Source organism: Lacisediminihabitans profunda (assembly GCF_008040105.1).
GTDB lineage: Bacteria > Actinomycetota > Actinomycetes > Actinomycetales > Microbacteriaceae > Lacisediminihabitans > Lacisediminihabitans profunda.
The window spans coordinates 1-54,628 of record NZ_VRMG01000008.1 but is presented as its reverse complement, the minus strand read 5'-3'; the positions used below and the strand labels follow the sequence as shown (position 1 = coordinate 54,628).

The window sequence follows — 54,628 nt, the reverse complement described above, 5'->3', positions numbered from 1 at the left end:
ACCCGGTACGCGGTGTCCCAGGTCTGGCCGCCTCCGCCGTGCACCGTCGGGCCGAGCAGGGTCACGAGCCCCGACTGCTTGAGCACACGCACCTCGGCGAACGGGGTCCCGTTGGCGTTGTCGCGGTCGACGGCATCGGTCGCGAGGATGTCGGCGACCTCGCGGGCGCGGGCGAGCCAGCCGGCCGCGTCGGTCGGCGGCTCGGTGCCGATCCAGGGGTCGTCGAGCGATGCGGCGACGGTGGCGGTGTCTGTCATGGGGGTTCTCCTTGCGTGCGATGGATGGACCGGCCGGGGCCGTGACCGACCGTAACCGTGCCGAACGTAGCCGTGATGCCGCGCGCGCCGGCCAGCGTGACCACGTGTGACGGGCCGTGACGGTTCATGACTACCGACGTTGACGGGGCGAGAAGGACGGCGCCGGCGGCACCAGCGTTCGGCGGAGGCGACTTCGGGTTCTAAGCCGCCCGGCCGGTGACGTCGGCGAGTTCGGTCGATCCGAACGAGACGCTCTGGCTGACGTGCAGCGCCACGTCGCCGTCCCCGAAGCGCAGGGTGAACTCGAGGGCGAAGGGAGTGCCGCTGTACTGCACCCGCGCGCGCCAGGTGGTCTCGTCGATCCAGGCGGCCGACGCGGCGACCGGAACGGCCGGGTTGCTGTCGGCGGGAATGATGCCGCTGCCGAAGAACGGGGATACGCCCCCCACCCACTCGCCGCGTCCGCAGCGGATCGCGGTCTCGCCGTCGGCGGTGGTGATCCTCAGCTCGGCCGGGTCCGCGGAGGGGTCGACGGCTATCGATCGGAAACCCGCGTCGTTGGCCGGGAGCACGAATCGCACTCCGGCGACCCGATCGGCGACGGCCGCCACCGACTCGGTGCCGCCGCCGGGATGCGGCAGTTCCAGCTGTTCGAGGGTCGCGAGGAGCGCGCGGTGCGCGTTCTCGTCCTCGGGGAGCTGGTCGGTTCCGAAGGACGGGAGCAGGTGCTCCCAGAGCGCGGTCAGCGCCGGTAGAGCCTCGGTCAGGCCGCTCGTGAGCATCAGCACGGCATCCTGATCCTGCAGCACGAAACAGAGCTGGCCGAAGGCGCCGTCCGCACGGTATGCGCCGTGCTGGCTGCGCCAGAACTGGTAGCCGTAGCCCTGGGTCCAGTCATCCGGCACTGTCGGATCGCCGTTCGATACCTGGGCGGAGGTCGCGGCGGTCACCCAGTCGGTCGGCACGAGCTGCGCGCCGTTCCACTCGCCTCGCTGCAGGTAGAGCTGGCCGAAGGTGGCCACGTCCTCGGTGGTGAGGGCGAGGCCCCAGCCACCGACGTCGATGCCGCGCGGGCAGGTCTCCCAGGTGGCGCCCGTGATGCCGAGCGGCGCGAACAGGCGCGGGGTGAGGTAGTCGAGCAGGCGTTCCCCGGTGAGCCTCTGCAGGATGGCGGAGAGCAGGTAGGTCGCGCCGCTGTTGTAGACGAAGACGGTTCCCGGCGTGTTCTCCACCGGCTCGGCAAGGATCGCGCGCGCCCAGTTGTCGTCGTCGCCTCGGTCGATCGCCGCCAAGGTGTCCGCGGCGTGGCCCGTCGACATGGTCAGGAGATGGCGCACCGTCATGGCGGCGAGGTTGTCGCCGACCAGGGCGGGGGCGTCATCCGGCAGGAGGGCCACGACGGAATCGTCGAGCTCGAGGAGCCCCTCCGCCACCGCGAGCCCCACCGCGGCGGAGGTGAAGCTCTTGCTGATCGAGAAGAGGGAATGGGGCTGATCCGCACCGTATGGCCGCCACCAGCCCTCCGCGACCACGCTCCCGTGTCGCACCAGCATGAGGCTGTGGATGTCGTGGGCGGTCGATTGGAGGGCCGCGACGAAGTCGGCGACGGCGGTCGACGCGATGCCCTGCGCCTCGGGGGTGCTGCGGGGGAGTGCGGGCATGCTGGTGGCTCCAGAGGTAGTTGACGCGCAGGTCTATCGAGATATCAGGACAGCGCCGGGATGACCTCGCGCTCGAACAACTCGAGGCCGGACCGGTCGTATGCCGCCTCCGGAAAGTAAAAGATGCCGTAGTCGAGACCGCGCTTCGTCATGTCGGCGAGGCGCTCGGTCACCTGCTCGGGCGTTCCGACCGCGAGGGCGCCGCCCGTGTACTCGCCCACGAACGCCTCGGTCTTCTCCTCACCCAGGTAGGGCAGCACCCGTGCCCGCACCGCGGCGATGCGTTCGGCCACCTCGGCCTCGTCGCGCCCGACGATCACGTTGTAGTTGGCCGACCTGGTGATTGCTCCGAAGTCGGTTCCGGCATCCGCGCAGTGGCCGCGGAGGATCGCGCTCTTGTGCTCGAAGCCCTCGGGGCTTCCGTCGAAGTTCGTGTACTGCGCGTACTCGGCCGCGATGCGCAGGGTCACCTTCTCGCCGCCTCCAGCAACCCAGATCGGGATGCCGCCGCGTTGCAGCGGGAGGGGGCGAACGATGGCGCCGGCCACCTGGTAGTGCGTGCCGTCGAGGGTCGCGGAGCCGGTGGTCCAGGCCTGGCGCATGATGTCGACCCCCTCGCGGAGGCGTCCGAGCCGCGTGCCGACGCTGGGAAAGTCGAAGCCGTACGCGCGCCACTCGTGCTCGTACCAGCCCCCGCCGATCCCCATCTCGGTGCGTCCACGCGAGATGATGTCCACGGTGGCGGCGACCTTGGCGAGGTAGGCCGGGTTGCGATAGCTCATGCAGGTGCACATCTGGCCGAGCCGCACCCGGGTGGTGGTGGCCGCGAAGGCCGACATGAGCGTCCACGCCTCGTGGGTCGCCTGCTCGGAGGGAACCGGCACGGTGTGGAAGTGGTCGTAGACCCAAATCGACTCCCACTCCCCGGCATCTGCGTGCTGGGCCAGGGCATGCATCGCGCCCCACTGCTCGGCCGGATCGATGCCGACGAGGTCGTGACGCCAGCCCTGGGGAATGAAGAGTCCGAATCGCATGCTGTCCAGCTTACGAAACGAGACGGTGCAATCAGCCTGTCGCGGTGACGAATCCGCCCTTCACCATGAATTCGTAGGCGACCGCGGCCGGCTCAACTGGCCCTGCCGGTGCGGAATGCCCTTCGCGCCGGGAGGGGTCAGTGACCGGCCGGAATCTCCACGCCCTCGGGCAGCGCGGTCTTGCGGATGAAGAACGCCGCGGGGATCGCGAACACCGAGATCGCCGCCCCGTAGAGCAGCGCGGTGTGCACTCCGGAGGCCGTCGCCTGAGTCTGGGTCGAGCCCTCGGCGAGGCGTCGCAGGGCCCCGGATGACATCACCGAGACGAACAGGGCGGTGCCGGCCGCGCCGGCGAGCTGCTGCACCGTGCCCACGATCGCGCTGCCGTGCGAGTAGAGCTGCGGTCGCACCGCCGCGAGACTCGCGGTGAACAGCGGGGTGAAGAGCAGGGCGAGACCGATGCTCAGGGTGACGTGCGCCGCGAGCACCATCCAGATCGAGGAGTTGGAGTCGAGCAACGTCATCGACCAGAGCACGGCGCTGACGATGACCGAGCCGGTGACGAGCAGGGCCGTCGGGCCGATGCGGTCGTAGATGCGACCGACCCACGGGGCGAGAAGGCCCATGATCAGGCCGCCGGGCAGGAGCAGGAGGCCGGCGGTCAGGGTGTCGATTCCGAGCACCGTCTGCATGTAGATGGGCAGCAGGATCAGGGTGCCGAACAGCGCCATCATGCTGATCGAGAACATCACGATCGAGAACGTGAAGGTGCCCGAGGTGAAGGTGCGCAGGTCGAGCAGCGCCCGGTCGTCGCGCTGGAGTCGAAGCTGGCGCAGCACGAAAACGGCGAGAGAGACGACCCCGAGGCCGAGCGGCAGCCAGGATTGCAGGGGGCTCGTCGCGGTGCTGATCGTGCTGAGTCCGTAGACGAGTCCGCCGAAGCCGACGGCGGAGAGCACGACCGAGAGGGAGTCGACTCGCGTCTTGCGCGGCACGGTCACATTCTTCATGAGGGTGCCGCCGACGATGAGGGAGACGATCGCGATCGGCAGCACGATGATGAACATCCAGCGCCAGTCGAGCACGGTGAGGATGAGCCCGGAGATGGTGGGACCGATGGCCGGCGCGACCGAGATCACGATGGAGATGTTGCCCATCATGCGCCCACGGGTTGCCGGCGGCACCAGGGTGATGACGGTCGTGATGAGCAGCGGGAACATGATCGCCGTGCCGGTGGCCTGCACGACGCGGGCAAGCAGCAGCACCTCGAAGCCGGGGGAGACGGCGGCGATGAGGGTTCCGGCGCTGAACAGGCTCATCGCCGTGATGAAGAGGGGCCGCGTGTTGAACCGCTGCAGCAGGAAGCCGGTGATCGGGATCACGACGGCCATGGTGAGCATGAAGGCCGCGGTGAGCCACTGGGCCGAGCTCGCCGGGATGCCGAGGTCCCGCATGAGACTCGGCAGGGCCACGCCCATGATGGTCTCGTTCAGGATCACCACGAAGGTCGAGATCAGCAGCAGGGTGATCACGAGTCGGTTGCGCGCGTCGAGCGACTGGGCCCCCCGCGGCGTCTCTGATGCGGTGAGGGAGACGGAGGTTTCGGTCATCAGGGAGTCCCGTCGGAAGAAGTCTGGCTGTCACGAAGTGAGAAAGTGTGTGGGGCGAGCGATGGCGCTGCTAACCCGAGCGCTCGGACAGCCTGCTTTATTCCACCGACATTCGATTTCTTTCCCGACTTCCCCCTCTTGAAGTCGGGCCGGACGCGTTGTACATTGCTGTAATCAATCAAATAGTTGATAAACAGATAGGTTGATTACGGTGAACGAGAGTGAGGACCGGCTCGATCGGGCGTTCCTGGCCCTCGCCGACCCGGTGCGCCGCAGTCTCATCGCGCGCCTGTCGCGCGGCGAGGCGACCGTGAATGAGCTCGCCGAGCCGTTCGTCATCAGCAAGCAGGCCGTGTCGAGGCACATCCAGGTGCTGGAGGCCGCGGGCCTCATCACCCGCACCCGGGACGGCCAGCGTCGGCCGTGCCACCTCGCCCCGGCGGCCCTCGAGTCGCTCACCGCCTGGATTGACACCTATCGACTCATCGCCGAGCGGCAATACCGCCGTCTCGACACCGTTCTCAACACCATGAAGGAGAAGGAATCATGACCAATCCCACCACCATCACCGCGCAGCCCGGCACGCCGTTCCTCGACATCGTGCGTGAGTTCGATGCCCCCCGCGAGAAGGTCTACCGCGCCTACACCGACGCGGCACTCGTCACCCAGTGGATGGGTCCGCGCCGGCTCAGCATGGATCTCACGTCCTGGGATGTTCGCCCCGGGGGCTCCTGGGGCTTTTTCAACCGCGACGCCGATGGCACGGAATACCAATTCCACGGCGTCTTCCATGCCGTCACGCCGGGGGAGCACATCCTGTGGACCTTCGAGTTCGACGGCGCTCCGGGCCATGTGAGCCTCGAATCCATCGACTTCGACGACCTGGGCTCACGCAGCAGGGTCCGGATCCACGCGGTCTACCAGTCGGTCGAGGATCGGGACGCCATGGCGGCCGGGGGCATGGAGAGCGGAGTCACCGAGGGATTCGAGCGCATGGACGAACTGCTCCAGTCCGTCTCCGCGCGCTGACCGGAGCCGGTCAGGCCGGGTCCTCCGCGACCGGTGTCAGCACGAAGACCGGGATGACCCGGGACGTGTGTTCCTGGTATGACGCGTACTCCGGGTAGGCCGCGACCGCGCGCTCCCACCAGGTCGACCGCTCGTCGCCGGACAGCTCGCGGGCGACGAAGTCGCGCTTGACTGGCCCGTCCTGCAGTTCCACCAGCGGGTTGGCCAGCAGGTTGAAGTACCAGACCGGATGCTTGGGGGCGCCCCCGAGGGAGGCGACGACCGCGTAGTCCCCGTCGTGCTCCACGCGCATGAGCGGCGTCTTGCGCAGTTTGCCGCTCTTCGCGCCGACGGTCGTGAGCACGACGACAGGCATGCCGCGAAGCGTCGTGCCCTCGGTGCCCCCCGAGCTTTCGTAGAGGTCGACCTGGCGCGAGGCCCAGTCCGCGGTTCCCCGCTGGTATTCTCCGGCCAGAGGCATGTCGATCCCTTCCCTCGGCGTTCCGCGCGCCGCTACTGTTACTCCATATTTCGGCCGCGCTGCGCTTTCGGCCGCGCGCCCCTCACGATGGTCTCATGCCCCAGAACCCGCAGCGCCAGATTCGATTCAATGCCTTCGACATGAACTGCGTCGCGCACCAGTCCTCAGGAATGTGGCGCCACCCCGATGACCAGTCCTGGCGCTACAAGGACCTCACCTACTGGACGGAGCTCGCCAAGCTTCTCGAGCAGGGCACCTTCGACGGGATCTTCATCGCCGACGTTCTCGGCACCTATGACGTCTACGGCGGATCCAACGAAGCCGCGATCCGTCACGGTGCCCAGGTGCCCGTCAACGATCCGGTGCTCCTCGTCTCGGCGATGGCGCTCGTCACCGACCACCTCGGCTTCGGCATCACGGCGGGAACCGCGTACGAGCACCCGTACCCGTTCGCCCGGCGCATGTCCACCCTCGACCACCTCACCAACGGGCGCGTCGGCTGGAACGTCGTCACCGGCTACCTTCCGTCGGCGGCGCGCAACATGGGCCACGAGGACCAGCTCGAGCACGACGACCGCTACGACGTCGCCGACGAGTACCTCGAGGTGCTCTACAAGCTCTGGGAGGGGTCCTGGGAGGACGACGCCGTCATCCGCAACCGCGAGACCGGGGTGTTCACTGACCCGAGCAAGGTGCACGAGATCGGCCACAAGGGCAAGAACTTCACGGTTCCGGGCATCCACCTCTCCGAGCCGTCGACCCAGCGCACGCCCGTCATCTACCAGGCCGGCGCGAGCCCGCGCGGCATCGCGTTCGCGGCGGGCAACGCGGAGGCGATCTTCGTCGCCGCCTCGACGAAGGCGGGGCTCAAGGAGACGGTGAAGAAGATCCGGGATGCCCTCGAGGCCGCCGGTCGCGACCGTTACTCCGCGAAGATCTACACGCTCCTCACGATCATCACCGACGAGACAACCGAGAAGGCGAAGGCCAAGCACGCCGACTACCTCACCTACGCGAGCGAGGAGGGCGCCCTGGTGTTCATGTCGGGCTGGATGGGCATCGACCTCTCGCAGTACGACCTCGACGAGCCGATCGGAAACGTCAAGAGCAACGCCATCCAGTCGACCGTGGCCAACTTTCAGAAGGCGAACGAGGACGGCAGCGAGTGGAAGGTGCGCGACATCGCGCGACTCGGGGCCATCGGCGGCCTCGGCCCGTTCATCGTCGGCTCGGGCGAGGAGATCGCCGACCAGCTCGAAGAGTGGGTCAACGAGACGGATGTCGACGGCTTCAACCTGGCCTACGCGATCACGCCGGGCACCTTCGAGGATGTTGTCGAGTTCGTGATCCCCGTGCTGCGGGCGAGGGGTGTCTATCCTGACGCCTACGCCGAGGGGACCCTGCGCAACAAGCTGCACGGTCGCGGCGACCACCTGCCGACGGAGCACAAGGGGGCGAGTTTCCGGGTGGGAGGCCCGGCCTCCACCTCGCCGAGGTAGCCCGGCTCAGGTCGTTTGTTCCTTCGTCACACCCGAGATCAGGGAGTCGACGAGCCCGGGGAACCGGGCGTCGAGGTCCTCTTTGCGCAGACGCGTCTCACGGTTGCGCCCCGTCACTCGTGTCATCGTGACTCCTGCCTCGCGCATCACCTTGAAGTGGTGCGACAGCGTCGACTTGTGCAGGTCGAGGTCGTAGACCTCCGCGCGGCACGCATGATAGTCGCCGTCGCCCATCACGGCCAGGAGCCGCAGGCGCGCCGGATCGCTCAGCGCCTTGAGCACCTCCACGAGGTCGATCTCCTCGACTGACGGGTGTTCGAGAACCTCGCTCTCCACGGGGCTCCTCTCCGGATTAGTTTGACACATATAAAACTGTTGCCTACACTCAACGGTATGACTTCCATCAAACAGTACTCTTCCGCGCGAGAGAAAACCACCGGCAGGCTCCTCCTGCTCGCGGCGGGAACGTTCGTGGTCGGCACCGGCGGGTTCGTGATCGCCGGCCTCCTGCCGGGAATCGCGCTGAGCCTTCGGGTGCCCGAGACGAGCGCCAGCCTGCTCATCACCATCTACGCCCTCGTCTTCGCGATCGGCACCCCGATCATCTCGATGCTCACCGGCCGCGTCTCGCGCACGACCCTCATGGTCGCCGGCCTCGGCCTCGTCACCGTCGGCAACATCCTCACGGCGGTGCTGCCCACCTTCGAACTGGCCATGGTCGCGAGAGTGATCACCGGCATCGGCGCCGCGGCATTCGTGCCCGCGGCCACGGCATCCGCCGCCGCCATCGCCGCGCCCGGGCGCAAGGGTCGCGCCATCTCGCTGGTCACGGCGGGATTCACCGCGGCCACGGCGCTCGGCGCGCCGATCGGAACCGCGATCGGCGCGCTCGGCGGCTGGCAGACGGCGCTGTGGTTCGTCGTGGCGCTCGGCGCGTTGGTGGTTGTCGGCACAGGGCTCCTGTTGCGCCGAATCCCGCTCCCCGCCGCCCAGACGATCCGCGAACGTTTCGCCCCGTTGGCAAACGGCCGGATCGCGATCACCCTCCTGACGACGTTGCTCATCGTGGCCGGGCAGTACAGCGGATACACCTTCTTCGGCAGCGTGCAGGACCGTGCGACGGGCGGCAGCGGCACCGTGCTCGCCCTCCTGTTGTTCGTCTACGGGCTCTTCGCGACCATCGGCAACCTCCTCGCCGGTTCGCTCGCCGACCGATTGGGCAACAGGGTCGTGCTGAACGTCGCCGTCGTGGTGCTGCTCGTCGACTTCCTGGCCATGCCACTCGCCGACGGCTCGCTCTGGAGCGCGAGCATCCTCATCGCGGTGTGGGGACTCTCGGCCTGGGCCGCGCTCCTCGCCGTGCAGCACCGTGTGGTGGAGATCGCGCCCGGGGCGATTGCGTGGAATTCCTCGGCGACCTTCTTCGGCATCGCCCTCTCCGGCCCGCTCGGCGGACTGGCGATCTCCACGGCCGGGGCGCACAACCTCACGCTCGTCGCGGCCGTCGTGGTGGTTCTCGCCCTGGTCGTCGGTGAGGTCAGTCATCGCCTCGTCGTGCGTCAGGCGCGGCGAGCCGCCGAGTCGCCCGCCGAGGTGGATGGCGCCCGGCCGCTGCTCGCCGCCTAGGTCCTCGTGTCCCACGCTGATGCTGCGTGGTCGTGGACCTCGACCCCGTCGCGGCCGCCCCGGACGCCTTCCGCTGCATACCGGTCGCCGCGACGACGGTCGCCGGAGGCTGGACCTTCTCGGCCCTCTGGTTGTGCCGCCTAGTTGTGCCGCCCGCGTCGGCCGGGCGTGTTCTGCAGGACGGGCCCCGGTGGTGTGGGTGCCTACCCCGCAGACTCCAGTTCTGCAGGACGGCTTGTGCAGGACAGCTTCTGCAGGAAAGCTTGTGCAGGACAGCTTGTGCAGGACACGGCAGGGGTGTGGCGATCCGAAGGGTCCCGGTCTGCGGGATGCTCCCGTCGTTCTGCACCTATCGTCCTCGCTATCTGCCCGAGCCGCCCTGCACAACCAGTCCTACCGTCCTGCAGAACCCGTCCTGCAGAACTGGAGTCTGTGGGGTGGGCACCCGTGGACGCCCGAGCCGTCCTGCAGAACGCGTCCTGCAGAACTGGAGTCTGTGGGGTGGGCCCGTCTAAACGCCCTCCCGGCATGGCTCCACGAATGCAATCACCACAGGCCACACACCGCGATCGAAGCCCGCCCACCTATCGCCGCGGGTATCGGACTAGGGTCGGCTGCATGGCGTATCTGGTGGAAACAATCGGAAAACTGGTCACCTCCCTGGGAATCACGGCGAGCTACGGCGAGAAGGTGACGATCGACGGAGCGGAGGTCGTGCCGGTCGCACTCGTCTGGTTCGGGTTCGGCGGCGGCAGCGACGAAGGGGGCGAGTCCCGCGAGGCGGGCGCCGGTGGCGGCGGCGGGGCAACGATACCGATCGGCGTCTACACCGGTGGCATCAACGGACCGAGATTTCAGCCCAACCTCGTGGCGTTGATGGCGGTATCGATCCCCCTCACCCTCGTGGCGGGCAAGGCGCTCTCGCACATCATCCGGGCTCTCAAGAAGTAGCGCGACGCCCGCGGTTCAGTCCGTGGGGTAGGCCACGCCCGAGAGTTCCTCCGACACGCTCCAGAGCCGTGCGGCATCGGCCGCGTTGCGGGCGCGCCGCGGAACCCTCGCGGGCGCCGGTGCGCCGGTGAGCTCGGCGAAGCCGCCCGGACCGTAGTAGCCGCCACCCGCCGCGTCGGGGCTCGTCGATGCGTAGAGCGCCGGCAGGATGCCCTGGGGAACCTCCTGCCAGAGCCAGCGGATGCGGTGGCTCGCCTGATTGAGGGATTGCAGCGCCCTCGACCCCGAGCCGCCGAGCGTCGGGCCGGTCACCTGCAGATTGGTGATCGTGGCGCCGGGGTGGGCCGCGGTGCTGCGGATGCCCCAGCCGGCTTCGGCGCTTCGGCGCTGGAGTTCCCGGGCGAACAGGAGCGTCGCGAGTTTGGAGAGGCCGTACGCCCGCTGGGGGCGGTAGCGCCGCTCGCTCTGCAGGTCGTTCCAGTCGAGCCGTCCCGACCGCGCGAGGATGCTGCTCAGGCTGAGCACGCGCGGCGCCGGGGCGGCGCGAAGAAGCGGCAGGAGGTGAGCCGTGAGGGCGAAGTGCCCGAGGTGATTGCTCTCGAACTGCAGTTCGAGGCCGTCGGCGGTCTCCTGGCGGGTCGGCGGCATCATGAGTCCGGCATTGTTGAGCAGGAAGTCGATCGGCCGCCCGAAGGTGGTGAGCCGCCGGCCAGCCGCCGCGACACTCGCGAGCGAGGAGAGGTCGACATCGAGGATGCTGAGCTGCGCCCCGGGCACCTCGGCGCGCAGGCGGGCGATGGCGTCGACTCCCCGCTGACGGTTGCGCACCGCGAGCACGACCTCGGCACCGGCCAGCGCGAAGCGGCCGGCGAGGCCGAATCCGAGCCCGCTGTTGGCGCCCGTGATCACGGCGAAGGTGCCGGTGAGGTCGGGAACGGCGATATCCGCCACCGTGCGTGCCATGTTTCTTCCCCCGTGGTTCGACTGCCCTCTGGATGCTACAGACTGCCGCGTGATCGGGCACGCGACGCACGAGCGGGCGGCGAGATCGGATTTATGCAACGCAATGTGTGGAAAACCGCGTGGTGAATATTACTGGCCCTATGATTGTCGCAATCCGTTCGCACGCGCGGCATTCGACCTGCCGCCACCTCGGCCCGACCGCTTGGCACACCATGAACGAACTCTTGCCGCTGGTGCTCTGGCTTGGCCTTGCCCTTGCCATCGGTGCGGCATCCACCGGCGCGGTCGCCTTCGTGCTCACCCGCAATCGTCGCAAGTCTCCCGCGCGTCGGCGCTGACCGCGGGATCACCAGCCGAGGGTGCCCGGTTCCCCCTTGAACGCCCCGACGACCCTGGAGGTGATCCAGCCGCCGTAGAAGTCCCCGGCCTGAGGGCTGACCCGCTCGCCCGCCACCTCGCAGGATTCCATCGCCGACGGATAGACCGCCACCCGATCGGCAAGCGATTCGAAGCCGGGACTCGGCCGGGGATAGAACCAGGCGGCCGCGACTGCTTCGTGCTGGCCGGTGCGCACGGTCAGGTATCCGGCGGCGCCCTTGAACTCGCAGAAACTCGCGCCGGCCGCCGGAACGAGGGTCCCGGGCGCGAAGGCGGCGCGAGGCAGGTAGTACACCGGCGGATGGCTCGTCTCGAGCACTCGCACGGCGTCGGTGGTGTCCACGATCGTCTCGCCGCCGAATCGGATCACGACCCGGTCGGTGGTCGGTTCCACCCGAGGCGGGCGCGGGTAGTCCCAGACAGATTCCTGGCCGGGTTGCGGTTCGATTCTTCGGATGGCTGCTCTCGTCACAGGAACATTCTTATGCGCCCCGGCCGGGATTGTGCTGGGCGCGGACCGGCCGGCTCGCCCCGACCGCCGGGCGTCGTCTACTCTCGACCTGTTGCGACTGAAGGGCATTCATGGATTCCGTGGTCACCATCATCTGGATCGTCTCCTTCGTCCTGGTGACCGTCACCGTCACCGGACTCTCCCGCAAGGTCGGCTGGTCGGCGCCGATCAGCCTCGTCGCGGTCGGCGCGATCGTCTCGTTCGTGCCGGGGGTGCCCCAGGTGCACCTCGAGCCAGACCTGGTGCTCTACGGCCTGTTGCCGCCGCTCCTGTTCGCCGCGGCCATCCGCACCTCGATCATCGACGTGCGGGCTCGCGGCGACAGCATCCTCGCCCTCTCGGTGGGCCTCGTGCTGTTCACCGTCGTCACGGTGGGCTTCTTCACCTGGCTCATCGTTCCGGCCATCACCCTCGCGACCGGATTCGCCTTCGCCGCCGTCGTCGCCCCGACGGATGCCGTGGCCGTCACCGCGATCGCCGGGCGCCTCAGGCTTCCGCGACGGCTCGTGACGATCATCGAGGGCGAGAGCCTCTTCAACGACGCGACGGCTCTTGTGGCGCTCTCGGCCTCGATCACCGCCATCGTCGGGGTGCTCAACCCGTGGGCGGTCGCCGGCGACTTTGCGCTCGCCGTGATCGTGGGGATCGCTGTCGGCGTCGCCGTCGGGTTCGGGGTCTCGGCGATTCGCAGCCAGCTCAAGGCGCCGGTGCTCGACACCTGTCTGTCCCTGGTCACCCCCTTCGTCGCCTTCATCCCGGCGCAGTTGCTGCACGGCTCGGGCGTTCTCGCCGTCGTGACCGCCGGGCTCATCGTCGGGCAGAAGGCGCCAGTGGTGCAATCTGCCGAGGCGCGCATCGCAGAGTCGCTCAACTGGCGCACCATCCGCTTCATGCTCGAGAACTCGGTGTTCCTCTTCATCGGACTCAACCTGTACTCGATCACGACCGCCGCCGCGAGTTCCGGCATCGGTGTCTGGCAGACGGTGGGCATCAGCCTCGCGATGCTCGGCTTCCTCCTGCTCGCCCGGTTCGTCTGGGTGCTGCTCTCGACTCTGCGCTTCACCCTCGTGCCGACGCGGTTCCGGGATCGCGGTTGGAGCTGGAAGAACACCTTCGCCGTCGGGTTCTCCGGCATCCGCGGTGTCGTCACGCTCGCGGCCGTGTTCCTGCTGCCTGAAGAGACCCCGCAGCGGCCCTTCCTGCAGTTCCTGGCCTTCGCGGTTGTCGTCGGCACGCTGCTCGAGGGCCTCGCGCTGCCGTGGATCATCCGCCGGCTGAAGCTGCCTCCTCCCAACAGCGCCCAGGAGCGCACGGAGGCCCAGATGCTCATGGCCGAGGCCCGTGACGCGGGCATTTCCTGGCTCGACGCCGAGGCCTCCGACTTCGATAGCGAGGCGGTACTTCGGCGGCTGCGGGCGGATGCCGCCCTCTACGACGACGAGTTGGAGAACCCGAAGCCGGTCGGTGACGAGTCGTCGCCGGCGGCATTCGGCCGGCTCCGGCTGTCGATGATCATCGCCGAGCGCCAGGCGGTGCTCTCCGCTCGGGCCGCGGGGCGCTACCAGGAGAACGCCGTGCGGGCCGTGTTGGCGGCGATCGACGCCGAGGAGATTGCGCTTCGCGTGATCGGCCGGAAGATCGAGATCGACGAATAGTCGGTCGAAGCCATCCGGACGCGACCCGCGCTCGCCTCGTCGAGGAACTCGCCGCCACGTCCGTGCGGGCCTAGAAGCGAGAGGCCGCGCGCGCCTTCGAGCTCCGCCAGGGTCGCCCCCGGCTCACAACTGTCGCCGCTTCGAGTCGATCGAGACCGGTGGAGTCAACTGGCGCTCGTCCTCCTGCGCCGGTGTCGCGGGGACCGTTTCCGCGAGGCGGCGCAGCGCGCCGGCGGATTCCGACCCGGACTCGGCGTGGAAGATCACCAGGGTCTGCCCCTCCGTGCCCGCGATCGCGAGCTTCTCGTACTGCAGGTCGAGGGGCCCGACGATCGGATGCTGCAGCAGCGTGACGCCGCTGGCCTTGGGCCGCATGTCCTGTCTCGCCCAGAGCCGGCGAAAGTCGGCGCTGCGCACGGACAGCTCGCCGACGAGCTGGGTGAGGTCCGGGTCGTCGACGTCCGGGCCGACGAGCGCGCGAAGTCCGGCCACGGTTCGGGCGACCATGTCGTCCCAGTCCCGGTTGAATTCGCGCATGGTCGGATCGAGGAAGGCGGCGCGCAGCCCGTTGACACCGGGGGTGTAGATGGGCGAGAGGGCCATCGCGAGGGGGTTGGCGGCGAGCACGTCCATGAGGCGGCCCTGCACGAAGGCGGCCTGGTCCGTCCAGGACGCGATGAGGTTCTGCATGCTCGTCGACGCGCGTTCTCCCTCCGGAGCGGCTCGTCGGCGACCACTTCCCGGGTGGGCGAGGCGGTGCAGGTGCGCGGTGGCGTGCTCGTCGAGTTGGAGCGCCCTGGCCAGGCCGCGGAGCACCTGCTCCGACGGGTGCGCGTCGTCGCCCTGCTCGAGCTGCAGGTAGTACTCGGTGCTGATGCCGGCGAGAGAGGCGGCCTCGTCGCGCCGCAGGCCCTGCACCCGGCGACGATTCGTCTGGGGGAGTCCGGCATCCTCTGGAGTCAGGATTTCACGCCTCGCGCGCAGGTATTCGCCGAGGCGGTTGCCAGATTCCATGGGTCAAGACTACGCAGTGGCGAAGGGCTCGTTCGGCGTGTCGGAGGCCGGGCGGGCAAATCTCCACCCGTTCTCCACCCCAGGGCGGTGTCCTCCGGCTGGACGGTTCGCGAGGCTGGGAGTGTCCATCACATTCACCGAAGGAAATCCAGGCCCATGACTCTCCAGACCCTCGCCAACGCCGCCCTGATCCTCATTCTGGTCGGATGGATCGGCATCCGCCAACTGACCTGGCGGCCCATTCTGGTCGGGAGGATGTGGCGGTTGCCGATCGTCTTTGCCGCGATCGGGCTCTTCGCCCTTTCCGGCTCGCACGGCGCATCGTCGGTGACAGCGGTAGACGCCGCGCTTCTCTCTCTCGAACTGGTCGTCTCCCTCGGGGTCGGGGCGGCGATGGGTGCTCTCGCCACCATCCGTCCGCTCTCGTCCGGCGACGGTGCCCCGGACGCGCCTCGATTCGAGAGCCGCACGGGATGGGTCGGACTCGCCCTGTGGTTCGTCTTCATCGGGGTGCGGGTCGGCATCGACGTCTGGGCCGGCGCCCTCGGCTCCCACCTCGCAGCGTCCACCGGAGTCATCTTCGTCATGGTCGCCGCCAACCGCGTCGCTCGCACCGCGGTCATCGGTTTGCGGGTGTCCCGGCTCGCGACTGTGGCACCCGTGCCCGCCGGGGCGCGATGATGGGGAGATGACCATCGAGAAGGCGGCAGGCGCCATCGCCGATGCGACCCCGACCTGGTTGAGCCGTTCGCTCAACCTCCTCGGGGTCATCGTCGTCGCCTACTACCTCGCGCTGGACTTCCTGCACTCCGTTCCCGTCCTGGTCGCAGTCCCGGCGGCCGCGTCGCTGCTCGCCTGGGCCGCCGCTGCCGTTCTGCCGGGCCGGTACCGGGCCCCCCTCTCCGTGCTTCTCGGAACGATGGTCGTCGGTGGGTCGATTGCGGCGGTGCCCACCAACGGCCTCGCAATAGTCCCGGCGACGGTGGCGGTGCTCCGACTGTTCGCCGAACCGCGCCGACCGATCTGGCACGGTGCCGTGGGCGGGCTGACGGCAGCGGCGTGCCTGGCCGTCGCTGCGCTGGTGTTCCCCATTCCGCTGCTCGGCCTCGTCGCCATGGAGGGCGGCGTGCTCGTGGCTGCACTCGCGGGGATCAGCCGCCGGCAGTTCCGGACGGCGGAGGCGCAGTCCCGTGCCCTCCTCGAGGAGCGCGTCGCGATCCAGGAGGAACAGGCCCACGGCGCCGCGCTCGCCGAGCGTCAGCGAGTGGCGAGGGAAATCCACGACGTGCTCGCTCACAGCCTCGGCGGTCTCGTGATCCAGTTGGATGCCGTCGAGGCGTTGCTCGAGGCCGGGGAGGCCGGAGCGGCCTTCACCCGCGTGCGGGACGCGCGGGCGCTCGCGGCGAGCGGACTGTCAGAGGCGCGCCGTGCGGTCGACGCGCTGCGCGACGATCGGCCGGGCGAAGCAGTGGACGGGGCATCCATCGTCCGTGACCTCGGCGACCTCGCCGAGGCGCATCGCGCCCTCGGCGGTCGGATCGACTTCACCAGCTCCGGCGCCGAACGGCCGCTGCCCGCCGACGAGGCACAGGCCCTCGTGCGGGCCATGCAGGAATCGCTGACGAACGCCCGCAAGCACGCCCCGGGTCAACCCGTCGCGGCGACGCTCGAGTGGACGCCGGACTCGGTGTCCCTCGTGGTCTCCAACCCGATGGTCCGCCCGGTGGACCGCGGCTCGGCCGATCCGCAGCCCGGCGGCCATCACGGGCTCGAGGGCATGATTGAGCGGTTCGACGCCGTGCGGTCGGGAAGCGTCACGGCGGGGGAGTGCGACGGCGACTTCGTCGTCAGGGCGCTCGTGCTCCGCTCGTGAGCGCCGACCTCATCCGGGTGCTCGTCGTCGACGACCAGGCCATCGTGCGCGACGGCCTCGTCACCGTTCTCTCCCTGCTGCCGGACATGGAGGTGGCGGGGGAGGCGGCAGACGGCGAGCAGGCGGTGCGCCTCGCTGCCGAACTCGCCCCGGACGTGATCCTGATGGACCTGCGGATGCCCGTGCTCGACGGCACAACCGCGACGGCGCGCATCCTCGCGCAACGCCCCGAGTCGGCGGTACTCGTGCTGACGACCTATGCCGACGACGAGTCCATCGCCGGCGCGCTGCGGGCTGGGGCCCGCGGCTATCTCAGCAAGGACGTCGGGAGGGCCGAACTCGCGGCCGCGATCCGGGCCGTCGCCCACGGGCAATCGACGTTCTCGCGCGAGGTCGGCGACCGCGTGATCGGGGGGCTGTCCGGCGGCGAGGCCGGTCGCCTGTCGCCCGCGGCCCTGCAGGAACGATTCGCTGCCCTCACGCGACGGGAGGCGGAGGTGCTGGCCCTCGTCGCCGAGGGACTCAGCAACTCGGAGATCGCGGCTCGACTCTTCGTCAGCATCGCCACCGTGAAGACCCACATCAACTCGATCTTCGCCAAGCTCGCCGTGAGGGACCGCGCGCAGGCGATCGCCGCCGCGCGCTCCTGAGCGCGTGGTTCTCAGGCCGAGTTGATCGAGCCCGACCTCTCGAACCTTCCTGAGGCCCCTAGTTCTCCACGGTGGGCACGCGGCATAGGCTTGGTAGATGATCCGCACGAGACCCGGCCTGGCGTCCCTCACTCTGTTCGGGGCGATCGACGTCGTGCTCGTGACTGTCTTCGTGCTGATCGGCAGAGCGAGCCACAACGAGAACCTGCTGGGCACACTCAACACCCTCTGGCCCTTCGTGGCTGGCCTCGCGGTGGGCTGGATCGCGACCCGCGCGTGGCGTGATCCGCTGTCGATCGCCTGGATCGGGGTGGGAATCTGGGTGTCCACGGTGGTCGTGGGCATGCTCCTGCGGGTGCTCAGCGGTCAGGGCGTGCAGACGAGTTTCGTCGTCGTGGCCACCATCGTGCTCGGGGCATTCCTTCTCGGCTGGCGCTGGATCGCCGTGATCGTGCTGCGTCGTCGTGCGCGGGAGAACACCCCGGCCGCCTGACGGACGCGGGTCACAGCCGCACCAGGTCCACCTCGCGCAGCTCCCCGGCAGCCAGCACGGCCGTCATGAAGGTGTGCGCGGGTTGCCGCCGAGGGTCGGTCGGCGAGCCCGGATTGAGCAGGCGCAGCCCGCCGGGAGTCGTCGTGTCCCACGGGATGTGGCTGTGTCCGAACACGAGCAGGTCGGTGTGCGGGAAGGCCGAGTCCATGCGTCCCTCGCGGCCCGCCGCGGCGCCGGTCTCGTGCACCACCGCCAGCCGGACGCCGTCGAGGGTGACGCGGGCGATCTCCGGCAGCCGGTCGCGAAGTGCCGGACCGTCGTTGTTTCCCCACACCCCGACCAGCCTCTTCGCCCGGTCCTCGAGCTCGTCGAGCAGGCGCACGTCCACCCAGTCTCCCGCGTGGACCACGACATCCGCCGCGTCCACGGCCCGCCAGACGACGTCGGGAAGCGCCCGCGCCCGCGCCGGAAGGTGGGTGTCGGAGATCAGGAGCAGCCGCGTGGACATCGGTCTGCCGGTCAGGCGAACTGCACGGATGCAGCGCCGTCGGTGCTCGGCAGATCGCGCCAGACCGGCGCTCCGTCTGGTCGGGGCGTGGTGAGCAGCATCGGCTCTCTCCCTCTGCCGTCGAACGGAATCGGGTCGACTCCATGGTCTCGGAATTGGCGGCGTCGTACAACGCCCGACGGTGGCACGGCGTGCGTGCCCCGGCCAAAGCGCGTATTCTCAGGCAGATAGGGAGCCGCACGGGCCCCTGCCGCGAGGGAGCTCACCATGGCCGATAAGTCACCGAAGAAGTCCACCGCGAAGACGGCGGCGTCGAAGTCCCTCAAGGAGAAGCGCGCCGACAAGAAGACGAAGGCCGCGAACAAGCCGAACGGCTAAGACGCGAACGGCCGGCCCGAACGCGCACGCGGCGGGCTAGGCCGGCTTCATCACGTCGGCGGTGAACGAGCGCACCCGGTTGAGAAGCCCTTCGGCTCGCCTGGCCACGACCTCGGTCGGGTCCGGCTGCCCCGGTGACGCCGGCGGCAGGATGCGGATGATGAGCGAGCAGGCGAGGTCGGCGCAGATATAGGTGCCGATCGTGTTGCCGTCACGCCCGGCCTGGCCAGCCCTCGCCGCCGAGAAGAGCGTCACCTGGCCCGACGGCTGCGGGGTGCGGCAGAGCGAGCACATCGCCGAAATTCCCGGGCGCATGCTGCCGCTGGCGGCCCGGAGCATGATCCCCACCGGTCGGTCATCGATCCAGTGCACGAGGTAGCCCCGCAACGGAGCCTGGTGGTCGCGCCAGCCGAGGTATTCCCGCTCGCCCCAGAGCACCTCGTGCAGGCCCGGCAGCGGCATCCGCTCGATCTCGCCCCGAGAGGCGTTGACAATGCTGGAACGGATGTCGGATTCGTTGAGCGGTTTCACGATCTCCTCGACGGGCCGGTGGTGCTTCCAGCGTACTCGCGCGCCGATCGCCTCGCCCTCGGCCCGGTCACATCCGCCCGCCGCCGGCTGGTTCGCCCATCCGGCGATTGTGCCCGTTTGTCGCGAGTGATCCCGCTCGCCCGGTCACACTCCCGACAAAGGGGCACAATCGCGGTGGGCGCGGTGGGCGCGGTGGGCGCGGTGGGCGCGGTGGGGGCGGTGGGCGCGGTGCAGTTGAATTGCAGGGTGACCACCGAGCAGATTGCCCTCCTCCGCGCCGACCTCGAGCGCGCCCGATTCACCGTCGATGCGATGGACGCGCTGTGGGGCGAAGCCGCGGCAGCGGCACTGCACCGCGGCCAGCGGGTGCCGGCGATGCGCGCGCTGCTCAAGCCGGCGCCCGGCGACGAGGCGCTCGCGACCCTCGCCTCGCTCTTCGTGCTCGGGCTGCCCGTCGAGGCCGAGCGTGCCGGTGCCGCCCTGCCCACCCTCGGAGTGGATGGCGCGGTCGCCCTCGACCTGGTCAGACCCGACGGCGACTCTGTCGTTGCGCTGCTCGACCTGCGGCCATACAGTTTCGTCGACTCTCTCGGCGTGGTCAGCTGGTGGATCGCCAGCGACCTCGGCGAGCTGTCGATCGTCGGCCCATTGCGCGAGGACCACGTGCTCGGCGTAGGGGGAGCATCCACGACCCTCAGCGGCATCATGATCGGAACTCGGGTGGAGAACGCGCTGGACCTGGGCACCGGGTGCGGCATCCAGGCGATGCACGCCGCGCGCCACGCCCTGCGCGTGATCGCGACCGATATCTCGGCCCGGGCGATCCGGATCGCGGGGTTCAACGCTGCGCTCAACGGCATCCCGAACATCGAGTTCCGGCTCGGCAGCCTCTTCGACCCCGTGGCCGACGAGCGGTTCGGCCACATCCTGTCGAACCCGCCGTTCGTGATCACCCCCCGGGTGGCCGGGGTGCCCGCCTACGAATACCGGGACGGCGGCCTCGTCGGGGATGCGCTCGTCGCGTCGGTGATCGCCGGTGCCGCCGATCGTCTGCAGCCCGGCGGAGTCGCGCAGCTTCTCGGCAACTGGGAATACCGCGGCGGCGACGACGGCCTCGAGCGGGTGGGCGCGTGGGTCGACGCGACGGGCCTCGACGCGTGGGTCGTCGAACGCGAGGTGCAGGATGCCGCGCTGTACGCCGAGACCTGGATCCGCGACGGCGGCACGCGCCCGGGTCCCGAGTTCGACCGGCTGTACGGTGCCTGGCTCGATGACTTCGAGGCGCGGGGAGTGACGAGCGTCGGATTCGGCTATCTCACGCTGCGCCGCCCGGTCGACAAGCGCACGCTGAGGCGTCTCGAGCGGCTGGGCGGACCCATCGGCTCCGGACTCGGGCCGCACCTCGCGGCGAGCCTGGCCGCGCACGACTGGCAGTCCGCACTCACCGACGACGATCTGGGGCGCGCCTGCCTCACGGTGGCCGGCGACGTGACGGAGGAACGCCACTACTGGCCGGGAAGCCAGGACCCCACCGTCATGACGCTTCGGCAGGGCGGCGGTTTCGGGCGCTCCGTGCCCCTCGACACCGCGCTCGCGGCACTCGTGGGTGCCTGCGACGGAGAGCTCAGCGTCCGCGCCATCACCGCGGCGATCGCGCAATTGCTCGAGGTGGACGAGACGGCACTGCTGAGTCAGTTGCTCCCGGTGGTGCGCGAACTCGTCGTGACGGGATTTCTCGCAGTCTGAGCGGCCTTTACCTTCCTCGAACATTCGGCCCACTGCGTCCGAACATTCGCGCCGCAGAGTGAGGGAGTCGAGTCGTTCGACGGAAATGAACCGCACGAGTTGGAGCGAGCACCATGAGACCGATCTTCCGAACCGCCCTCGTCAGCACCCTCACCATCGCCGCGCTCGCGGCCGGCGCCGTGCCGGCAATGGCGTCGCCGACTGACTCGGTGGCGGGCGATTCAGCCGCCGCCGCCCCGGCGAGACTCTCCGCCATCCAGGCCTCGGCCGCCGCGAAGACGAGCGCCAGAATCGCCTCGTTGAATTCCGCCATCCCCAGGGTCACGGCCAACAGGGCACTCAGCGACGCCGAGCGGTCGACGATTCTCGGTACTCTCAACGCCGATCTCGCCGCGATGAAGTCGCTCGCGGCCAAGATCGCGGCAGACACGGATGCGGCGACCGCTCGCACCGACTACGCGTCGATCTTCACCGGCTACCGGGTCTACGCCGTCGCGTTGCCCCAGGCGCACTTCGCGGCGGCGGCGGACGCCCTCACCGACACGGTGATCCCGCGTCTGACCGCCGCCGAGTCGAAGCTCGCCGCGGCCCTCGCCGGCAAGTATGCGTCGAAGTCGACGCCGGAACTCCAGGCGAAGCTCGCCGACATGACGACGCAGATCGCGGCGGCGACGGCGGCAGCCGACGGTACGGCCGCCAGGGCGCTCGCGGTGACCCCCTCTGACTACAACGCGAACCACGCCGTGATGGCACCGATCCGGGCGTCGATCGCGTCGGCCCACGCGGCGGCGAAGCTCGCCCGGGCGGACGCGAAGAGCATCATGGCGGCGCTCAAGTGATGCCGGCGGCCCGCGTGCGATCGGCGATCGCGGCGTTCGGCCTCGTGGTCGTGCTCTCCGGATGCGCGGGCCGCCCGACGGCCGACGGCCCGGCATCCGTCCCCTCCACGGATGCGACCGGGCCCGCGTCGACCGGTTCCGCGTCGTCCGGGCCGGGGCCGTCCGCGACCGACGACCTCGGCGCCGTCCAGGCCGACCTCGACCAGGCCGCGAGCGCCCAGAGGCAGTCCGAGGACGACCTCGCGAACGGGGACACCGCCTCGCGCCAGGGCGATGATCACTAGGGGAAAATGGGGTCTTGCGCCCATTGGCTAATACCATTAGCTTTATAGCTATGGATACTTTCATTTCCCAGAACGTCCGCTACCTGGCCCGCCCCGAGGGCCGCGTCTCGTACACCGTCGAGGGCTCCGGCCCGCTCGTGATCGCGATCCCCGGCATGGGTGACCTCCGGTCGTCGTACCGGGAGCTCGTCGCCCCACTGATCTCCGCCGGCTACCGGGTTGCCGTGATGGACCTCCGCGGCCACGGCTCGAGCGACACGACCTTCCACACCCACGGCGACATCGCCACCGGCCAGGATCTGCTCGCCCTCGTCGCCGAGCTCGGCGGCCCGGCCGTGGTGCTCGGCAACTCCATGGGGGCGGCCTCTGCGGCCTGGGCCGCCGCCGAAGACCCGCGGGCGATCGCCGGGCTCGTGTTCTACGGACCGCTGCTCCGCGAGGCGCCCAGCTCGTCCTTAGCTCGGGCCGCGACGCGGGGACTCTACCGCCTCGCCCTGGCCCGGCCGTGGGGAGGCGCCTTCTGGGCGCGCTTCTACCGGTCGCTCAACAAGGGCACCCGCGCACCGTGGCTCGAGCAGCAGGTTGCGGCGATCCGCTCGATGCTGGCGGAGCCCGGGCGGCTTCGTTCCTTCCGCGAACTCGCCCTCCAGCTCGACCACTCGGTGGTGGAGCGGCGACTCGGCGAGGTGACGGCGCCGATGCTCGCCTTCGTGGGCGCGCTCGACCCCGACTACCCGAGCCCCGCGGCCGAGAGCGAGTGGATAACGAGCCTCGGCGGCCAGTCCCGGCTCGTGGAAGATGCCGGCCACTACCCGCACGCCCAGCGTCCGGAGATCACGGTGCCGGGCACGCTCGAATTCCTGGACACCCTTCGTGGCGCGACGACGGGCGAGTGGGCCGCTCGTGCCTAGGGCCAGGCTCAACCGGGCCGCGATCGTCGCTGCGGCCCTCGACCTCGTCGATGCCGGCGGGCCGGCCGGGTTCGGCGACCTGACGCTCGCCGCCGTCGCCGGCCGGGTCGGGATCGCCGTGCCGAGCCTCTACAAGCACGTGTCGTCGCTCGCCGACCTGCGGCGGGAGATCGCCATTGTGTCGGTGAACGATCTCACCAGGGCGATCTCCACCGCCACCACGGGCCGGGCCGGGCGGGACGCGGTGCGGGCGATGGCGGATGCCCTCCGCGAGTTCGCGCGCCGGCACCCGGGTCGCTATGCGGCGACGCAGGTCGCCGCACGCCCCGACGACCCCTTGGATGCGGGACTCGTCGCCGCGAGCGCCGAGACGCTCGTCGTCATCGCCTCGGTCCTGCGCGGATTCGACCTTCCCCCCGAGGCGACGATCGACGTCATCCGGGTGCTCCGCTCGGCCGTCCACGGATTCGTAGTGCTCGAGATCGGCGGCGGCTTCGGGCTTCCCCAGGACCTCGACCGCAGTTTCGGGCTGCTCGTCGACGCGGTGACCGTGGGCATCGAACGGCTCAGCCTGCAGGACTCAGACCGCCGGTGAGGCCCCGAGGACATCGATCTTTGCGTCGGGCAGCCATTGTTGCGAAGCTGGAAGCGAGCGTCGTCGTCGGAGGCGGCGCCGCCAACCCAGGGAGGCGCGCCCATGCCCACCGGCATCTTCGGCCGGAGAGACCCGGAACGCGTTCACTGACCCACAATGGAAGGAGCACGACCATGTTCACCAGCAGCGGTGCATTCAGCGGGTTCTCGGTCGACGACATCGAGGCCGCACGACGGTTCTACGGCGAGACGCTCGGGATGCGCGTGTCGATCAATGACATGGGCTTCCTCAACCTCCACCTCGAGAGCGGCGCGACGGTGCTCGTGTACTCCAAGCCGAACCACGAGCCGGCCAGCTTCACGATCCTCAACTTCACCGTCGACGACGTGGAATCCGCCGTCGACGACCTCAACTCACGCGGCGTGAAGACGGACATCTATCCGAGCGACACGCTGCCCGTCGACTCGAAGGGGATCCTGCGCGGCAACGGCCCGGACATCGCCTGGTTCCTGGACCCGGCCGGCAACGTGCTCTCGGTGCTCTCCGAGTCCTGAGGAGCGGATGCCCGGCCGCGAGCCGAGGGGGCCCGCGAGGGCCACCCGCCGGCTACGGCCCGTCGACGCCCTGGGGACTGTCGACGAGGTCGTCGAACTGGTGGTGCTTGGTGAGGTACCCGGCCACCATCGGGCATCTGGCGACGATGCGCAGTCCCTTCTCGCGCACGTCGCCGAGCGCCCACTCGATGAGCTCCGTGGCGAGCCCCTGGCCGGCATGGTCCGGGTCGACCTCGGTGTGCAGAAAGACTCGGCGTTGGCCGACGTCGCGATAGGTGCTCACCGCGACGGCCGCCCCATCGATCGCCAGTTCGTAGCGTCCGCCGACATCCTCGATCGTTTTCATGCTTCCATCATGCAGCGTCCCTGCGGAAGGTCGGCGATCCATTCCGTAGGATGGGAGCACAGCAGCCGGACCGTTGGAGGACCCCCGTGAAGATCGTCGCCTTTGTCATCGCCCTCGCGCTGTTCGTCGGCGGCCTACTGCTCTTCGGGTACGCGTTCGAGCCGGGCATCAACCACGGCCTCGTCTTCTTCGGCGGCGTCGTCTCGGTGGCGCTGGCGCTGGCGGTCCCGGTTCACGTGCTCAAGCGCATCGACGGCTGAGCGCGAGTCACGCCGTGGCTGGTGACTTCGGGATCGGCGCCCAGGTGCACCTCCGGGATGCGTCGCCCACCGACCCCTCCCCGTGGCCGTTCGAGCCCGGCGGCATCATCGTGCGCTCCGGCGGCTCGGCACTCGCCGGTGTCTGGGGTCGGGCCGGAGGCGGACGGATGTGGTGGGTGCAGTTCGACGAGCCGCAGTCGAACGCTCAGGGTGACGGTCCATTCGCGACGGCCCAGGTGCACGAGAAGTACCTCGAACTCGCCCCGACGGTCGACGGCGCGTGACCTTCGAACAGTACGGGGAAGACGTTCTCGCCGGCGACTGGCGTGGAGCGAGACGCAAGGTCATCCGTGAGATCCCGGCCGAACGCGACCTCGTGATCGAGTGGGCCGACAGCGGATTCTGCGGCGCCGTTCTGCGCGTCGAAGGCAAGCTGGTGCACCTCGAGGACTACCGCGGCGGCGTGCGTCTCTTTCCGCTCGGAGGTGGATTCCTCCTCGAGGGTGAGCCGGTGGTGCTGACCGCGCCGACGGCCGCCCCGAAGGGCACCGCCAGAACCGCCTCCGGATCCTTCGCGGTCGATGGAGCGCGGGCGAGGGTCGCGCTGCCCAGTCGCATTTTCGTGGAGGGGCGCCACGACGCCGAGCTCGTGGAGAAGGTGTGGGGTGCCGACCTGAGGGTCGAGGGAGTGGTGGTGGAGTACCTCGAGGGCGTGGACGACCTGGCCGCCATCGTGAACGACTTCGCTCCGGGACCCGGACGCCGCGTGGGGGTGCTCGTCGACCACCTCGTGCCGGGCTCCAAGGAGTCGCGCATCGCGGATGCCGTGGCGCGTGGGCCGCACCGAGCGAACGTGCTCGTGGTCGGGCATCCCTTCGTCGACATCTGGCAGTCGGTGAAGCCGCAACGACTCGGCATGGAGCGCTGGCCCGAGGTACCGAGGAGCATCGAGTGGAAGCACGGCATCTGCGAGTCCCTCGGCTGGCCCCACGACGACCAGGAGGACATCGCGCGGGCCTGGCAACGGATCCTCGGGCGGGTGCGCAGCTACGCCGACCTTGAGCCGGTCGTGCTCGGCCGGGTGGAGCAGCTCATCGACTTTGTGACGGCCCCGGCCTGACGTCAGTGCGTCAGGTTGACCACCAGGTTGATCGTGGACGCCAGAATCACCGAGCCGAACAGGAACGAGAGCAGCGAGTGCCGCAGCGCCGTGGCGCGGATCGCGTGATTGGTGATGTTGGTGTCAGACACCTGGTAGGTCATGCCGAGCGTGAACGACAGGTAGGCGAAGTCGGTGTACTGCGGCGGATCGGACTGATTGAAGTCGATGCCCTTTCCCGAGGTGTAATACAGGCGGGCGTAGCGCAGCGTGTAGAGCGTGTGCAGCAGGATCCAGGACAGCGCGACGCTCACGAGGGCGAGGGTCGCCAGCAGGGCCTTGCCGGCGCCGGCCACGTTCGCCGCGTTCGCGAGCACGACCACCACCGCGAACAGGCTCGCGATGCTCAGAATCAGCACGAGCAGATCGGCGATCGCGCGGTTGGGCTCCTCGCGGCTCGCATGCGTCGCGGTCTGGGACGCATCCTGGCGGGCGATCGAGCCCCAGACCCAGGTGGAGTAGACGAGGGTGGCGGCCGCCCAGCCGACGGTCGGTGCATAGACCCACTCGCCGAAGGCGCCGGTGATGATCGCGGCGATCACCCCGACGAGGAGCATGACCATGAGACGAAGGGTGGTGTGACGGTGTCGCATGAGCCGATTAGACCACCCGCCGGTGATGATTTCGGGGGTTAGCCCGATAACGCGCCGACGCTCCCCGTGGAATGCTTGCAGCATGGCTGAACTCACGAGACCACGACAGGGACGAATCATCGCGGGAGTCTGCGCCGGCATCGCGAGGCGCTACGGCTGGAGTCCCGCCCTCGTGCGCTGGGTCTTCGTGATCTCCTGTCTCCTCCCCGGACCCCAGTTCCTCATCTACATCGCGCTCTGGATCCTGGTTCCCGAGGGCGACTGACGCGCTCGGGAACGGGCAGACTTGGTGCATGCTTCTTCGCGACCTCACCGCCCAGGACCTCGCCCAGGTCGTGCTCCTCAACGACGCTGCCCATCCGGCCGTGCCGATCACGTCGATCGACGAGATGGCCGAGTTGCTGAGGCTCGCCGGATTCGCCAGCGTCGCTGTCGACGGGGCGGACGAGTCGACAGTGCTGGGGTTTGTGATCGGAATGCGGCCCGGCGCCGACTACCCGAGCGAGAATTTCCGCTTCTTCGAGGGCCGGGGGACCGACTTCCTCTACGTCGACCGAATCGTCGTGAGCGAGGCCGCCCGAGGGTCCGGCATCGGGCGGATGCTCTACGACGCCGTCTTCACCCTCGCCCGCACCGAGGGTCGCGCGGAGGTGACCTGCGAGGTGAACGTGCTCCCGCCGAACCCCGGGTCTCTTGCCTTCCATGCGCGACTGGGGTTCGAGCGCGTGGGCGAGCAGGACACCAAGGGCGGCGCCGTACGGGTGGCGCTGCTGGCCGCGGGCCTCTGACCGCTCCTGACCGTGCCCTGGAGACCGGTCTTCGCGCCGCGCTGCCGGGGCTTCATGCCGGTCGTGCGGGTTACTCTGCGCGATTCCGCCGCTCCTTCGCCACTCCTTCGGGCTTCCCCGCCGGCCACCTCTTCCGGGTTCCTGCCGCGGTGCTCTTTGGGTTCCTGCCCCGGTGAGTGGGCAAAAGTGCACCCAAACCGCGAGTCTTTCCGCCACTATTGCCCACTCGACGTGCCGTGGGGGTGGGCGCGACGCCGAAGCGGGGTGCGGCCCGGGACGCGCGGCGGTGTGCGCCTGCGACGCGCGGCGCTCGACGCTCGACGCTCGACGCACAACGGGGTGCGCGCGGGACCGCGACGCACAACGGGGTGCGCGCGGGACCGCGGCGCCCAATTAGGTGGGCGCGGTGCCCAACGCGGTGCGCCCGGAACGCGCGGCGCCCAACGGAGTGCGCGTGCGACGCGAACAGGTGCGCGCTACTGCGGGTAGATGGTCTCGCCGCGGGCGAGCATCGCTACGAACGTGTCGATCTTCGCGGCGCGCGTGGACGGCCGGGTGACCGAGGCGACCCGGAAGAGGATGGCGAACCGGTTCTGGCTCGAGAGCGTCGCGTAGAGCGCGGCAGCGGGCGGGTTCGCATCGAGGGCCGCCCGCAGGTCGGGAGGGACCTCCGCGGTCTTCTGGCGGTAGGCGGCATCCCAACGGCCGTCGGCCTTGGCCCGATCCACCTCGGCGAGGCCGGATGGGCGCATCCGGCCGTCGGCGGTCAACCGCGCCACATGGTCGCGGTTGATCTGCGACCAGGGGCTGCGCGCGCGACGCGGACTGTAGGCCTGGAGGAAGTAGTGCTCGTCGAAAGCCGCCCGCTGGCCGTCGATCCAGCCGAAACAGAGTGCCTCGTCGAGGGCCTGCTCAACGCCGATTCCGGGGAGCGTAGAACTCGTCTTGCGCAGCATCAGCCGCACCCCGCCCGGCTCGGTGTAATGCTCCGCAAGCCAGTCGCGCCATTCGTCGGCCGTGGCGAAGTGCAGCACCGGCTTCTCGTGGTTGGCAACCATGGCCCCCATCGTACGAGCAGCCGGCGACACAGCCTGGCGGCAGGAGGGGCAGACTTGAGGCATGGACTACAAGAAACTGGGCAGCAGCGGACTCGAAGTATCGTCGATCACCCTCGGCTGCATGAGCTACGGCGATCCGCAGCGCGGAAGCCACGACTGGACCCTCACCGAGGAACAGAGCCGACCGTTCATCCGGCGCGCCCTCGAACTCGGCATCACCACCTTCGACACGGCCAACGTGTATTCGCTCGGCTCGAGCGAGGAGATCCTGGGTCGTGCCCTCGGCGAATTCTCGCGGCGCGAGGAGGTCGTGATCGCCACGAAGGTAAACGGAACCATGCGCCCCGGCCCCAACGGCCGCGGGCTCTCCCGGGTGCACATCATGGAGCAGATCGACGCGAGCCTCAGCCGTCTCGGCACCGACTACGTCGATCTCTACCAGATCCACCGTTGGGACCCGACGGTGCCGATCGAGGAGACGATGGAGGCGCTGCACGATGTCGTGAAGGCGGGCAAGGCCCGGTACATCGGGGCCTCGTCCATGTTCGCCTGGCAGTTCGCCCAGGCGCAGCATGCGGCAGACCTGGGCGGCTGGACGCGCTTCGTGTCGATGCAGGACCACTACAACCTCATCAACCGCGAGGAGGAGCGCGAGATGCACCCGTTCTGCCTCGATCAGGGCATCGGGGTGCTGCCGTGGAGCCCGCTCGCCCGCGGCAGGCTCACGCGCGACTGGGATGCGTCGACCGCGAGGTCGCAGACCGACGAGTTCGGCGCGACCCTCTACCGGCAGGCGGAGGAATCCGACCGCAGGGTGGCGGATGCCGTGGCCTCGGTCGCCCAGCGGCGCGGTGTTCCGCGGGCCCAGGTGGCGCTCGCGTGGGTGGCGGGGCGCGAGGCGGTCACGTCGCCGATCGTGGGGGCGACCAAGCTCTCGCACCTGGAGGATGCCGTGGCCGCGCTCGAACTCCACCTCGATTCCGAGGAGGTCGCCGAGCTCGAGGCGGCCTACATCCCGCACGCCATCGCCGGCTTCTAGCATCGCCGGCTTTTAGGGGGTGCGGCCGGTCATCGCGAGCAGCCTGGACTGCAGCGGCGCGTCCTCGGGCAGCGGCACGGGCGGGGCGTAGAGCCCGCTCGCGGCCAGGGTGTCGCGCTGAGGCTCGAAGAGGGTCCACACCGCCTCGACGAGTGCGGCATCCAACTCCTCGGACGCGCCGACCGCTCGGGCGAGGTCCCACGAGTGGATGGTCACGTCGCCCACCTGCTCGCGCAGGTAGTCGGTGACGGAAACCTTGTCTCGCGACAGCCGCACCAGAGTCGAGGGTGACGCCTCCTGCCACGCCGCCGTGGCCGCAAGCGAGTACAGGCGCCACTCGGCCCTGAGGTCGTCGCCGAGGGGCTGCAGCACACGCCTCGCCTGCTCGACGGTGCGGCCCGCGAGCAGGTGCGGCACCCACTGTTGATCCTCCACGACGTGGCGCACGAGATCCCGCACGTTCCACTCGGTGTCCGGGGTGGGGGCGTCCCAGTCGGTGACCCCGTCGAGTCGCGTGGCGAACTCCCGGTGTGCCTGCTTCTGCAGGTTCAGCCAGTCGCTGTGCTCCGTCATGGTCGAGCTCCGATCGTGTTGTCCTGCCTCGTCCAACGTGCGGCGGGGGGCGGCGCATTCCGTCACGGTGCTCTGGGAACGGGCCGCACCTAGGCTGGAGCGCGGAAAGGATCGCTGTGACTACCGACGAGAACGAACTCACCGATCGATCGAGGACCGTCACCTGGGAGGACCCGCTGATCGGCGCGGAACTGGCCAAGACGATGTCGGGCCTCGAGTACATCCAAGCCCTCATCGACGAGGCGATCCCGGCGCCCCCGATCGTGCACCTGATGAGGATGCGGCCCGTCGCCGCCGAGGTCGGCAGGGTGACCTTCACCTGCGATCCGGACGAATCGCACTACAACCCCATCGGAACGGTGCATGGCGGGCTGGTGTGCACGCTGCTGGACTCGGTGCTCGGCTGCGCGGTGCAGACGACTCTGCCCCAGGGACAGGGCTACACGTCCCTCGAGATCAAGGTGAGCTACCTGCGGCCCGTGATGGCCGACACCGGGCAACTCACGGCGGTCGGGATCGTCACCAAGCCGGGCACGCGGGCGGCCTTCGCCGAGGGCACGGTGCACGACGCGAACGGCAAGCTCATCGCCACGGCGTCCAGCACCCTGCTGGTCTTTCGGGTCTAGTCGCTCGGCACTAATCGCTGAGGCGCACGCCCAGAAGCCCGACGGCGCCGCTGAATCCGGTGGTGAGGAGCATCGATGTGATGACCCCCGAGGCGAGGATGCTCGTGAGAACCACGAGCTGGAACACCCCGGCCTGCAGCACGGATGCCCCGCCGAAGATCGCGCCGACGAACGACCCGGGCAAGGCGACGAGGCCGGTGGTGCGGGTCTGGTCGGTGGTGGGGATGAGCGCGCCGAACACTGCACGGGTCGCGAGATCACGCACCGACTGCCGTGGTGTCGCGCCGAGAGCCAACCAGCCCTCGACCTCGTCCTGGCGACTCAGGAGCGCCTCCCGGAAGTGCCGCCCTGCGAGAGTCGCGACGCTCATCGTGCCGCCGATGATGATCCCGCCGACCGCGAGCAGGTAGCGGCCGGAGAACTCGATAGCGCCCGAGACGAACACGGTGATCAGCGGCACCGCGAGGCCCACGGCGAGTGATCCGGCGACGATCGCGACCTCGACGCGCGACCGGGCGACCCGGCGGGACACGGTGTAGACGGCGGCTCCGAACATCACCACCAGGGCCACGGCCACCCAGCGCTCGTCGGAGATGATGCCGCCCAGGATCAGGGTGAGCAGGCCGAGTTGAAGGGCGGCGCGCGCGATCGCCCAGATCGGCCCCCAGGGTCGCGGGATGCCTCGTGCCAGAAGAAGTCCGGTCGCGATGGCGATGAGCACGCCGACGGCGATCGCGGTGGGTACGAAGTTCACTGTGCCATTGTCCTCTGTCGGCCGACCGGGCGGATCGCTACTGAGAACGGTGGTCATTCCCGACTAGCCGGATTGGTGGAATACCCGCTTCGGGCTTCCTAGAGTGGGAACCATGGATGCTGCGGGCGGTCACGATGGGGGGCACGCGCACTCCCACGGCGTCGATCCGGTGACCGGGCTTGGCAACCGCCGTCGCCTCGGCATCGCGATCGGGATCGTCTCGGCCGTGCTCGTCATCGAGTTGGTCGGCGCGCTCGTGTCGGGGTCGCTCGCGCTGTTCGCCGACGCCGGCCATATGCTCTCCGACCTCACCGGGCTGGTCGTGGCGCTCATCGCCACCCTCATGGCCGCCCGCCCTGCCACCGACAAGCGCACCTTCGGCCACCGCCGGGCGGAGGTGTTCGCCGCGTTCCTCAACGCCGCGATCCTGCTCGTGGTCGTCGCGTTCGTGCTCATCGAGGCGATCGGCCGTCTCACCGGTGCGTCAGCCGGCGCCGTCCAGGCCCCGCTCATGCTCACCGTGGCCGTGGTGGGCGCCATCGCGAACACCGCGGCCCTGCTCGTGCTTCGCGGCGGAGCGGCGAGCTCGATCAACATGCGTGCGGCCTACCTCGAGGTGCTCGGCGACCTCGTCGGATCGATCGCGGTGGTCATTGCGGCCGTGGTGATCCTCTTCACCGGTTTCGAACTCGCCGATGCGATCGCCTCGCTTGCCATCGCTGCTCTCATCCTGCCGAGGGCCATCATGCTCATGCGAGACGTGCTGCGGGTGCTCAGCCAGGGCACTCCCCGCGGCACGGATGTGGACCTCATCCGTGAGCACGTGCTCTCCAAGGAGGGCGTGGTCTCGGTGCACGACGTGCACGTGTGGTCGATCACTCCCGGGGCGAACGTGTTCTCCGCCCACGTTGTGGTCGAGCCGTACATCTTCAGCGAGAACCGCACCGACCGGCTCCTCGACGCGCTCAGCGAGTGCCTCAAGGAGCACTTCGACGTTGCCCACTCCACCTTCCAGCTCGAGCCGGCCGAGCACGCCGAGCACGAGGTCGAGCAGCACCGCTAGGAACCTGCCTGTCGCAGCATACGGCCGGCGTTAATGACGATGGGCCCCCGCGATCTCCCGCGAGGGCCCGTGAATCGGGAGGCGCTTAGGCGGCCTGCAGCACGAGCTGGAGCTCGAGGGTGAGGCTGATGTCGTCGCCGAGGGTGAGTCCGCCGGCCTCGAGGGCCGCGTTCCAGCTCACGCCGAAGTCGTGGCGGTTGATCTTGGCCGACGCCGTGATGCCGGCCTTGGTCTGGCCGTAGCCGTCGGTGACGATGCCGCCGAATTCACCGGTGATGGTGACCGGCTTGGTGACGCCGCGCAGCGTCAGGCTGCCGTTGATCGTGAAGTCGTCGCCGGTGATGGCGATGCTCGAGGAGGTGAAGGTGGCCGTGGGGAACTCGTCGACCTGGAAGAAGTCGCTCGTGCGCAGGTGCGCGTCGCGGTCCTTCTGTCCGGTGTTCACCGAGGCGACGTCGATGACGGCCTCCACGGTCGTGGCGGTGGGGTCCTCGGCGGTGACGACGGTCACGTCGAACTTTTCGAAGGAGCCGCGGACCTTGCTGATCGCGAGGTGCTTGACGCTGAAGGTCAGGGTGGAGTGGGTGGGGTCGATGGCCCAGGTGCCGACGACGTACGAGGGATGAGTGTCAATGAGATTGGTCATAGTCCTATGCAAGCGCATGGGCCCTGGGAGTATTCCGAATTTTGGTGACGTGTCACAATTCTTTTCGAATTGTCCCCCGATCGGCGTGAAGGGGTACAGATCGCCCCCGCCACACGATCAGATTCAGGACGGGCGGGTCTCGGGGGACACCGTGCGCGACGGGTCACGCTCGGCGAGATGACCGATCACCGACTCGATGCGGCCCAGCGCGTCCGGGGAGAGCGTGACGCCGGCCGCCTTGACATTGGACACGACCTGCTGAGGCCTCGAGGCCCCGATGATGGCCGAGGCCACGTTCGGATTCTGCAGCACCCAGGCGATCGCCAGCTGGGCGAGGTCGAGGCCGGCCTCCTCGGCCACCGGGCGGAGCTCCTGCACGGCGGTGAGCACGTCATCCGCCAGGAAGCGCTTGATGGTGTCGGCGCCGCCCTTCTTGTCGGTGGCGCGCGTGCCCTTCGGCAGGGGCGCCCCCGGCAGGTACTTGCCGGAGAGGGCGCCCTGGGCCACCGGGGACCACACGATCTGGGAGATGCCGAGTTCCTGGGCTGCCGGCACGACATCCGCCTCGATCACTCGCCACAGCATCGAGTACTGCGGCTGGTTGGAGATGAGCTGGATGCCGAGTTCCCGCGCGAGGGCGTGGCCGGCCCGCAGTTGGTCGGCGTTCCACTCCGAGACCCCGATGTAGAGGGCCTTGCCCTGCCGCACGACGTCGGCGAAGGCCTGCATGGTCTCCTCGAGCGGGGTCTCCACATCGTAGCGATGGGCCTGGTAGAGGTCGACGTAATCGGTCTTGAGCCGCTGCAACGAGCCGTCGATCGACTCGAGGATGTGCTTGCGCGACAGTCCGCTGTCGTTATGTCCCTTGGGGCCGGTGGGCCAGTACACCTTGGTGAAGATCTCCAGCGACTCGCGCCGCTCGCCCTTGAGGGCCTTGCCGAGCACCTTCTCGGCGACGGTATTGGCGTAGGCATCCGCCGTGTCGAAGCTGGTGATGCCCACCTCGAGGGCCGCCTTCACGCACTCGATGGCCGTGTCGTTCTCCACCTGCGACCCGTGGGTGAGCCAGTTGCCGTAGGTGAGCTCCGAGACCTTGAGGCCGCTGTTGCCGAGATATCTGAAATCCATGCCCCAACGTTACGCCGAACGGCCTGATCCTCGGGTGCGGTCCCGGGTAGCATTCGGTGAATGGTTCGTTACGTGGCGCTCCTCCGCGGCATCAACGTGGGCACGGCGAAGGCGATTTCGATGGCCGACCTCGCCGAGGTGTTCGCCGGTCTCGGCTTCTCGGACGTCAGGACCGTTCTGCGCAGCGGCAACGTCGTCTTCTCGTCGTCCGTCCCGCTCGGGGCGCACGCCGCACGATCCATCGAGGCCGCCGTGCGCTCCTCGACCGGCGTCCAGTCGAGCGTGCTGCTCCTCGCCGGCGGGGAGTTCGCCGAGATCGCCGGTGCCAACCCGCTGCTTGCCGTCGCGACCGACGGATCGAAGTCCTTCGTGACGTTCGCGGGTTCGATGCCCGACCGGCTCGACGTGCCGGAGGCGGCGGCCATCGCCCCGGAGCTGCTGGCCGTGGGGGAGCGGGCGATCTACCAGTGGATGCCGAACGGAAGCCAGCAGACCCGGGTGCCGAAGTCGTTCTGGAAGCAGTTCGACGCCCCGGTGACCGCCCGGAACTGGAACACCGTCAGCAAGCTGCTCGACCTGCTCGGCGAGTGACCGCACAGTAGTCCTTTCCGGGCCGATGTGAAGAAGCCTCTCCTCCTTCACAGGGTTTACGGAGGTTCGTCCCTGAGGCTGGAAAAACAAGGCCGACACGAACGAACCCCGTCTGGTGCGAATATTCCGCCAGCGATGGGACCCCGTCGGCCAGGCTCCCGCCCGTGTCGGGAAGCCATCCATCTGCGCTCGAAGTCGTGCGTTTGCCCGAGTGTGCGCCCGCTTCCCGCGTGCCGCAGCGATCCGGAAGAACCCCGCTTGCCCAAACATTCCTCCCGTGCGTCCGTGCGTGCCCCGCACCCGATAACGGAGCCGATCGCCGCCCGCGTTCGTCCGTATGTGACCGAGCCGGTGGCGCCGGCGACACCGTCGCTGCCCGCCCTCAACGGGCGATCGGTGCGCAACCTCCGCCACGTGCGCACGGTTCGGCTGCTCCGTCGGAACGTGGCAGTCGTCGCTGCGGGATTCGCCGCGTTGCTCGTGGGAGCCGTGGCGGTTCCCGCCTACGCACAGGCGACGGCACCACCCGCCTACGTGGCCCCCGTTCTCCAGCAGTTCGCGGCATCCGAGTCGCTTCCCTCGCCCGTCGTCGAGCGCACCGACAGCTACTCGGTGACCGTTCCGCCGCCGCTACAGTGGCCGGTGGGGGCAGGAACCCCGATCAGCGACGGCTTCGGTCCGCGGGTCTCTCCCTGCGCGGGCTGTTCGAGCCTGCACGAGGGAGTCGACTTCGATCCGGGCTACGGGGCCACCGTGCACGCGATCGCCGCCGGCGTCGTCGTGGAGACCAACAATCCCGGATACGCCGCCCTCGGCGTGCACGTCGCGATCGAGCACGTCATCGACGGGCAGACCATCGTGAGCGCCTACGGCCACATGCAGACCGGCTCCATGCACCTCAAGGTCGGCGACATCGTGCACGTCGGCGAGCCCATCGGACTCGTGGGCAGCACCGGCGCGAGCACCGGCGCGCACCTGCACTTCGAGATCCGCCAGGGCGGAACGACCCCGGTCGACCCGATCGCCTGGATGCGAGCGCACCTGGGCTGATCGCCGGGCGGCCCGTTCAGAACTTTCGGGTGAACGGGTCCGGCCTGCGCATCCGGGCGAGCAGAATCAGCGGGATCACGACGTATGGCAGGTTGAAGGCCAGGAACTTGACCGGATTGTGGGTCTGGTACTGCGGCTCGCCGAAGAACTCCACGCCGAACACGATGACGCCGGTGAGCACCGAGATCATGGTCGCGTAGATGACGGCGGGTAGCTGGATCCAGTTGCGCCCGCGGAGGAGGGCGTAGGCGAGCACGAGATAGAAGGGCCCGTAGACGAAGGCCGACAGTCCCGTGACGAGCCTCATCCACACCGGCGGGTTCATGAAGAGCGGATCGGCGTCGTGGGCGTACCAGTAGTTGCCCTGCACCAGCGGGTTGCCGGAGGTGGCGGAGAACTCGACGCTCACCGTGGGCAGGAGGTCGCTGATCACCGAGGTGACGGCGAAGGCGAGGAAGATCACGATGAAGAAGATGTCCACCGGGCGTTGACGGAGCGGGAGATTGGGCACACGCCCATAGTGGCCCAGCGGGGCGGCCGGGCATAGGGCCGGGAGCGCTGATTCGGCTCCCAGCATCGCAGGATAGCGTCCTCTCGTGAACACGTTTGCCGCCGTGTGGCGGTCCCGGGTGCTGTCGGCATTCACCGGCGATCGTCAGGGGCGCCCGGACTGGGTCGAGCAGATCGAGCTGGGCGACGACGCCGGCTTCTTCGGGGTCGGATCGGCCGCCTGGGCGGTGCATGGTGGCATGGCCACGCTGGTCGCCGGCATCCGCGCCCTGCTGATGCAGACCCTCCACCCCGGGGCGATGGCCGGCGTGCACGACTGGTCGCGCTACCGGGAGGACCCGCTCGGTCGGCTCTCGGGCACCATCCAGTGGCTGATCGGCGTGACCTTCTCCGACACGGCGATGGCCGTGCGCGAGTCCAACCGGGTCGAACGATTCCACGACCGGGTGCGGGGCAGCTATGTCGACGCGAACGGTGTCGAGCGACAGTACTGGGCGGGGGACCCCGAGCTGCTCTCCTGGGTGCACGTGGTCTTCACCGACGCGTTCCTCGGCAGCCACGCCATCTGGGGCGGACCGATCCCCGGCGGCGCCGACCGCTATGTCGGCGAGTGGACGAAGGCGGGGGAGCTCATCGGCGTGCCCTCCCCGCCGACCACGGAGGCGGAACTGCGGGCGCAGTTGGAGGCGTTTCGCGCGTCCGGGACTCTCAAGAGCGACGATCGAGTGGCCGAGGCGGTGCGGTTCATCCGCAATCCCGGCATCGCGCGGGGCATGCGGCCGGCCTACCGGATCCTGTTCGGCGGCGCCGTGGCGTCGATCCCGCGCGAGTACCGCCGTCTCCTCGGGCTCCGGCGGCCGTGGTGGCCGGCGATCACCCTCACCCGGGCGGTGCTCGCGCTCGTCGGATCGATCCTGGGGCGCAGCTCCACGAGCGAAACGGCGGCGCGCAAACGACTCGCCAGGCTCGGCCTGTTGCCGGTGGCCGGGGATGTCCGAAGCCTCGGCTAGATTGCCTGTGGGATGAGCAAACAGGACGGCAGCACTCGGCAGGTGAGTTCGGCCTCGGTCGACAGCAGCACCGCCACGATCCTGCACGTGGACCTCGACGCCTTCTTCGCCTCGGTCGAGCTGCTCGACAGGCCAGAGATCGCGCACCTGCCGGTGGTCGTTGCCGGGCGATCGGCGCGCTCCGTCGTGACGGCGGCGAACTACCCGGCCCGCAAGTACGGGGTGAGATCGGCCATCCCGCTCTCACAGGCGCTTCGGCTGTGCCCGAAGGCGATCGTGCTCGAGCCGCACTTCGAGAAGTACCGCTTCTACTCCGAGAAGGTCATGGCGATATTCGACGACGTGACCCCGCTCGTCGAACGGCTGGGGATCGACGAGGCCTTTCTCGACGTGGCCGGCGCCAGGGGACTGCTCGGCTCGCCGGCGGAGGTGGGCGAGCTCATCCGCCGCCGGGTGCACGAGGAGACCGCGCTCCACTGCTCGGTGGGCGCGGCATCCACCAGGTTCGTGGCCAAGCTCGCCTCCGGGCGGGCGAAGCCGGACGGGATGCTCGTGATCCCGGCAGACCAGACGCTCGCGTTCCTGCATCCGCTGCCCGTCGGGGCGCTGTGGGGCGTCGGGGCGGCGACCGAGGAGGCGCTCACCCGCCGCGGGCTGCGCACCATCGGTGACATCGCCGCGACCCCGGTCGAGACGCTGAAGCGGGCGGTGGGGGAGGCATCCGGGCGCAAACTTCACGACCTGGCCAATGGCCTCGACCCCCGGGCGGTCAACCCGCGTGCCGACGAGAAGAGCGTCGGGCACGAGGTGACCTTCGAGGTGGACACCCTCAACTCCGACGAGCTGCGTCGAGAACTTCTGCGCCAGGCGAACGCCGTGGCCGTTCGACTGCGCACGGCCGGCTGGGTGGGGCGCACCGTCGTGCTCAAGCTTCGCTACTCCGACTTCAGCACCATCACCCGATCAAGAACGCTCGCCGAGTCGACGGATGTGGGCCGGCGCATCTACGAGGAGGTGCGGTCGATCTACGAGGCGATCGGCCGGCACGCGCCGGTTCGCCTGATCGGCGTGCGGATGGAACAGCTCACCCCGGGAGAAGGCCAGCAGCCGGGCCTCTGGGACGAGGACGAGGGATGGCGTGAGGCGGAGGACACGATCGATGCCGTGAGCGCCCGGTTCGGCCGCGGAGCGCTCCGGCCGGCATCCCTACTCCGATCGACGGCCCCGCTGGGCGATCCGCGGAATCTGCCCCGTCAGGAGCACTAGGCCCGTCAGGACCACTCGGCCCGTCGTTCGACGCCCGCGCCGACCCGGCGAGTGGGCGAAATTGGCGCTTCCGCAGCAGTCTTGGCGCCACAATTGCCCACTCGCGTGGTGGAGGGCGCGATCCCGCGCGGTGCGAGGCCGTTCCGTAGAATCACAGCATGGACGAAGGCACCTGGAACCGCACGACCATCGAACCGCAGAGCGTGGAAGCGCCGCTCTCCAACTGCGCGATCTTCCTCGTCGTGACCATCCGACCGGGCGACGAGGCCGCGCGCCGCGCCCGAGAGGTGATCGCCGACATCGGCGGCCTCGTGCGCGCCGTGGGCTTCCGTGACCTGAGCGGGCACCTCTCCTGCAACGTGGGCATCGGTTCGGCGGCCTGGGACCGGTTCGAGCAGCCATCGCGACCCGAGCAGCTGCGTCCGTTCGCCCCGATCACCTCCGGCACCCACATCGCCGTCTCCACACCGGGAGACCTGCTCTTCCACATCCGCGCCGAACGGGCAGACATGTGCTTCGAACTCGAGCGGCTCATTCTCGACAAGCTCGACTCGAGCGTGACGGTGATCGACGAGGTGCAGGGATTCCGCTACTTCGACGCGCGCGACCTGCTCGGTTTCGTGGACGGCACCGAGAACCCCACCGGGGCGGCGATGGCCGAGTCGTCGATCGTCGGCGACGAGGATGCCGAATTCGCCGGCGGGAGCTACGTGGTGGTGCAGAAGTACCTGCACGACATCGCGGCGTGGAACGGGCTGTCCACCGAGCGACAGGAGCAGATCATCGGCCGCACCAAGGCCGACAACGTCGAGCTCGACCAGCCGGATGACGCCCGCAAGTCGCACAAGTCCCTCAACACCGTGGTCGATGCGAACGGCGTCGAGCACGACATCCTGCGCGACAACATGCCGTTCGGGCGCCCGGGGCGCGGCGAGTTCGGCACCTACTTCATCGGCTACGCCCGGGAACTGTGGGTGATCGAGCAGATGCTGCGCCACATGTTCGTGGGCGACCCGGTGGGGGAGTACGACCGCATCCTCGACTTCTCCACCGCCACGACGGGCACCACCTTCTTCGTGCCGTCACTCGAGGTGCTCGAGGGCCTCGCTCCCTCGGACTGACCCGCGCGGCGTCACGTTTCGAAACACAACAGCCTCCGAGCCGGGGCCCCAATAGGCTCACCCGTGTGCTCATCACTCCACGCCTCGTGATCGACCGGCGCCCCGCCTGTCGATCCCATCGGTAGAGCCCACCTGCCCCGGCGCGTCGCATCCCTGCCGCGCCCCGACCCAGACTCCTGCCCCGGCGACCGCGAGACATCGCGGCCACCGGCGACCCCTCGACCGCGCCCTGGAGGCAGCAGCATGATCAGTCTCGAAAAGTTGACCAAGGTCTACGGCAGGGGTGACTCGCGCACCGTCGTGCTCGACGGCCTGGACTTCTCGGTCGCGAGCGGTGAGATCTTCGCGGTGGTCGGGCCGAGCGGCGCGGGCAAGAGCACCCTCGCGCACTGCGTGAACCTCCTCGAGCGGCCCACCTCCGGCGCGGTGCTCGTGAACGGGGAGAACCTCTCCCGGCTGAGCGAGAAGCAGCTGCGGGTGGCCCGCCGCAGCATCGGCACGATCTTCCAGGCCGACGGGCTGTTCAGCCGCCGCACGGCCGCCGCGAACGTCGCCCTGCCCCTCGACTACCTCGGAGCGACCCCGGCGGAGACGAAGCGCCGGGTGGGCGAGCTGCTCGAGCGGGTCGGCCTGTCAGACAAGGCGTCGAGCTACCCGCACCAGCTCTCCGGCGGACAGCGACAGCGGGTCGGGATCGCGAGGGCCCTCGCGCTTCGTCCATCGATCCTGCTGTCGGACGAGGCGACATCCGGCCTCGACCCGGAGTCCACCGCATCCATCGTCGACCTGCTCAAGGAGCTGCGGGACGACCTCGACCTGTCGATCCTGTTCATCACCCACGAGATGGACACCGTCTTGCAGGTGGCCGACTCGGTGGCCCGCCTCGACCACGGGCACATCGTCGAGTCGGGTGCGCTCGTGGACCTGCTGCGGGATGCCGACTCGGACCTCGGCCGAGCACTGCGCCCGCGTCGGGACTGGGAGGCGGCCTCCGGCGCCGACGGCATCTGGTTCGTGAGCTACGAGGGCAGGCACGTGCGGCCGGACTGGGTGTCTCTGCTCGGGGCGGAGCTCGGTGTGCCGATCTCGATCCTGGGCGCGTCGATCGAGCGCATCAACGGCGTGACGGTGGGGCACGCGACCCTCGGCATCGGGGGAGTCGACCCCGCGAGGGTGACCGGCGCGCTGGCTGCGCTCGGCCTCACCGCCACGCTCGACGACGCGGCGCTGCGGCCCGAGTCCGACGAGCTCGAGGATGTCGCATGATCGCCGCCCTCGTTCCGTCCAACGCGACGGTACCGATCCCCGACATCCCGGCGCTCGTCTTCCCCGCGCTCGGCGACACGCTCATCATGGTCGGCATCGTCATGGCGATCGTGATCGCCGTCGGCATCCCGCTGGGCGCGATCGTGCACAACCTCGCGCCCGGCGGACTGTTCGAGCGGGCGGTGCCGTACTCGATCCTCAGCTGGACGGTGAGCATCGGCCGGTCGTTGCCGTTCCTGATCCTGATGGCCTCGATCGTTCCGTTCACACGGCTGATCACCGGCACCAACATCGGCATCGCCGCCGCCGTGGTGCCGATGTCGATCGCCGGCATCGCCTTCTTCACCAGGATCGTGGAGAACTCGCTGCGCAGCGTGCCTCCCTCCCTCGTGAACGTGGCAAAGGCGTCCGGCGCGTCGACGCTGCAGATCATCCGCACCGCGCAGTTGAGCGAGGCGGTGCCGTCCATCATCGGCGGCATCACGATCAACACGATCGCGATGATCGAGTACTCGGCGATCGCCGGCACGATCGGCGCCGGCGGGATCGGGTACGTCGCGGTGACCTACGGCTACCAGCGCTTCGACCACAACGTGATGATCGCGACCATCGTGATCCTCGTCGCCCTCGTCTCCGCCGTGCAGATCACGGGCGACCGTCTCGTGCGCCTCACCACTCCGCACGCCAGAGACCGGCACTGACCGGCCCCGGCCCACCTTCCCCCACCACCAATCACAAGGACACGACAATGACCACCACCACGCAGGCTCCCCTCCGCAACGACGACGACTCGCACGGATTCGAACTGAAGAAGAAACGGCGATGGCCGTGGATCGCCGGGGCGATCGTCGTCGTGGTCGGCGTGGCCGCCGCGATCACGATCCCGCTGCTCAACCCGGCGAAATCCGCCACCGAGGTCGCGGGCGCCACCCTCACCGTCGCGACCGCCGAGGGCAACTCGGCCGAGCAGGCCCTGGTCAACTTCATCGCCAAGAAGGTCGCCCCCAAGTACGGCATCACCGTGAAATTCGAGGGTCTCTCCGACAGTAACACGATCAACCGCGCGGTGAGCAACGGCGAGGTGGCCGGCACCGTCTACCAGCACAAGCTCTGGCTCAGCCAGGTGCTCGAGGCGAACCCCGACTTCAAGGAGACGGCCGCGACGCCGGTCTTCCGCTGGGGCTTCGGGCTCTGGTCCGACAAGTACAAGTCCGTCAAGGACATCCCGGATGGCGCCACCATCTCCCTCTACTCCGACCCGGCCAACGAGGCACAGGGCCTGTGGATCCTGGAGCGCGCTGGGCTGATCACCCTCAAGCCCGGCATCGACAAGGCCCGCGCGACGCAGGACGACATCGCGAGCAACCCGAAGCACATCACGCTCAAGCTGCTCGACTTCGGCGCCCAGTCCCTCGCGCTGCCGGACCTCGATGCGGCCGTCGGCTACACGGAGTACTACCTGGCCGCCAACATCCCGCTGGAGAAGAAGATCTTCGCCCCGGCCGCCCCCGACGAGTTCGCCGGCCAACTGACCGTGGGAACGAAGTACCTCACCACGTCCAACGTCAAGAAGCTCATCGCGGCCTTCAAGGACCCCGCCGTGCAGGAGTTCCTCGCGACCGACCCGACGGTGAAGGGCATCCTGCTTCCCCTGGCGGCGAAGTAGACACCGCCGGTCCGCTCAGCGGGCGAGGATCGCCGCCGAGTGGCCCGGCAACACCACGCCGCCGGCGGAGGCGCCGATCGTGTCGTGGCTCGCCAGCAGCACCGAGCCACCGAACGGCAGCGCGACCGGGAAGTCGGCGAGGTTCACGACGATCGACGTCGAACCGCGGTGCAGCACGAACCAGCGACCGGTGGCGGAGTCCTCGAATTCGACGCTCGTGCGGTCGAACCGCGGGTCGGTGAGGTCCGGCACGGTGCGCCGCAGTTCGGCGAGCCGGCGGTAGACCGCGAGCAGCCGGGCATGGTCGCCATCCTCGGATTCCGCCCAGTCGAGCTTCGATCGCTCGAAGGTCTGCGGGTCCTGCGGGTCGGGCACGATCGCCGGGTCCCAGCCCATCCGCTCGAACTCGCGGATGCGGCCCTCGGCCGTGGCCGTGCCGAGCTCCGGCTCGGAATGCGACGTGAAGAACTGCCACGGGGTGGAGGCGCCCCACTCCTCGCCCATGAAGAGCATCGGGGTGAACGGCCCGGCGAGGGTGAGCACCGCGGCGATCGCGAGCTGCCCGTAGTCGAGGCTCGCGCTCAGCCGGTCGCCGGTGGCGCGATTGCCGATCTGGTCGTGGTTCTGGTTGGCGACGACGAGCCGCCAGGTGGGCATGTTCTCGGTGTCGATCGGGCTGCCGTGCGCCCGCTCCCGGAACGACGAGTACGTACCGTCGTGGAAGAAGCCCCGGGTAAGCACCTTCGCCAGCGAGTCGAGGTGCTCGAAGTCCGCGTAGTAGCCGGTGATCTCGCCGGTGAGGGCGACGTGGACGGCGTGGTGGAAGTCGTCGCTCCACTGGGCATCGAGCCCGTAGCCGTGCGCCTCGCGCGGGCGGATGAGCAGCGGATCGTTGAGGTCGGACTCGGCGATCAGGCTGAGCGGACGGCCGAGGAACGCCGAGAGCGCGCTGGTCTCGACCGCGAGCTCCTTGAGGATGTGGGTCGGAGACTCGTCGACGAGGGCGTGCACCGCATCGAGCCGAAGCCCGTCCACGTGGTAGTCGCGCAGCCACATGAGCGCGTTGTCGATCAGGTAGCGCCGCACCTCGGGGGAGTCGAGGTTCACCGAGTCGCCCCAGGTGTTCGCGCCTTCCTCCCGCAGGTACGGGCCGAAGCGGGGCAGGTAGTTGCCGCTCGGGCCCAGGTGGTTGTAGACGACATCCTGGATCACGCCGAGGCCGCGGGCATGGCAGGCGTCCACGAACCGTTGGTAGGCGGCCGGGCCGCCGTACACCTCGGCGACGGCGTACCAGAGCACCCCGTCGTAGCCCCAGTTGCGGGTTCCGTTGAACCCGTTCACCGGCAACAGCTCGACGAAGTCGACCCCGATCGACACGAGATGGTCGAGCCTCTCGACGGCCGAGTCGAGGGTGCCACCCGGCGTGAAGGTGCCGAGGTGCAGCTCGTAGATCACCCCGCCAGCGAGCTGTCGCCCGGTCCAGGCGTCGTCCGTCCAGTCGAAGGCGGCGGGGTCGAAGGTGCAGGAGAGGCCGTGCACCGACTCCGGCTGCCGTCTCGAGCGCGGGTCGGGCAGCGGCGTCTCGTCGTCGTCGATCAGGAACCCGAAGTCGGTGCCGTCCAGCCCAGCCGGGGCACTCCACCATCCGTCGGCGGCGCGCTGCATCGGATGCCGCGAGCCGTCGAGAAGCAGGGTGACGGTCCCGGCGGCCGGGGCCCAGACCTCGAAGCTCACGAACCCACCGTGCTGCCGGCCGCGAGGAGCTCCGACGGCACGAGCAGCGCCACCGGATAGCGCGCCAAGACCTCGGCCAGGCGCATTTCGCCGCCCGGGAACTCCGTGCCGGTGAGCACGTCGACGACGGGCCTGCCGGCGAGGATGATCGATGTCGCCCCCCAGCCGCCCGCGAGTTCGAGCCCGAGCGGCAGCCTGGTGGCCACGGTGACCACGTCGCCGCGGTCGAAGGCGAGCACGTGACGCGCCGCCGGTCCGAACGCGGGAAGCGGGGCGTACCGGCTGAACAGTTCGGGGTGGTCGCGGCGCAGGCGCAGCGCCCTCGACGTGACGAGCAGCTTTGCCGCGCCGGACTCGTCTACCGGCGGGTGTGCTCCGGCGTCGATCGCGGCGAGGTAGAGGCGGCGTTCGTCGAAGTCGACAGGTCGACGGTTGTCCGGGTCGACCAGGGAGGTCTCCCAGAGCTCGCTGCCCTGGTACACGTCCGGCACGCCGGGGGCCGTCAACTGGATCAGCTTGGCGGAGAGGGAGTTGCTCCAGCCGGCCGCGCGCACGCGGTCGAGCACCTCCTCGATGACCGCCGTGACGGCAGGGTCGTCGAAGGCGGAGTCGATCAGGTCGTGCATCCGCTGTTCGAAGGCCTCTCGCGGAGCGTCCCAGCCCGTGGAGTTTCCGGCCTCGCGAGCCGCCTTCTCCGCGTAGGCGTGCAGCCGCTCGCGGCTGGCCGGCCACGCGCCGACGATGGCCTCCCAGAGCAGCGCCTCGAGCGGGCCGTCGCCGAGCGGTGCCGCCTCGCGAAGGCGGTCCAGCGCCGACTCCCACTCGGCGGGGATCTCGGCGAGCACGCTGATCCTGGCCCGCACGTCCTCCCCGCGCTTGGTGTCGTGGGTGGAGAGAGTGGTGAGCGAGGCGGGGAAGCTCGCCTGCCGCAACTGCTGGCGGCGATGGAATTCGGCGGTGCCGATCGAGAACTCCGAGGGATCCGCACCCACCTCGGTGAGCGAGCCGAGCCGGGTGTACCGGTAGAAGGCGGTGTCCTCGACGCCCTTGGCCATGACCATGCCCGAGGTCTGTTGGAAGCGGATCGCGGCCGGATGCTGCGGGTCGCTCAGGATCGGGACGAGATCGCCGATCGCGTCGGTGAGGTCCGGACGGTGCGAGATCGCCAGTCGGGCGGCTTCGTGCAGGTGCTCGAGGCCGAGCGGCAGGTACGAGCGGTAGACCGGGAAGCAGGCGAGCAGCTCGGCGAGGGCGTCCGCCGTCGTCGAGATCGCCGAACCCACATCCGCCTCCACCGCCTCGACCGACCGCCCGAGATCGCGCTCGAGGCGCAGCACCTCGGAGCGCAGGATGCCGTCGGCGATCGCGCGCTTCGTGTCGTGGATCAGTCCGGACCAGGACACCGTCGAGTCCGTGCCGCGCAGGCGCCGGTCGAGTTCGTCGAGAGCCGCGCGACCTGCCGGGTCGACGAGCACCCGGTCGACATCGGCGAGGGCGTCGTAGCCCGTCGTTCCCGCCGTCGCCCACGAGGTGGGAAGCTGTTCGTCGCCCTCGAGAATCTTCTCCACGAGGACGTAGGTGTCGCCGGTGGCCCTGGCGAGGTCGTCGAGGTACCCCGCCGGGTCGGCCAGGCCGTCCGGGTGGTCGACGCGCAGGCCGTCGACGAGGCCCTCCCGGAACCAGCGGGCGATCTCCACGTGGGACTCCTCGAACACCCACGGGATCTCGACCCGGATGCCGGCGAGCGAATTCACCGCGAAGAACCGGCGGTAGTTCAGTTCGGCGTCTGCACGACGCCAGTCGATGAGCTCGTAGTGCTGACGCGAGTGCACCTCGCGCGGGGAGGCGCCGTCGTCTGCCGTGCCCGGGGCGATCGGGAACCGGTTGTCGAAGTAGCGGAGTTCTCCGTCGACGATCTCGAGGTCGTCGAGGGAGCCGTCGCCCAGCACGGGGATGCGCAGCCTGCCGTTGCCGAACTCCCAGTCGATGTCGAACGCCTCCGCATAGCGGGAGTCCCGGCCGTGGCTGAGCACGTCCCACCACCACGCGTTCTGGTGTGGCGTCTGTACTCCGACGTGGTTCGGCACGATGTCGACGAGCACGCCGAGACCGAGCGACCGGGCGGCGGCGGAGGCGGCAGCCAGTCCGGCCTCGCCACCCCGGGCGGGGTCGATTCTCGAGTGGTCGGTCACGTCGTAGCCGTGGTCGGAACCCGTCTCGGCGGTGAGCAGCGGCGAGAAGTAGAGCCAATCGGCGCCCAAATCGCGCACATACTCGGCGATGTTCGCCGCGGCGTTGAGGTCGAACGATTCGCGGATCTGCAGCCGGTAGGTGGAACGGGGGATGCGCATCAGCCGACCACAGGCTTAGTCGAGACCGCGAGATTCACGTTTGCCGCCAGGGAGATCAGCGAGGCGGCCACCGAGTGATCCACCTCCACCTCGGGCGCGACCCAGGCGCGCAGCACGACGAGCGACTTCAGCTCGACCGAGATCACGTCTCCCGCCTTGCGCGGCGCGGAGTCCGCGAGCTTGCCGGAGGTGTCGATCACAATCTCCCACGCGCCGGAGAATTCGGCAGAGGGGAGGGTGAAGTCCACGGCCTCGTCGTGGGCGTTGAAGAAGATCGCGAAGTTGAGGTCGGTGATGGTCTGGCCTCGCGCATCCCGCCCCTGGATTCCATTCCCGTTCAGGAATACACCGATCGAGCGACCGAATCCGGCATCCCAGTTCTCCGGCTCCATCTCCTGGCCGGCCGGCGTGAGCCACACGATGTCGGACAGCGGTTCGCCCTCGCCGCGCTTGACCGGGCGGCCGTCGAAGAAGCTCTTGCGGCGGAACGTGGGGTGATCCTTACGCAGCCTGGCCACCGCGGCAACGAACTCGATCAGCGGCTGGTCCGCGGTGTCCCAGTGCACCCAGGAGAGCTCGGAGTCCTGGGCGTAGGTGTTGTTGTTGCCCTGCTGGGTGCGGCCGAGCTCGTCGCCGTGCAGGATCATCGGCACTCCCTGCGAGAGCAGCAGGGTCGCCAGGAAGTTGCGCTGCTGGCGAGAGCGCAGGGTGAGGATGGCCGGGTCATCCGTCGGCCCCTCGACTCCGCTGTTCCAGGAGCGGTTGTGCGATTCGCCGTCGTTGTTGTCTTCGCCGTTCGCGTCGTTGTGCTTGTCGTTGTACGAGACGAGGTCGGCGATCGTGAAGCCGTCGTGCGCCGTCACGAAGTTGATCGAGGCGACGGGCCGTCGTCCGTCGCCCTCGTAGAGGTCCGCCGATCCGGTGAGCCGGGACGCGAACTCGCCGAGGGTGGAGGGCTCGCCCCGCCAGAAGTCGCGGACGGTGTCGCGGTACTTGCCGTTCCACTCCGTCCACTGCGGCGGGAAGTTGCCCACCTGGTAGCCGCCCGGGCCGACGTCCCAGGGCTCGGCGATGAGCTTGACCTGCGAGACGATCGGATCCTGCTGCACGAGCTCGAAGAAGGTGGAGAGCTTGTCGACGTCGTAGAACTCGCGCGCGAGCGTCGACGCGAGGTCGAACCGGAAGCCGTCGACATGCATCTCGATCACCCAGTAGCGCAGGCTGTCCATGATGAGCTGAAGCGAGTGCGGGTGGCGCACGTTGAACGAGTTCCCGGTGCCGGTGTAGTCCATGTAGAACTGCTCGTCGTCCTCGACGAGCCGGTAGTAGGCCTCGTTGTCGATTCCCTTGAACGAGAGCGTGGGGCCGAGGTGGTTGCCCTCCGCGGTGTGGTTGTAGACCACGTCGAGGATCACCTCGATGCCGGCATCGTGCATCGCGCGCACCATGCCCTTGAACTCCTGAACCTGCTGGCCCTCGTCGCCGGTGGACGAGTAGCTGTTCTGCGGGGAGAAGAATCCGATGGTGTTGTAGCCCCAGTAGTTTCTGAGGCCCTTCTCGAGCAGCGTCGCGTCCTGCACGAACTGGTGCACCGGCATGAGCTCGATGGCCGTGACGCCGAGTTTCTGCAGGTGCTCGACGACCGCGGGGTGGGCGACGCCGGCGAAGGTGCCGCGCTGCTCCTCGGGGACGTCCGGGTGAAGCTCGGTGAGCCCCTTGACGTGCGCCTCGTAGATCACGGTGTCGTTGTACGGAACCCGGGGATGCCGGTCCCCGGCCCAGTCGAAGAAGGGGTTGATGACGATGCCCATCATCATGTGCTTGGCGGAGTCCTCGTTGTTGACCGAGAGCGGGTCGCCGAAGTTGTAGGAGAAGAGGGCCGGCTCCCAGTCGATGTCCCCGCAGGTCGCCTTCGCGTACGGGTCGAGGAGGAGCTTGTTGGGGTTGCACCGCTTCCCCGACTTCGGATCGTACTCGCCGTGCACCCGATAGCCGTAGCGTTGCCCAGGCTGCACGGACGGCAGATAGGCATGCCACACGTAGGCGTCGACCTCGAGGAGTTCGACCCGCGTCTCCGCGCCATCCGCATCGAAGAGGCACAACTCGATCTTCTCCGCGACCTCGCTGAAGAGGGCGAAGTTCGTGCCGCTTCCGTCGAAGGTTGCGCCGAGCGGGTAGGCCGATCCGGGCCAGGTTTCCATGATTCTCCCTGATTGTCCTGTTGTCACCGTAACCCGAATCGGACGCGTCGCACGAACCGGGTCTGACCCCTTGACAGGCGGGTCACGTCCGTTCCTGCCAGTCCAGCCGACGCCGAATCGCGGCGACCGCGTCGTGCGGCCAGCCCGTCCAGCCGGGTGCGATCCTCCGCTCGGCGATGTCGAGCAGGGCGCGCGCCGCAGGTTCGACATCCTGGGCCACGGCCCGCGCGATCTCCGGCCCCGATTCCGGGTAGACGAGCTCGAATCGACGCCAGTTGTCGAGGTTGTCCACGTGTCGGGGCGCGGCGGCGGGAATTCGCTCCTGCCACGCGTTCACGAGGTGCCCAACGGCGGCGTTGCGCACCGCGGCCCCGGCGATGAGGCTCTCGCCGCGCCGGGCGCGACCGACGCCGATGAGGATGAGCACGAGGAATTGGCCGATCTCCCGCTCGGCGTCGATGCTCACGTGCGGCTTTCGTTTCGCCGCGATCGCCGCCATCACCTCCTCGACACCGCCGCGGTCGAGCAGCACGGAATAGTCGTTCGCCTGCCAGCCTCGGATCTCCTCGAGGGGTGCGACGTCGAACTCGAGCACGTGGCCGTCGTCGTAGATGGCCCGATAGCCCTCGCCGGGAACCGGGGAGGCGAAGACCAGGCTCTCGAACCGGGGGAGCCAGTCGAGCCGGGAACGCACGGCCTCGGTCGCCGCCGGGGCGGTCACGACGATGAAGTCGTGGTCGGACCACTCGTCCAGGCGGGACCGGTCTGCGGCACTCCCGGTCACGACGAGGCCGACGACTCCCGGCAGGGAAGACACACTCGCCAGGAGCTCCGCGGTGAAACGGTCGAACGCGGCGATCGCGAAATCACTCGTCATGCGCCGAGCCTAGAACGGCATCCGCCCGCAGCCCAGCCCCCAGCCCAGCCCCGCCCAGCCCCGTCCCCGTCTGCCCCCTGTTCGCCCCGTCTGCCCCCACGCGGTTCTCCGGAGGTTTCCCGCGCGGGCCCTTGCCACCGCACTGCCACCGCACGCGTTTCTCCGGAGGCTCTGGCCTACCAGGGCCGATTTGGGGCGGAATGGGCTCCATCTCGAGCCGTTTCGGCCGAAACCTCCGGAGAAGTGAACGGGAGTGCGAGGTCTCGCGAGCCGGGTCGACCCGAACCTCCGGAGAAACGCGTGCGGGAGGAGGTGCGGGAAACGCGTGCGGGAAACGCGTGCGGGAAACGCGTGCGGGAGGAGGTGCGGGAGCGGATGCCGGTGGCTAGGATTGAGGGCGAACACGGGAGTCCGGTGAGCCGGGCTGAGAGGAAGCTTCTCCAAGCTTCGACCGTCGAACCTGATCTGGATCATGCCAGCGCAGGGAGGCAGTTTCTCTCCGGGTTGCCACACCGGTGGCGACCTACACCCGTGCCCTCTTTACCGAAAGGGCACGACAATGAACATGGCAACAACATCCATCACCAGACAGCCCCGAGCATTCTCCGCCCGCTGGCGGGTGGTCGACATCGTGGTGGCGAGCGTCATCGGCGTCGCGAGCGGCGTCATCTTCTGGGCCTGGGGACTCGCCTGGACGCCGCTCAGCGCGGCCCTCGCCTTCGCCCCGGGTCTCGCCGGTCTCCTCGCGGGCGGTTGGCTCTTCGCCGGAGTGCTGGGCGGGATCGTGATCAGAAAGCCGGGAGCGGCCCTCTTCACGGAGGTCGTCGCGGCCGTCGTGTCGATGCTCGTGGGCACGCAGTGGGGCTTCTCCACGCTGATCTGGGGCGTCGTCGAGGGCCTCGGCGCCGAGCTCGTGCTCGCCGCGTTCCTCTACTCCAACTGGCGCCTCGGCGTCGTGCTGCTCTCCGGGGCGGGAGCGGGAGTCGCCGTCGGGCTGCTCGACACGAACTTCACCGACTACGCGGCGCTCGACTTCGGCTTCAAGGCCGTCTACTTCGTCTCCGCCGTCGCGTCCGGGATCGTCATCGCCGGACTGCTCTCCTGGCTGGCCGCCAGGGGCCTGGCGAGGGCAGGCGCGCTCAGCCGATTCGCCTCCGGCCGGCTCGCGGCCGTGGACGGCGAGTCGGAGCCGGTGCGGTCGGATTCGGGCACCGAGGCGACCTCGACACCATGAGTCCCGGCCGGGTCGCGGGCGGCGTGCGGATCACCGCCTCCGGGTGGGGATGGCGCCACGCCTCCCGTCGCGCGTTCGCCGTTCGCAACATCGACCTCTCGGTGGCACCCGGTGAACGCGTGCTGCTGCTCGGCCCGTCCGGCGCCGGCAAGTCGACGCTGATCCAGGCCCTGGCCGGGGTGCTCGGGGGAGACGAGGAGGGCGACCAGCGCGGCGAGCTCCTCGTCGACGGGCACCGGCCCGCCAGCGCCCGGGGCGAGGCCGGCCTGGTGCTGCAGGACCCGGACTCCCAGGTGGTGCTGGCCCGCGTCGGCGATGACGTCGCCTTCGCCTGCGAGAATCTCGGTGTTCCCCGGGACGAGATCTGGCGAAGGGTGCCCGAGGCGCTCGCCGCCGTCGGGCTCGAGCTGCCGCTCGACCACCCCACCTCGAGCCTCTCGGGCGGGCAGAAGCAGCGCCTCGCCCTCGCCGGCGTCGTCGCAATGCGTCCGCGCCTGCTGCTTCTCGACGAGCCGACCGCGAACCTCGACCCCGATGGCGTGCGGGAGGTGCGGGATGCCGTGGCCAGGGTGCTCGACGCGACCGGGGCAACCCTCGTGGTGATCGAGCACCGCGTCGCGGTGTGGCAGGCGATGGTGGACCGAGTGGTCGTGCTCGGCGCCGACGGCGGCCTCGCGGCCGACGGCGCGCCCGGGGTCGTGCTCGAGCGGGAGGGCGAGCGCCTCGCCGCAGCCGGCGTGTGGGTGCCCGGCCACCCGCCGCGACGGCCGACCAGGGCACCCCTGTCTGCTGGCGCTCGGATTCCGCTGCTCACCGCATCCGGTCTCGCCGTCGGACGCACCGGCTTCGGGCGGCGCGTTCCCACCGTCGTCAACTCCGGCATCGACCTCAGCGTGGCGTCGGGGGATGCCGTGGCGATCACGGGAGCGAACGGGTCGGGCAAGTCGACGCTCGCCCTCACCCTCGCCGGGCTACTGACACCGGTCGGTGGCGCGCTCGTGGCCGAGCAGGCGCTCGCGGACGGCGCCTCGACCGCCCCGCATCGGTGGCGTTCCCGACAGCTGCTCCCGCGCATCGGCATGGTCTTCCAGGACCCGGAGCACCAGTTCCTCGCCCCCGACGTGCGGGCGGAACTGGCGATCGGGCCGCGGGCCGCGGGGCTCGGCGCGGTCGCCGTCACGGCCCGGGTGGACGAGCTGATGGCCGCGCTGCACCTCGAACATCTCGCCGCGGCGAACCCGTTCACCCTCTCCGGCGGGGAGAAGCGGCGCCTGTCGGTCGCGACCGCGCTCGCCACGCGGCCCCGCATCCTGCTGCTCGACGAGCCGACCTTCGGCCAGGATTCCCGCACCTGGGGCCAGCTCGTGGACCTTCTCGCCGGGCTCCTCGACGACGGTTCAGCGGTGTTGGCGGTGACCCACGACACCGATTTCGTCGATGCGGTCGCGGAGCGGGTGCTGCGGCTGGACACCCTGCCCGCGGGGGCGATCCTGTGAGCCTCATCACCCCCGAGATCCGTGCGAGCACGATCGCCTCCGTTAACCCGGTGGCCAAGCTCATCGCCGCCATCCTGCTCGCCCTGGTTCTCCTCCTGTCGATCGACTGGGCGTCCGCTCTCGTCGCACTGGTGCTCGAGGCCCTGCTCCTCCCGTTCGCCGGGCTCGCGGCCAGACAGTTCTGGCTGCGCACCGCGCCCCTGTGGTTCGCGGCCCCTCTCGCCTGCCTCACGACCGTGCTCTACGGCCGGGACTCGGGAGATCTCCTCTGGCAGGCGGGCTTCGTCTCCGTCACCGAGGGCTCCGTGTCGCTCGGCGTCGCCATCGGGGTGCGCATCCTCGCGATCGGCCTGCCGGGCATCGTGTTGTTCGCCACGACCGACCCGACCGACCTCGCCGACGGGCTCGGCCAGGTGCTTCGCCTCCCGTCCCGCTTCGTGATCGGCGGCCTCGCCGGCCTGAGGCTCGTCGGGCTGTTCATCGAGGACTGGAGATTCCTGGCCCTCGCGCGCCGGGCGCGAGGCGTCGGCGATTCCAACCTGGTCTCCCGCATCGCCGGCCAGGGATTCTCGCTCCTGGTGCTTTCGGTGCGGCGCGGGAGCAAGCTCGCCACCGCGATGGAGGCGAAGGGCTTCGGGTCGCGGCGCGAACGCACCTGGGCGAGGGAGTCGACCTTCGGCCGGCGCGAGTGGACGCTCGTGGCGATCGCCGTTGTGATCGCCGTGCTCGCGGTGACGCTCGCCGTCGCACTGGGCACCTGGAAGTTCGTGCTCTCGTGACCGATGCCCGGGAGCTCCTGCTCTCGATCCGTCAGGCCGCCCGCCCGGTGGTGCTCATCGACGGCGGCTCCGGCTCCGGCAAGACGACGCTGGCGACCGCCCTGGCCCCCGCCCTCGGTGCCCAGTTGGTGCGGCTCGACGACATCTACCCGGGGTGGGACGGCCTCGAGGCGGCGAACGAGCAGGTGTGCGAGCACGTGTTGTCCGCCAAGCCGCGCTGGCGGCGCTGGGACTGGGAGGAGCAGGCCCCGGCGGAGTGGCACGACCTGGATCCCGCCCGCCCCCTCGTCATCGAGGGTTCCGGCAGCCTCAGCCGGGCGAACCGGGCGCTCGCGACCTTCGGCATCTGGGTGGAGCTCGACGAGCCGACGCGCAAGGCCAGAGCGCTCGAGCGCGACGGCGAGCTGTACGCCCCGTTCTGGGACCGTTGGGCGGCCCAGGAACGGGCCTTCGCCGCGCGCGAAAGGCCGAGCGAACGCGCAGACCTCGTGCTCGACGACGAGGATGTCGCGGCGATCGTGAACGGACTAGCGTCGTTGTCATGACAAGTCCCTTCATCACCGCCCCCGAGCTCGCCGCGACGCTCGACGGGTCCGCGCCTCCCGCCGTGCTCGACGCGAGCTTCGTGCTGCACCCGGCCACGTTCGACGGCGACTACCGCACGGAGTCCGGCCGGGCGCGCTGGCTCGCGGCCCACATCCCCGGTTCCCGGCACGTCGATGTCGCGACGCAGTTCTCCGACGCGTCGGCGGCCGTGCACTACGCGCATCCCGATCCCCAGGGCATCGCCGACGAACTCGCCAGGCTGGGCATCGGCGCCGGCGACCCCGTCGTCGTCTACGACCAGACCGGCGGGCTCTTCGCCGCGCGCCTCTGGTACCTCCTCACCTGGATCGGCGTGGATGCGCGGGTGCTCGACGGCGGACTCGCGGCCTGGCGGGCCGCCGGCCTTCCCGTCGACTCCGGGGATTCGGATTCCCCGGCCGCGGTCGAGCCGTGGACCGCGTCGGCCGTGCGCGATGCCTGGATCACCCGGGAGGAGCTCGCCGACCGCGCGAAAGACGACTCGCGTCCGCTGGTCTGCGGCCTGCCGGCCGGGAGCTTCACCGGCGCGGACCCCACCCGGTACTCGCGCCGGGGGCACATCCCCTCGAGCGTCAACGTGTCGGCCAGGGACCTGTTCGCCGCGGACGGCACGGTCAAGGCCGCCGGCGAGCTGCGGGAGGCCTATGCCTCGCAGGGTGTCACGGGCGACGAGGAGGTGTTGCTCTACTGCGGCGGCGGAATCTCCGTCGCCGCCAACGCGCTCACCCTCGCCGAGCTCGGCGTGACCGCGGTGCGAATCTACGACGGCTCGCTCGAGGAGTGGTCGGCCGATCCGACCCTGCCGCTCGAGGTGGGCTGACCTAGCTGTAGTTCCCAGGGACGTTGTG

The 54,628-nt window shown here is 69.3% G+C and carries 61 protein-coding genes and 1 riboswitch (1 of these 62 cut by a window edge); of the genes, 38 read left to right on the top strand and 23 right to left on the bottom strand.

The window, feature by feature from the left end; translation table 11 throughout:
- The 4 genes from FVP33_RS11180 to FVP33_RS11165 form a co-directional block, all read right to left on the bottom strand.
- On the bottom strand, positions 1-257 hold the beginning of the coding sequence (locus FVP33_RS11180; RefSeq protein WP_147783752.1) for an acyl-CoA dehydrogenase family protein. It extends 988 nt beyond the left edge of the window; 257 of the gene's 1,245 nt are visible here — the first part of the coding sequence; its start codon is at positions 255-257; its stop codon lies beyond the left edge, outside the window.
- A 200-nt stretch (positions 258-457) separates the two neighbouring features.
- The gene (locus tag FVP33_RS11175; RefSeq protein ID WP_147783751.1) at positions 458-1,918 is read right to left on the bottom strand and encodes a serine hydrolase domain-containing protein; all 1,461 of its coding nucleotides are present in this window, start codon (positions 1,916-1,918) and stop codon (positions 458-460) included.
- A gap of 44 nt (positions 1,919-1,962) precedes the next feature.
- Positions 1,963-2,952 carry an LLM class F420-dependent oxidoreductase gene (locus FVP33_RS11170; protein ID WP_147783750.1) on the bottom strand — a complete coding sequence of 330 codons (990 nt, stop codon included), beginning with the start codon at positions 2,950-2,952 and terminating at the stop codon, positions 1,963-1,965.
- A 137-nt stretch (positions 2,953-3,089) separates the two neighbouring features.
- Positions 3,090-4,562 (bottom strand): MDR family MFS transporter, encoded by a 1,473-nt coding sequence (locus FVP33_RS11165; protein ID WP_147783749.1) that lies wholly within the window; start codon positions 4,560-4,562, stop codon positions 3,090-3,092.
- 211 nt (positions 4,563-4,773) lie between these two features.
- Here FVP33_RS11165 and FVP33_RS11160 point away from each other — a divergent pair, with 211 nt between their 5' ends.
- A complete protein-coding gene (locus tag FVP33_RS11160) occupies positions 4,774-5,112 on the top strand; it encodes an ArsR/SmtB family transcription factor (protein ID WP_147783748.1) in 339 nt (112 codons plus the stop codon).
- On the top strand, positions 5,109-5,591 hold the full coding sequence (locus tag FVP33_RS11155; RefSeq protein WP_147783747.1) for an SRPBCC family protein: 483 nt from the start codon (positions 5,109-5,111) through the stop codon (positions 5,589-5,591). Before FVP33_RS11160 ends, FVP33_RS11155 begins: the two co-directional genes overlap by 4 nt.
- A gap of 10 nt (positions 5,592-5,601) precedes the next feature.
- Here the strand turns inward: FVP33_RS11155 and FVP33_RS11150 are convergent, their stop codons facing one another.
- A complete protein-coding gene (locus FVP33_RS11150; protein WP_147783746.1) occupies positions 5,602-6,051 on the bottom strand; it encodes a nitroreductase family deazaflavin-dependent oxidoreductase in 450 nt (149 codons plus the stop codon).
- Positions 6,052-6,146: 95 nt separating this feature from the next.
- On the opposite strand from FVP33_RS11150, the gene FVP33_RS11145 reads away from it, so the two are divergent.
- Positions 6,147-7,550: an LLM class flavin-dependent oxidoreductase gene (locus FVP33_RS11145; protein ID WP_147783745.1), complete on the top strand. Its 1,404-nt coding sequence runs from the start codon at positions 6,147-6,149 to the stop codon at positions 7,548-7,550.
- Positions 7,551-7,556: 6 nt separating this feature from the next.
- Here FVP33_RS11145 and FVP33_RS11140 read toward each other — a convergent pair whose 3' ends face one another.
- Positions 7,557-7,886, bottom strand: a complete 330-nt coding sequence (locus tag FVP33_RS11140) for an ArsR/SmtB family transcription factor (RefSeq protein ID WP_246142307.1) — start codon at positions 7,884-7,886, stop codon at positions 7,557-7,559.
- Between the two features lie 57 nt (positions 7,887-7,943).
- Between FVP33_RS11140 and FVP33_RS11135 the strand changes: the two genes are divergently transcribed.
- Entirely contained in the window at positions 7,944-9,176 is a 1,233-nt protein-coding gene (locus FVP33_RS11135; RefSeq protein WP_147783743.1) for an MFS transporter, read from the top strand.
- 630 nt (positions 9,177-9,806) lie between these two features.
- A complete protein-coding gene (locus tag FVP33_RS11130; RefSeq protein WP_246142306.1) occupies positions 9,807-10,127 on the top strand; it encodes a hypothetical protein in 321 nt (106 codons plus the stop codon).
- Between the two features lie 15 nt (positions 10,128-10,142).
- Here the strand turns inward: FVP33_RS11130 and FVP33_RS11125 are convergent, their stop codons facing one another.
- On the bottom strand, positions 10,143-11,090 hold the full coding sequence (locus FVP33_RS11125) for an SDR family oxidoreductase (protein WP_147783741.1): 948 nt from the start codon (positions 11,088-11,090) through the stop codon (positions 10,143-10,145).
- 212 nt (positions 11,091-11,302) lie between these two features.
- On the opposite strand from FVP33_RS11125, the gene FVP33_RS20100 reads away from it, so the two are divergent.
- A complete protein-coding gene (locus FVP33_RS20100; protein ID WP_281289385.1) occupies positions 11,303-11,428 on the top strand; it encodes a hypothetical protein in 126 nt (41 codons plus the stop codon).
- Positions 11,429-11,436: 8 nt separating this feature from the next.
- On the opposite strand, the gene FVP33_RS11120 is transcribed toward FVP33_RS20100, so the two are convergent.
- Positions 11,437-11,940: a DUF427 domain-containing protein gene (locus tag FVP33_RS11120; RefSeq protein WP_246142305.1), complete on the bottom strand. Its 504-nt coding sequence runs from the start codon at positions 11,938-11,940 to the stop codon at positions 11,437-11,439.
- Between the two features lie 110 nt (positions 11,941-12,050).
- Between FVP33_RS11120 and FVP33_RS11115 the strand changes: the two genes are divergently transcribed.
- Positions 12,051-13,634, top strand: a complete 1,584-nt coding sequence (locus FVP33_RS11115; RefSeq protein WP_147783739.1) for a cation:proton antiporter — start codon at positions 12,051-12,053, stop codon at positions 13,632-13,634.
- 123 nt (positions 13,635-13,757) lie between these two features.
- Here FVP33_RS11115 and FVP33_RS11110 read toward each other — a convergent pair whose 3' ends face one another.
- A complete protein-coding gene (locus tag FVP33_RS11110; RefSeq protein ID WP_147783738.1) occupies positions 13,758-14,648 on the bottom strand; it encodes a helix-turn-helix transcriptional regulator in 891 nt (296 codons plus the stop codon).
- A 156-nt stretch (positions 14,649-14,804) separates the two neighbouring features.
- On the opposite strand from FVP33_RS11110, the gene FVP33_RS11105 reads away from it, so the two are divergent.
- From FVP33_RS11105 to FVP33_RS11090, 4 genes are all read left to right on the top strand, one after another.
- Complete coding sequence (locus FVP33_RS11105; RefSeq protein ID WP_147783737.1) at positions 14,805-15,329, top strand: hypothetical protein; 525 nt, start codon at positions 14,805-14,807, stop codon at positions 15,327-15,329.
- Positions 15,330-15,336: 7 nt separating this feature from the next.
- On the top strand, positions 15,337-16,521 hold the full coding sequence (locus tag FVP33_RS11100) for a sensor histidine kinase (RefSeq protein ID WP_147783736.1): 1,185 nt from the start codon (positions 15,337-15,339) through the stop codon (positions 16,519-16,521).
- Complete coding sequence (locus FVP33_RS11095) at positions 16,518-17,171, top strand: response regulator transcription factor (RefSeq protein WP_246142304.1); 654 nt, start codon at positions 16,518-16,520, stop codon at positions 17,169-17,171. The genes FVP33_RS11100 and FVP33_RS11095 overlap by 4 nt, the downstream gene beginning before the upstream one ends.
- A 97-nt stretch (positions 17,172-17,268) precedes the next feature.
- Positions 17,269-17,664, top strand: coding sequence for a DUF3054 domain-containing protein (locus FVP33_RS11090; protein WP_147783734.1), 396 nt, complete (start codon positions 17,269-17,271; stop codon positions 17,662-17,664).
- A gap of 10 nt (positions 17,665-17,674) precedes the next feature.
- Here the strand turns inward: FVP33_RS11090 and FVP33_RS11085 are convergent, their stop codons facing one another.
- The gene (locus FVP33_RS11085; RefSeq protein ID WP_147783733.1) at positions 17,675-18,172 is read right to left on the bottom strand and encodes a metallophosphoesterase family protein; all 498 of its coding nucleotides are present in this window, start codon (positions 18,170-18,172) and stop codon (positions 17,675-17,677) included.
- A gap of 414 nt (positions 18,173-18,586) precedes the next feature.
- Positions 18,587-19,081 (bottom strand): FBP domain-containing protein, encoded by a 495-nt coding sequence (locus FVP33_RS11080; protein ID WP_187270680.1) that lies wholly within the window; start codon positions 19,079-19,081, stop codon positions 18,587-18,589.
- Between the two features lie 246 nt (positions 19,082-19,327).
- Between FVP33_RS11080 and FVP33_RS11075 the strand changes: the two genes are divergently transcribed.
- The 6 genes from FVP33_RS11075 to FVP33_RS11050 all read left to right on the top strand — a co-directional run bounded on the left by FVP33_RS11075 (position 19,328) and on the right by FVP33_RS11050 (position 24,010).
- On the top strand, positions 19,328-20,827 hold the full coding sequence (locus FVP33_RS11075; protein ID WP_246142303.1) for a DUF7059 domain-containing protein: 1,500 nt from the start codon (positions 19,328-19,330) through the stop codon (positions 20,825-20,827).
- 113 nt (positions 20,828-20,940) lie between these two features.
- A complete protein-coding gene (locus FVP33_RS11070) occupies positions 20,941-21,666 on the top strand; it encodes a hypothetical protein (protein WP_147783731.1) in 726 nt (241 codons plus the stop codon).
- Positions 21,663-21,950 carry a hypothetical protein gene (locus tag FVP33_RS11065; protein ID WP_147783730.1) on the top strand — a complete coding sequence of 96 codons (288 nt, stop codon included), beginning with the start codon at positions 21,663-21,665 and terminating at the stop codon, positions 21,948-21,950. The genes FVP33_RS11070 and FVP33_RS11065 overlap by 4 nt, the downstream gene beginning before the upstream one ends.
- 50 nt (positions 21,951-22,000) lie before the next feature.
- Positions 22,001-22,861 (top strand): alpha/beta fold hydrolase, encoded by an 861-nt coding sequence (locus tag FVP33_RS11060; RefSeq protein ID WP_147783729.1) that lies wholly within the window; start codon positions 22,001-22,003, stop codon positions 22,859-22,861.
- Positions 22,854-23,456 (top strand): TetR-like C-terminal domain-containing protein, encoded by a 603-nt coding sequence (locus FVP33_RS11055; protein WP_246142302.1) that lies wholly within the window; start codon positions 22,854-22,856, stop codon positions 23,454-23,456. Before FVP33_RS11060 ends, FVP33_RS11055 begins: the two co-directional genes overlap by 8 nt.
- A gap of 173 nt (positions 23,457-23,629) precedes the next feature.
- Complete coding sequence (locus FVP33_RS11050; RefSeq protein WP_147783728.1) at positions 23,630-24,010, top strand: VOC family protein; 381 nt, start codon at positions 23,630-23,632, stop codon at positions 24,008-24,010.
- 52 nt (positions 24,011-24,062) lie between these two features.
- Here the strand turns inward: FVP33_RS11050 and FVP33_RS11045 are convergent, their stop codons facing one another.
- Entirely contained in the window at positions 24,063-24,356 is a 294-nt protein-coding gene (locus tag FVP33_RS11045; RefSeq protein ID WP_147783727.1) for a GNAT family N-acetyltransferase, read from the bottom strand.
- A gap of 86 nt (positions 24,357-24,442) precedes the next feature.
- Between FVP33_RS11045 and FVP33_RS19525 the strand changes: the two genes are divergently transcribed.
- From FVP33_RS19525 to FVP33_RS11035, 3 genes are read left to right on the top strand one after another with little or no spacing between them, the layout of a single operon-like run.
- On the top strand, positions 24,443-24,616 hold the full coding sequence (locus FVP33_RS19525; RefSeq protein WP_187270678.1) for a hypothetical protein: 174 nt from the start codon (positions 24,443-24,445) through the stop codon (positions 24,614-24,616).
- Positions 24,617-24,630: 14 nt separating this feature from the next.
- Complete coding sequence (locus FVP33_RS11040; RefSeq protein WP_147783726.1) at positions 24,631-24,900, top strand: hypothetical protein; 270 nt, start codon at positions 24,631-24,633, stop codon at positions 24,898-24,900.
- A complete protein-coding gene (locus FVP33_RS11035; RefSeq protein WP_147783725.1) occupies positions 24,897-25,736 on the top strand; it encodes a DUF3097 domain-containing protein in 840 nt (279 codons plus the stop codon). Before FVP33_RS11040 ends, FVP33_RS11035 begins: the two co-directional genes overlap by 4 nt.
- Positions 25,737-25,738: 2 nt before the next feature.
- Here the strand turns inward: FVP33_RS11035 and FVP33_RS11030 are convergent, their stop codons facing one another.
- The gene (locus tag FVP33_RS11030) at positions 25,739-26,368 is read right to left on the bottom strand and encodes a DUF1345 domain-containing protein (protein WP_246142301.1); all 630 of its coding nucleotides are present in this window, start codon (positions 26,366-26,368) and stop codon (positions 25,739-25,741) included.
- An 82-nt stretch (positions 26,369-26,450) separates the two neighbouring features.
- Between FVP33_RS11030 and FVP33_RS11025 the strand changes: the two genes are divergently transcribed.
- A complete protein-coding gene (locus FVP33_RS11025) occupies positions 26,451-26,633 on the top strand; it encodes a PspC domain-containing protein (RefSeq protein ID WP_147783724.1) in 183 nt (60 codons plus the stop codon).
- A 28-nt stretch (positions 26,634-26,661) separates the two neighbouring features.
- The gene (locus tag FVP33_RS11020; protein ID WP_147783723.1) at positions 26,662-27,156 is read left to right on the top strand and encodes a GNAT family N-acetyltransferase; all 495 of its coding nucleotides are present in this window, start codon (positions 26,662-26,664) and stop codon (positions 27,154-27,156) included.
- A gap of 476 nt (positions 27,157-27,632) precedes the next feature.
- Here FVP33_RS11020 and FVP33_RS11015 read toward each other — a convergent pair whose 3' ends face one another.
- On the bottom strand, positions 27,633-28,214 hold the full coding sequence (locus FVP33_RS11015; RefSeq protein ID WP_147783722.1) for a YdeI/OmpD-associated family protein: 582 nt from the start codon (positions 28,212-28,214) through the stop codon (positions 27,633-27,635).
- 61 nt (positions 28,215-28,275) lie between these two features.
- On the opposite strand from FVP33_RS11015, the gene FVP33_RS11010 reads away from it, so the two are divergent.
- Entirely contained in the window at positions 28,276-29,253 is a 978-nt protein-coding gene (locus FVP33_RS11010) for an aldo/keto reductase (RefSeq protein ID WP_147783721.1), read from the top strand.
- A 12-nt stretch (positions 29,254-29,265) separates the two neighbouring features.
- Here FVP33_RS11010 and FVP33_RS11005 read toward each other — a convergent pair whose 3' ends face one another.
- Positions 29,266-29,826: a TIGR03086 family metal-binding protein gene (locus FVP33_RS11005; protein WP_147783720.1), complete on the bottom strand. Its 561-nt coding sequence runs from the start codon at positions 29,824-29,826 to the stop codon at positions 29,266-29,268.
- A 116-nt stretch (positions 29,827-29,942) separates the two neighbouring features.
- On the opposite strand from FVP33_RS11005, the gene FVP33_RS11000 reads away from it, so the two are divergent.
- Positions 29,943-30,452: a PaaI family thioesterase gene (locus FVP33_RS11000; RefSeq protein ID WP_246142300.1), complete on the top strand. Its 510-nt coding sequence runs from the start codon at positions 29,943-29,945 to the stop codon at positions 30,450-30,452.
- A gap of 10 nt (positions 30,453-30,462) precedes the next feature.
- Here FVP33_RS11000 and FVP33_RS10995 read toward each other — a convergent pair whose 3' ends face one another.
- Complete coding sequence (locus tag FVP33_RS10995; protein ID WP_246142299.1) at positions 30,463-31,206, bottom strand: ABC transporter permease; 744 nt, start codon at positions 31,204-31,206, stop codon at positions 30,463-30,465.
- Between the two features lie 112 nt (positions 31,207-31,318).
- On the opposite strand from FVP33_RS10995, the gene FVP33_RS10990 reads away from it, so the two are divergent.
- Positions 31,319-32,269, top strand: a complete 951-nt coding sequence (locus FVP33_RS10990; protein ID WP_147783718.1) for a cation diffusion facilitator family transporter — start codon at positions 31,319-31,321, stop codon at positions 32,267-32,269.
- An 85-nt stretch (positions 32,270-32,354) separates the two neighbouring features.
- Here the strand turns inward: FVP33_RS10990 and FVP33_RS10985 are convergent, their stop codons facing one another.
- Entirely contained in the window at positions 32,355-32,915 is a 561-nt protein-coding gene (locus FVP33_RS10985; protein WP_147783717.1) for a YceI family protein, read from the bottom strand.
- A gap of 123 nt (positions 32,916-33,038) precedes the next feature.
- On the bottom strand, positions 33,039-34,043 hold the full coding sequence (locus FVP33_RS10980; protein ID WP_147783716.1) for an aldo/keto reductase family protein: 1,005 nt from the start codon (positions 34,041-34,043) through the stop codon (positions 33,039-33,041).
- Between the two features lie 60 nt (positions 34,044-34,103).
- Here FVP33_RS10980 and FVP33_RS10975 point away from each other — a divergent pair, with 60 nt between their 5' ends.
- Both FVP33_RS10975 and FVP33_RS10970 read left to right on the top strand, forming a co-directional pair.
- Positions 34,104-34,634: a DUF1697 domain-containing protein gene (locus tag FVP33_RS10975; RefSeq protein ID WP_147783715.1), complete on the top strand. Its 531-nt coding sequence runs from the start codon at positions 34,104-34,106 to the stop codon at positions 34,632-34,634.
- Positions 34,635-34,892: 258 nt separating this feature from the next.
- Complete coding sequence (locus FVP33_RS10970) at positions 34,893-35,684, top strand: M23 family metallopeptidase (RefSeq protein WP_187270677.1); 792 nt, start codon at positions 34,893-34,895, stop codon at positions 35,682-35,684.
- A 16-nt stretch (positions 35,685-35,700) separates the two neighbouring features.
- Here the strand turns inward: FVP33_RS10970 and FVP33_RS10965 are convergent, their stop codons facing one another.
- On the bottom strand, positions 35,701-36,195 hold the full coding sequence (locus tag FVP33_RS10965; RefSeq protein ID WP_222706699.1) for an EXPERA domain-containing protein: 495 nt from the start codon (positions 36,193-36,195) through the stop codon (positions 35,701-35,703).
- 85 nt (positions 36,196-36,280) lie between these two features.
- On the opposite strand from FVP33_RS10965, the gene FVP33_RS10960 reads away from it, so the two are divergent.
- From FVP33_RS10960 to FVP33_RS10935, 6 genes are all read left to right on the top strand, one after another.
- Entirely contained in the window at positions 36,281-37,204 is a 924-nt protein-coding gene (locus FVP33_RS10960) for an oxygenase MpaB family protein (RefSeq protein ID WP_147783712.1), read from the top strand.
- Between the two features lie 12 nt (positions 37,205-37,216).
- Positions 37,217-38,470, top strand: a complete 1,254-nt coding sequence (gene dinB, locus FVP33_RS10955) for a DNA polymerase IV (RefSeq protein ID WP_147783711.1) — start codon at positions 37,217-37,219, stop codon at positions 38,468-38,470.
- Positions 38,471-38,628: 158 nt separating this feature from the next.
- Positions 38,629-39,591 carry a Dyp-type peroxidase gene (locus tag FVP33_RS10950; protein ID WP_147783710.1) on the top strand — a complete coding sequence of 321 codons (963 nt, stop codon included), beginning with the start codon at positions 38,629-38,631 and terminating at the stop codon, positions 39,589-39,591.
- A gap of 243 nt (positions 39,592-39,834) precedes the next feature.
- A complete protein-coding gene (locus FVP33_RS10945; RefSeq protein WP_147783709.1) occupies positions 39,835-40,857 on the top strand; it encodes a methionine ABC transporter ATP-binding protein in 1,023 nt (340 codons plus the stop codon).
- Entirely contained in the window at positions 40,854-41,558 is a 705-nt protein-coding gene (locus FVP33_RS10940) for a methionine ABC transporter permease (protein ID WP_147783708.1), read from the top strand. The genes FVP33_RS10945 and FVP33_RS10940 overlap by 4 nt, the downstream gene beginning before the upstream one ends.
- A 47-nt stretch (positions 41,559-41,605) precedes the next feature.
- Complete coding sequence (locus FVP33_RS10935) at positions 41,606-42,523, top strand: MetQ/NlpA family ABC transporter substrate-binding protein (RefSeq protein WP_147783707.1); 918 nt, start codon at positions 41,606-41,608, stop codon at positions 42,521-42,523.
- Positions 42,524-42,538: 15 nt separating this feature from the next.
- Here the strand turns inward: FVP33_RS10935 and treZ are convergent, their stop codons facing one another.
- The 4 genes from treZ to FVP33_RS10915 form a co-directional block, all read right to left on the bottom strand.
- The gene (gene treZ, locus FVP33_RS10930; protein ID WP_147783706.1) at positions 42,539-44,257 is read right to left on the bottom strand and encodes a malto-oligosyltrehalose trehalohydrolase; all 1,719 of its coding nucleotides are present in this window, start codon (positions 44,255-44,257) and stop codon (positions 42,539-42,541) included.
- Entirely contained in the window at positions 44,254-46,608 is a 2,355-nt protein-coding gene (gene treY / locus FVP33_RS10925; protein ID WP_147783705.1) for a malto-oligosyltrehalose synthase, read from the bottom strand. Before treY ends, treZ begins: the two co-directional genes overlap by 4 nt.
- Positions 46,608-48,809 (bottom strand): glycogen debranching protein GlgX, encoded by a 2,202-nt coding sequence (gene glgX, locus FVP33_RS10920; protein ID WP_147783704.1) that lies wholly within the window; start codon positions 48,807-48,809, stop codon positions 46,608-46,610. The genes treY and glgX overlap by 1 nt, the downstream gene beginning before the upstream one ends.
- An 82-nt stretch (positions 48,810-48,891) precedes the next feature.
- On the bottom strand, positions 48,892-49,686 hold the full coding sequence (locus FVP33_RS10915) for a hypothetical protein (RefSeq protein ID WP_147783703.1): 795 nt from the start codon (positions 49,684-49,686) through the stop codon (positions 48,892-48,894).
- A 393-nt stretch (positions 49,687-50,079) separates the two neighbouring features.
- A riboswitch (TPP riboswitch) is annotated at positions 50,080-50,190 on the top strand.
- A gap of 61 nt (positions 50,191-50,251) precedes the next feature.
- On the opposite strand from FVP33_RS10915, the gene FVP33_RS10910 reads away from it, so the two are divergent.
- The 5 genes from FVP33_RS10910 to FVP33_RS10890 are packed head-to-tail and all read left to right on the top strand — an operon-like array spanning position 50,252 to position 54,600.
- The gene (locus tag FVP33_RS10910; RefSeq protein WP_342779863.1) at positions 50,252-50,920 is read left to right on the top strand and encodes an ECF transporter S component; all 669 of its coding nucleotides are present in this window, start codon (positions 50,252-50,254) and stop codon (positions 50,918-50,920) included.
- Entirely contained in the window at positions 50,917-52,416 is a 1,500-nt protein-coding gene (locus FVP33_RS10905) for an ABC transporter ATP-binding protein (protein WP_147783701.1), read from the top strand. The genes FVP33_RS10910 and FVP33_RS10905 overlap by 4 nt, the downstream gene beginning before the upstream one ends.
- On the top strand, positions 52,413-53,195 hold the full coding sequence (locus tag FVP33_RS10900; RefSeq protein ID WP_147783700.1) for an energy-coupling factor transporter transmembrane component T family protein: 783 nt from the start codon (positions 52,413-52,415) through the stop codon (positions 53,193-53,195). Before FVP33_RS10905 ends, FVP33_RS10900 begins: the two co-directional genes overlap by 4 nt.
- Positions 53,192-53,740, top strand: coding sequence for a nucleoside/nucleotide kinase family protein (locus FVP33_RS10895; protein ID WP_246142298.1), 549 nt, complete (start codon positions 53,192-53,194; stop codon positions 53,738-53,740). The genes FVP33_RS10900 and FVP33_RS10895 overlap by 4 nt, the downstream gene beginning before the upstream one ends.
- Entirely contained in the window at positions 53,737-54,600 is an 864-nt protein-coding gene (locus FVP33_RS10890; protein WP_147783699.1) for a sulfurtransferase, read from the top strand. Before FVP33_RS10895 ends, FVP33_RS10890 begins: the two co-directional genes overlap by 4 nt.
- The last annotated feature ends 28 nt before the right edge of the window (positions 54,601-54,628 follow it).

Coding starts and splice junctions, on each gene's coding strand:
- FVP33_RS11030 (WP_246142301.1), bottom strand. CDS start 26,368: ATGCGACACCGTCACACCACCCTTCGTCTCATGGTCATGCTCCTCGTC.
- FVP33_RS10990 (WP_147783718.1), top strand. CDS start 31,319: ATGGATGCTGCGGGCGGTCACGATGGGGGGCACGCGCACTCCCACGGC.
- FVP33_RS11050 (WP_147783728.1), top strand. CDS start 23,630: ATGTTCACCAGCAGCGGTGCATTCAGCGGGTTCTCGGTCGACGACATC.
- FVP33_RS11110 (WP_147783738.1), bottom strand. CDS start 14,648: ATGGAATCTGGCAACCGCCTCGGCGAATACCTGCGCGCGAGGCGTGAA.
- FVP33_RS10975 (WP_147783715.1), top strand. CDS start 34,104: ATGGTTCGTTACGTGGCGCTCCTCCGCGGCATCAACGTGGGCACGGCG.
- FVP33_RS11100 (WP_147783736.1), top strand. CDS start 15,337: ATGACCATCGAGAAGGCGGCAGGCGCCATCGCCGATGCGACCCCGACC.
- FVP33_RS10935 (WP_147783707.1), top strand. CDS start 41,606: ATGACCACCACCACGCAGGCTCCCCTCCGCAACGACGACGACTCGCAC.
- FVP33_RS11170 (WP_147783750.1), bottom strand. CDS start 2,952: ATGCGATTCGGACTCTTCATTCCCCAGGGCTGGCGTCACGACCTCGTC.
- FVP33_RS11010 (WP_147783721.1), top strand. CDS start 28,276: ATGGACTACAAGAAACTGGGCAGCAGCGGACTCGAAGTATCGTCGATC.
- FVP33_RS11005 (WP_147783720.1), bottom strand. CDS start 29,826: ATGACGGAGCACAGCGACTGGCTGAACCTGCAGAAGCAGGCACACCGG.
- FVP33_RS11150 (WP_147783746.1), bottom strand. CDS start 6,051: ATGCCTCTGGCCGGAGAATACCAGCGGGGAACCGCGGACTGGGCCTCG.
- FVP33_RS11105 (WP_147783737.1), top strand. CDS start 14,805: ATGACTCTCCAGACCCTCGCCAACGCCGCCCTGATCCTCATTCTGGTC.
- FVP33_RS10945 (WP_147783709.1), top strand. CDS start 39,835: ATGATCAGTCTCGAAAAGTTGACCAAGGTCTACGGCAGGGGTGACTCG.
- FVP33_RS10910 (WP_342779863.1), top strand. CDS start 50,252: ATGGCAACAACATCCATCACCAGACAGCCCCGAGCATTCTCCGCCCGC.
- FVP33_RS11145 (WP_147783745.1), top strand. CDS start 6,147: ATGCCCCAGAACCCGCAGCGCCAGATTCGATTCAATGCCTTCGACATG.
- FVP33_RS10905 (WP_147783701.1), top strand. CDS start 50,917: ATGAGTCCCGGCCGGGTCGCGGGCGGCGTGCGGATCACCGCCTCCGGG.
- FVP33_RS10980 (WP_147783716.1), bottom strand. CDS start 34,043: ATGGATTTCAGATATCTCGGCAACAGCGGCCTCAAGGTCTCGGAGCTC.
- glgX (WP_147783704.1), bottom strand. CDS start 48,809: ATGGAAACCTGGCCCGGATCGGCCTACCCGCTCGGCGCAACCTTCGAC.
- FVP33_RS11045 (WP_147783727.1), bottom strand. CDS start 24,356: ATGAAAACGATCGAGGATGTCGGCGGACGCTACGAACTGGCGATCGAT.
- FVP33_RS11015 (WP_147783722.1), bottom strand. CDS start 28,214: ATGGTTGCCAACCACGAGAAGCCGGTGCTGCACTTCGCCACGGCCGAC.
- FVP33_RS11125 (WP_147783741.1), bottom strand. CDS start 11,090: ATGGCACGCACGGTGGCGGATATCGCCGTTCCCGACCTCACCGGCACC.
- FVP33_RS11175 (WP_147783751.1), bottom strand. CDS start 1,918: ATGCCCGCACTCCCCCGCAGCACCCCCGAGGCGCAGGGCATCGCGTCG.
- treY (WP_147783705.1), bottom strand. CDS start 46,608: ATGCGCATCCCCCGTTCCACCTACCGGCTGCAGATCCGCGAATCGTTC.
- FVP33_RS10915 (WP_147783703.1), bottom strand. CDS start 49,686: ATGACGAGTGATTTCGCGATCGCCGCGTTCGACCGTTTCACCGCGGAG.
- FVP33_RS10950 (WP_147783710.1), top strand. CDS start 38,629: ATGGACGAAGGCACCTGGAACCGCACGACCATCGAACCGCAGAGCGTG.
- FVP33_RS20100 (WP_281289385.1), top strand. CDS start 11,303: ATGAACGAACTCTTGCCGCTGGTGCTCTGGCTTGGCCTTGCCCTTGCC.
- FVP33_RS10940 (WP_147783708.1), top strand. CDS start 40,854: ATGATCGCCGCCCTCGTTCCGTCCAACGCGACGGTACCGATCCCCGAC.
- dinB (WP_147783711.1), top strand. CDS start 37,217: ATGAGCAAACAGGACGGCAGCACTCGGCAGGTGAGTTCGGCCTCGGTC.
- FVP33_RS11155 (WP_147783747.1), top strand. CDS start 5,109: ATGACCAATCCCACCACCATCACCGCGCAGCCCGGCACGCCGTTCCTC.
- FVP33_RS11020 (WP_147783723.1), top strand. CDS start 26,662: ATGCTTCTTCGCGACCTCACCGCCCAGGACCTCGCCCAGGTCGTGCTC.
- FVP33_RS11025 (WP_147783724.1), top strand. CDS start 26,451: ATGGCTGAACTCACGAGACCACGACAGGGACGAATCATCGCGGGAGTC.
- FVP33_RS10985 (WP_147783717.1), bottom strand. CDS start 32,915: ATGACCAATCTCATTGACACTCATCCCTCGTACGTCGTCGGCACCTGG.
- FVP33_RS11090 (WP_147783734.1), top strand. CDS start 17,269: ATGATCCGCACGAGACCCGGCCTGGCGTCCCTCACTCTGTTCGGGGCG.
- FVP33_RS11085 (WP_147783733.1), bottom strand. CDS start 18,172: ATGTCCACGCGGCTGCTCCTGATCTCCGACACCCACCTTCCGGCGCGG.
- FVP33_RS10890 (WP_147783699.1), top strand. CDS start 53,737: ATGACAAGTCCCTTCATCACCGCCCCCGAGCTCGCCGCGACGCTCGAC.
- FVP33_RS11165 (WP_147783749.1), bottom strand. CDS start 4,562: ATGACCGAAACCTCCGTCTCCCTCACCGCATCAGAGACGCCGCGGGGG.
- FVP33_RS11135 (WP_147783743.1), top strand. CDS start 7,944: ATGACTTCCATCAAACAGTACTCTTCCGCGCGAGAGAAAACCACCGGC.
- FVP33_RS11070 (WP_147783731.1), top strand. CDS start 20,941: ATGAGACCGATCTTCCGAACCGCCCTCGTCAGCACCCTCACCATCGCC.
- FVP33_RS11115 (WP_147783739.1), top strand. CDS start 12,051: ATGGATTCCGTGGTCACCATCATCTGGATCGTCTCCTTCGTCCTGGTG.
- FVP33_RS11060 (WP_147783729.1), top strand. CDS start 22,001: ATGGATACTTTCATTTCCCAGAACGTCCGCTACCTGGCCCGCCCCGAG.